Below are 57,671 nucleotides of genomic sequence, written 5' to 3'. Positions count from 1 at the left end.
GCTATCAGTAAATCGCTGTCCAATGCCTCGCCCCCAATCACTATGGTGTGAGGTGCGCTATTGCTGCCCAGTTCATCCATCAGCGCCTGTACAGCCCGCAAATGTGCCGGTGTCAGTTTGAATAAACGCGGTCGGATGGCATTGAACAGGAGCTCAGTAATGGCTGCGAGCTGATGAGGGCCCTGAGTCACGATTTCAACCTCACCGCCACACAGTAAGGGAGGAACCAGTGCGGTGATCGTGGCATCAAATGCCAAAGGTGTACTTACCACCGCAAGCGGTAAGGTCGCGTCGGCATCGAGATAAGTATCCATGGCATGAGATAAGTAAACATTCAGATTTCCATGGCTGATCATCACCCCTTTTGGCCGCCCGGTAGAGCCCGATGTATAAATGATGTAACACAAGCGCTGGGCATCTGAGATCTGCGATTCCCCTAACTCTTCCAGGCCAGGCACAGACACTGGGTAACCGGCAAAATTAGACTCAACGTCAAATAAATCGTCAAGAAACAGAAAGTCGGTGCCGCTGTCGATGAGTTTTTCGGTATCTTCGCTGAGTGCCAAAATCATCACGATATCGGCATCTTCTACGATATAAGACAGAGATTTCTCTGGTGTATCGTAATGCAGAGGCACATAGACGTGACGTGTTTTAAGAATAGCCAGCACCGCAATAACCATAGCGGGACCGGACGGGAGTAATAAAGCAATCCGGCTTTGCTCATCAAATCCCATTTCAAGCAGGCAATGCGCCAGCTGATTGGCACGCTGCTCCACTTCCAGGTAACTGTATGATTCACCATTACATCGCAGCGCAATGCTATGAGGCTGGATTTCAGCAATCGCGCTGAAGTGATGGTGCCAACCAATATCACTGCTGTCTTGTTCGTTCTGGGGGGCGCTATAGGCCAGTATTTGTGTTAGCTGCTCAGAGTCTATCAAACTCAGCTCGCTCACACGGCGCCGTGGTGTTTCCAGACAGGCGCTCAGCAACTGGGTGTACTGACGGGCGAAAGACTCAATGCTGTGCTCCTGCCACAAGGCACTATCGTAGAGCCATTCAACCTGCAAGGTATCGCCACAATCAATCACTGACACTTCCAGATCCAATTTAGCGCTGCGCACGCCGGTGTCATTCACGGTGACATCCAGGCCTTCCAGTTGCAGTGCTTCGTTGATCTGATTGTTGACCCGAAAGACCACCTGAATTAACGGGTGAATACCCAAACTCCGCTCGTTGTTGAGCGCTTCAACCAGTGTATCGAATGGAATATGCTGATGAGTCAACGCACTTTGCAGTGTCTCACTGCTTGTCGTCAACACATCACTGAACGTCATATTGGACTCAATATGATGACGAAGCACCAGAGTATTGATGAAGTTGCCAATAACAGGCTCAAGTTCACTGAACTCACGCCCGGCAACCGGCGTACCCAACGCCACGTCTGATTGACCCGACAGGCGGCTCATCCATAACGCAAAGGCACTCTCCAGCACACCAAACAAGGTTTGTCCGCTTGTTGTAACAAAGCGGCGCAGTACCTGGGTTAACTCAGCCGGCAGCTCGTAACAATGTAAAGACCCCCCACTAATCACTCGGTTTTCCCGGGCGTTATCCTGGGGTAATTCATGGACCCGGGGCAAGTCGGCCAGCTGATTTTGCCAGTACGTCAAACTCGTTTGCCACTGAGGCTGAGTCGCCAGGTTGCGTTGCCAGTGCACATAGTCAATGTAACTGTGCGTGAGCTTTGGCAACCCTGTTTGAGTGCCCTCACAAGCCTGGCGATAAGCGGCTTCCAGTGCGCGACACAGCACCCCGATTGACCAACCATCCGAGACGATATGGTGCATAGTCACAATAAGCACATACAGTTGTGCATCGAGCTGCAGCAGCTGACCTCGTAACAGCAGCTCCTGCTTCAGGTCGAATCCGGAATGATAATCCTCAGCCAGCAGCCGACGCAGGGTGTCTGCCTGCCGTTCATCATCAAAGCCACTTAAATCCCGTTGCTGTAACACAAAGTTCAGGGTGTCATTGAAAGACTGGACCGCTTCGCCCTGCTCGTTTTGGTCATAATTAAATCTTAGAATGGCGTGCTGCTGAACCACCTGTTCAAATGCCTGAGACAAGGCCGCGATATTCAGCGCACCTTTAATCGTGAAAGCGCCCTGCAAATTATATTGCTTGCTGTGGCCCTGCATCTGATCAACAAACCAGATCCGCTGCTGTGCAAAAGACAGTGGATGTGCGCCAGATTGGTCAACCGTCACCAAGTTATGGCCTACATGAATGTCCTGTCCAAGCAGGCAACGTTCCAGTTTCTCCACCGTGGGGTTGGCAAAAATGGCTTGCAATGACAACACTCGTTCAAATCTGGCGCGAATATGATTGGCAAGTCGCATGGCCAGTAAAGAATGACCACCGATTGCGAAAAAGTCATCGTCTGCAGAGACCTGAGACACACCTGTCAAGTCACTGAATAAGGTAGCCAGCTGTTGCTGTAGCTCTGTTTTAGGTGGCGTGTAATTACGCGCCTCGCTAAGCGATAAAGTTGCCAACTGCTTGCGGTCAACCTTGCCATTACCAAGCACCGGCAATTTTGCCAGTGCTTTAAAATGGCTGGGGATCATGGCCTGAGGTAACAGTGCACTGAGTGCATCTCGCAACGCGCCGGAGGTAACCGCTTCCGCCTCGCTGGCAGCAACATAGTAGGCCACTAAGGTATCAATACCGGCCTGTTTGCGGGCTGTTACAACCGCACTTTTTACCTGTGGTAGGGCCGTCAGTTTTGCTTCAATTTCACTGATATCAACGCGATAGCCACGGATCTTGGGTTGGTTATCTAGTCGACCCAGGTATTCCAGCTCCCCCCGATGGGTTAACCGGACTCTGTCACCGGATCGATAAAAACGCGCTAATTTTCCGCTTTGCGTATCACAGTGAACAAAGTAACGATCTGTCAACTGTGGTGCACGCAGATACCCATCGGCCAGGGACGAACCACCAATGTATAGCTCACCCGGCATACCCAATGGCACCGGCTGAGCCTGTTCATCCAGTACCAATACCCGGGTATGTGCCAGCGGCTTTCCAATGGGGTAATGTTCACTGTTGGCATGTCTCTGGGCAGTAACGGTATGCGTTGTCACCCCAATACAGGTTTCACTGGGACCATAGTGATTAACGATATGTGCTGCCGGATAATGATCCTGTAGATCGCTCACCAGAGCCACGTCCAGTGCTTCACCACCGAGTATCCACTGCTCTATGGCGGGCTGGTTCTCACCCAGGGCTGCAATGTGAGGTATTAACTCTCGAGCAAATGACGGCGTTATTTTTAGCAAATTGACCTGCTGTACCGTCAGCATCTCTGCCAACTGCTGAGGTTCAGGGAGTGTGAGGCTCCCAGGCATAACAACTGTGCCACCCTGCGCAAGTACCGGGTAGATACCAGTCAGGCACAGATCGGTCGCGAGCCCAGTGACAATCCCGGCACGTGTATGCGACGAAAACTCAATACGATGCGTAATCGACTCACAATAACTGGCCAGGGCACCATGGCTCATAGCCACACCTTTTGGTTTACCCGTCGATCCGGAGGTAAAGATCACATAAGCCAGGTCCTGTTCATCGCGCCTCAGCGCAACTTCTGACTCTTCTGATAATGTGCCGTTTCGTTTTAACAGCTGATGGTAATCCCAGGCGACAATTTCGTGTTCATTCAGTGTAGCCTGCATCTGCTGTGTCATCTTTTCAGTATCACACACCAACAAGGTACGACAGCCAGCCTGCGCCATAATTTCTATGATCCGCAGTACAGGGGTATCCTGCTCTATGGGCAAATAAGCGGCCCCGGCGCGCATCACGCCTATCAGCGCAACTAGGCTGTGAACCTGGCGATTGACCAGTACGGCAACCACTTCTTCACCCTTTGCAACGTCATGGAGCGCACCAGCCAGACTGGCGCTTTGTCCACCGAGTTCAGCGTAACTCACTGACTGAGATGGATTATCAGCATCCACAATTGCCATGTGTTTCGATGTTGCCTGAGCGTGTGCCAGGATCTGAGGTAACACCAAAGGCGCTGATGTCGTGTCAGTCGCTTTGTTCAGTTGTTGTTGCGCAGCTTCCACTGACGGCAATTTAACCCCGCCAAGTGACTGAGCCAGATCGTCATTTAACGTGCGCACTAACGCCTCGAAATCACAGGCAATCTGAGCAATCAACTCGGATGAAAACAAGCCAACATTATATTCAAGTTCAGCCTGCATGCCGTTGTCATGCGTCGCCAAATTTAACGTCAGGTCAAATTTGGCAGTGTGATTATTCAGCGTGAACAGTTGTGCTTCCAGTGCGCCGGATCGTAATGGCGTTGGTGGCAGCGCATCATAATTAAACAGCACACTAAACAACTGAGAGGTATCCGCCAGCCTGGCAAGTGCGTCCTGAGAGACACTTTGATTTTCCAGCGCCTGTGTCACCTTTGACTGAGTGCTACGAGCCAGCTCGTTAAACAGCATATCGCCATCCAGCTGTTGACGTAGTGGCAGTGTGTGGATAAAACAGCCGACCATGGACTCAAACTCACTCTGCTCACGACCCAGAACGGGCACGCCAACCGTGATGTCCTGTTGCTGGCTGTAGCGATGGAGCAACACATAAAACACGCTCAGTAGCGCAGCAAATGGGGTGACGCCCAGCTGCTGACAACTTTGTTCAAAACGCTGGCACAGTGCCTCATTCAATGTAAATTGGTGGCTGGCTCCGCGAAACGAAGCCTCAGCTTGCCTGGCAAAGCTGGTGGGCATAGCAAAAGGCGAAAAGTCCATAAGCTGTTGTTGCCAGTAGGCATGCTGTTGCAGGTAGTCATCAGACTGTAAAAAGCGCTTTTCCCAATGTACATAATCCAGATATTGTAACGGTACCGTCTGTGGCACCTCCTTTGCCTGCAATATATCCAGCAATTCATTTACCAGTAACTGAACCGACCAACCATCGGCTACCAGATGATGCAGCATCAGATAGACCCACTGCCCCTGATTTTCATCCGCTGTGCTAATCAAGGTGGCGCGTATCGGTAACGCTTTTTGCAGATCAAACCCTTGCTGCAACACAGGTTGTAACTCAGTTTCAATCTGCCCCCGGCTTGCAGGCTCAGACACAAACAACTGGGTTAAGGTCAGGGACAACTCGGTATTCACACGCTGACACCCGCCTTGATCTGTGGCGAAAAATTGGCTGCGCAAAATATCATGACGGGCCAGCAAGGTATTCAGGGCGGCTTCAAGCTGCGCTTTACCGACAGGCTGTGATAGCCTGAGTAGTCCAGACATAGTGTAGGCAACATCACCGCCATGATACTGGTCGATAAGCCAGATCCCCTGCTGAGAGGCGGACAGCAACCCCTGTTTTTGATGGTGCGCCTGCATATACTCAATCAGCGCCGGCTTGTGCGCTTTAATTTTATTGAGCTGTGCAGCTGGCACAGTTGCAAGGTGGGTACGCAGTTTCAGGCGACCCTCTTGCAGATAAACATAAATACCCTGACCATCCAGTTCGGCCAATAACGCTTCAATCGCTGAATTTTCCATACTTACAAGTCCATCTCCGTCATGGATTGATCATCTAATGCCACACTGATATCGCGACCACTGACAATATTACTGAGGCGTTCAACGCCTTGTGAGTCTGTCACTGGCCCTGCACTCACCAGCTCTTCCACACGCACTGCCAATTGCATGACACTGGGGTTATCAAAGATGTCTCCCACTGTCGCTCTGATGGCAAAGTGCTGGTTTAACCGAGAGACCAGCTGCATGGCCAGCACCGAATTGCCACCACACTCAAAGAAGTTGTGTCGGGTACCCAGCTGCTCCGTGTTTAGCAACTCGAAATAGAAGGTCAGGATCTGAGTTTCAACCGGGTTGCTCGGCGCGCATAAAGTGGTTTGTGTCGCATTGCTGGTGTCGGGTACCGTCAGCGCGTTACGATCCAGCTTGCCATTGGCCGTGGTTGGCCACTGCGAGAGCCAGCACAAATACTCCGGCAACATATAAGCTGGTAGGTGATTAGCCAAGGCACTGCGCAGCGCACTGATATTCCAGCGCTGTGCCAGTTCGCCCTGTTCAATGGCATAAGCACACAACGCCCTCTGATCTTGCGCTGTGGTTTTAATAAATACACGCACATCCACATCACTCAGCACCTTACGTAATTGCGCTTCTATCTCGCCCAGTTCAATCCGGTGACCGTGCAATTTGACTTGATGATCGAGGCGGCCGTCGAGTTCAAAGCGGCCATCAGCCAGCCTGCGGGCTCTGTCACCGGTTCGATAAAGTCTTTCACCGTGTTCACCATCAAGCTCATAGGTAACAAAACGTGCGTCGGTTAGCTCAGGTCGTGCCAAATAGCCATTGGCCAGGCCAGCCCCGCCTATCCATAGCTCCCCCCATACGCCATCAGGCTGCATGTCAGCACTCGATGTCGCATCTTCACTCAACACAATCAGGCGAGTATTGGCGACAGGCTTGCCGATGGTGATATCGTCAGGGTCAAGGATCTGAGTGGTTGCAGACCAAATGGTGGTTTCGGTGGGTCCGTACATATTCCACAGCGCCTTTGCCTGCGAAAGCAGTTGCGCAGCAAGTACCTCAGACAAGGGCTCTCCGCCGCTCCAAACGGTTAACCCGGCAACACAATCTGGGCGGGCCGAGAGCAGTAATTGCCACAAGGTTGGCGTGGCCTGCATGACAGTCACCGACTGTTGACCAATGAGCTCAAGCAGCGCATTTGGGTCGCTACAGGCCTGATCGCTGGCCAGCAGCACTGTTGCGCCAACCATCAGGGGACCGAACAATTCCAGCAATGCAATGTCGAAGGAAATGGTGGTCACGCTCAACAGGCAATCAGTCCGGCACAGGCCCGGTTCCCTCACCATTGTATGTAACAGATTTGCCAGCGCGCCATGACTGATCTCAACCCCTTTTGGCTTGCCTGTGGAGCCTGATGTGTAAATCACATAAGCACGTTGCTGAGGTGAGATTGCCTGGGCTTCAAATGTACTCGGGCATGAAGCAATCTCAGTTTGTCGGGCATCCAGGTCGACAACATCAATATGAGTATTAGCAATAGCGATTGCCGCTTCACTCAGCTCATCACACAACAAGAAAGCAGCCTGGCTGTCGTTTAGCATGTCCTGCAATCTGGCCTGCGGAAAGCTCAAATCAAGAGGTAAAAACGCGGCACCGGTTTTCAACACGGCCAGTAAAGCCACCAATAGCTCGGTCCGCCGTGGCAGCGCAATGGCTACCAAAGAGTCACGGCCCACGCCCTGTGCAGCCAGGTAATTTGCAAGCTGGTTGGCGCGCGCTTGCAATTGCTCATAACTGAGCGACTGTCCTGCGCAAATCAATGCAGTCTCTTGTGCAGAGCGCACCACTTGCTCTGTTAATGCATCCAGCAGCAACGGCAAAGCTGGGCTGTCAGCAACCGGCGCCAGCAACTGTGCCCGAGTCTCGCTGTCCAGCAAACTTGCATGGCTGCACGCCTGCTCAGGTTCAAGACTCGCAAACAGAGTGATCAGCGACTGCGTATAGCTGTTCATCATATCGCTGTCGTAGCGTGCACTCAGATACTCCAACTCCAGCGTCCAGTGACCATCCACAGACAACAGGTTGCAGCTTAATTCATACTGGCCAAAGCAGGTATCCGTTGAGCAAGTCGACACATTCAGCCCGGAAAATTCAGGTAAGTGTTGCACTTTATCCAGGTTAAAGAGTGTCTGTGGCAGACACACTGGCTCATGCGTTAGTTCGCTGTATGGCAGGTGCTGATGCTCAAAGGCCTCGAGCAGGCTGGACTGCACTTGCTTAATTAATTCACCCACAGTCAGCGGGTCGGTGAATTCAGCGACGATGGGTAAGATATTGGTGCAATAACCAGGTAAGTGCTGATCCAAATCATCCGGGTCGTAGCTGCCACTGAGTAAGCCCCGATCAGAGACCGGTATGCCAACTGCTATGTGTTTTTGCCCCGTCAGTTTGTGTAACCATAAAGTATAGACAGCCAGTAAGGTGGCAAACTGACCACATCCCTGAGACTGACTCAGCACCTTAATTTGAGGTAACGCATCCAGTGTAAACACCCGCTTTTCAACGGCAAAGCTTTCCTGACTGCCTGCACCGGAACGCATTGGCAGAGTCAGCGCTTCGCACGGGGTCAGTTTACCCAGCCAGTAAGCTTTATCCTGCTGATACCCTTCACTATTCAGGTAATGATCCACGCCCTCAACATAGGCACTAAAGTGCACCATAGCAGGTGGAGTTGATTGACTATCCGCTCGGCTATAATTGTCCGCAATGCGACTCATCAACTGTTGCAGGCTTAGCCCATCGTACAGCACGTGATGCGCACTAATGCTCAGCACATGCTCATGGCTACCGCCTGACAATAAATCAAAGCGGCACAGAGGCTGGACACCAAACTCAAAGGGCCGATAACGCAATTCAGTAAGCCTGGTCTGAAGTGGTTGTGATTTGTCGCTGCACTCATGCTCAGTTAAAGCCAAAGCCTGTCGTGTAAGCTGCACATGCGACAAAGTGAGCGGATCAACGGTGTAACTCAGCAAAGGATAATCGCTTAGCAGCTGAGCAATCGCCTGCGTGAGACGGGTTTTGTCTAAAGGCCCGTTGAGACGCAATACCGCCTGTAAGTGATACGCTTGAGCGCCCTGCTCAGATTTGAGCGCCAGCGCCAGTAGCTGCTGCTGCGCCCCCGTTAACGGGAAACGCTCAGGCTGTGTATCTGTCGGGTCCGGTTCTCCAAAGTACCCGGCCGCTTTTAGCGCCAGCACACTGTCTTTGACAGTCTGGATAATGGCATTAACGTCTGTTTCTGTATGTGCGGCCGACAGAAAACAATTACGCCCCTCCCAGATAAACACGCCACGATTGAGCATTTCATAAAAGAACACGTCCAGATTCTGACTAAAGCGGAAGCGAAACAGAGAGGCAAAATGCTCTATCTGCATTGGAATTTGCTGCTGCGCAAAGAACGTATTCAGTGTTTGTGCAAGATATTGAGTTTTATCGCTAATCGCTTCTTGTAGCTGCGCGCCTTGCGCTTTAATTTCACTCAGAACGGCTTTAGCGCTGGCCATCACCAACGGGTGTTTACAGAAAGTGCCGGCAAAAAAAGTGGTGTCCGCTTGCGGATAAGAGGTATCACCATACTGCCAGACGCCCCCATCAATGCCATCCATATATTCATGACTGCCTGCAACAACACCCACAGGCAAACCGCCACCGACAATCTTGCCATAGGTGGCCATATCCGCCTGGATCCCCAGCATCGCCTGCACACCACCTGGATGCGCTCTGAACCCGGTGATCATCTCATCAAAGATAAGCGCGATCCCCAGCTCGGCAGTCAGCGCTCTGAGTGACTGCAAAAATGCCCAGGGCTGATGCCCAGGATGACGACTTTGCACCGGCTCAACCAGCACAGCGGCAATATCGCGGCCCTGCGCTCGGATAGCATCCAGCGCGGACTCTGCACCATATTCAAGCACCAGATTATCGCTGATCGCCCCCGCTCTGACGCCGCTGCACATAGGTTCAACCGACTCCCCGCCCGGTGCATTTTGCGCCAGCGTGCCGTCATAATGGCCATGATAAGCCCCTTCAAACTGCACGATTTTGTTACGCCGGGTTTTGTTGCGTGCCAGACGTACCGCAGTCATCACCGCCTCTGTGCCGGAGTTGCAAAAGGTAACGCGCTCCAGTGCGGTTAACTCACTGATAAGTTCTGCCACATCACATGCTTGTGCACTTGCCAGCCCCAATTGCAGACCATTCTCTATTTGCTGATTCAGCGCCTTGGTGACAAAGTCAGGCTTGTGGCCAAACAAGTTAACCCCAAAGTCCATGGTAATATCAATATATTCATTGCCGTCAATATCCCAGATCCGACTGCCCTCACAGCGTTGTCCAAAGACCGGATACAGGAGTTCTTTGCTGGACATACGGAAACCTGCCGATGCGCGACAGTCCGCCAGATGTGGGCGATGTTCAGACACCATGGCTTTCGACAAAGGTGTTTTGGCACAATAACGTTCAATCAGTGAAGCCAGATGCTTTTGTACAGATTGACTGCTGGCAGCCGTGGTTATTTGCTTTTGAGCGAACCCGGGTAAAACCTGAGCGGCTTCATTTTGCTGCGCCACTGACTGTTCAGACAGAACTTGCGTGGTTACAGCTTGCGGAGTTGATACCGCAGCAAATGCTGTGCTAACTGGCTGTGTGCCAGTCTGGCCACTCATACCCTGAAGCATGGCTAATTGACGCGCTGCGACCGCTTCAACACTGGTTGCTGCACTGGTATTGGTGACTGACGCGGCAGCCTGCAATTGTTCACGACAAATAGTCGCAACCAACTCAGAGGGTGCAGAAACTGACGTTGACTCGGCCGGTAATGCAAGTACGGTGTCACTGCTGTCTTGTCCTGATGGTAGCGTCGGCGTTGCTTCCTGGCATTGATAATCACTGTGTTCAATGATGTATGCCACCAATAAATCAACCGTACTAAGCGTTTCATAGAACTGGCGTACACTAAACTCCAATCCAAATTCCCGCTCGTAAGTGCGTACAGCATTCATGATCATCAACGAATCCACACCCATTTCCAATAGCGGCACATGAGTCTGAATGTCACTGACTGGCATAGATAACAAGCGCGACAAGGTACTAAGCACAAAATGACGGATCGCCACTTCCCGGGTGATGCTCGCTTGACCTGCCTGCAACTGCGCTCCCTCAGTATCGGGCTGCGCGCTTAATGCAGTTGGTAATTCCGCTATCCAGTAAGGGCTGTGATCAAACGGATACAAAGGCAATGGAACATGGGGCTGAGTGTCATCCGCGTATAGCTGACTCCAGTCAAGCGTTACGCCCAACTCAAACAAACGCCCTTGCACTGATAACAAGCGTGGTAAATCCGCGCCTTTGGCATGCAATACATGTAAAAACTCACACCGTTCAGCAGGGCGATTTTCCTGCAACAGGCCACATAACACCGGTTTAGGCCCCAGCTCAAGGGCACAATAAGCATCTGATAGAGACAGCTGAGCCATGCAAGATTCAAACTGTACCGGCGCACAGATCTGCTCAACCCAATAACCGGGATCGCACAGCCGCAGTGCTTCTTGCTGACCCGTAACTGACGAAATAAAAGGGATTGTTGGCTGGTGATAGGTAACTTGTGCGGCTACCTCAGCGAATTCACTGAGCATAGGTTGCATCAGCGGAGAATGGAATGCCCGCGCTGTATTGATAGCTTTGTGGCGTATACTTGCATCATCAAGCGCCTTGCACAAAGTATCCATGGCACTATTGTGACCAGAAAACACCACACCCGACTCACCATGGTAAGCCGATACCGAGAGCTGACCGGCTATATCAGCCACCAACGCATCAGCCTGCGCACGCTCACAGCGCGCAGTCACCATACGACCATTATCCGCCAGTGCATGCATTAGCCGGCCACGCTCTGCAATCAACTTGATTGCATCGGCAAGCGAAAACACGCCTGCTATACAGGCCGCAGCATATTCTCCAACACTGTGGCTCACCAGGCGTTCCGGCTTGAGACCCCGGCTGAGCCATAGCTGCGCCTGGGCATATTCGATGGCAAATAAACACACCTGAGTCCATTGGGTCTGCGCCAAATACTGCTCGCTCGGATCGCTGTACAAAACAGTGGTTAGTCTTGGTCCCAGCTTATCGCCAAGCAAACGATCACATTCATTGATGGCATCACGAAACACCGGCTGCGACTCATACAGAGCTTTGCCCATATCCGGATATTGTGCCCCTTGCCCGGTGAACAGGAACACCAAATCCCGCGTTGACGCCTGCGCGTCATCAGCAGAACCAGTTAACTGAGCATGATCTTTTAGCGCCGCAACGAGCGCCTCTCGGGTTTCACCGACAAAAGCACAACGAGCTTCCTTGAAATGCGGCATGCTCGCGGTCTGACTGATCAGGGCATCGAACGCTTGTGGCGTTGCCGTGCTCAGTGTATCGGCATAACGACTAACAAGCTCAGTCAGTGATTTGGCAGATTTTGCCGACAATGGCAGCACATACCCCGAGTTTTGCGATGAGGTTTTGCTATCCTGAGCCGTATAAGTTGGTGCCTGGGCACAGATCACATGGGCATTGGTGCCACCAAACCCAAACGAACTGACCGCTGCCAGCCTGTCCTGTCCCGTCTGAGCAGGCCAGCTCTGGGCTTGTGTCGCAACCCGCACCGGCAGCTTTTGCCATGGAATATGGGTGTTGAGCTGCGCGGTATGTAACTGCGCGGGTACTTGCCCTTTATCCAGGCACAACAGCGTTTTAATCAGCCCTGCAAGGCCCGCACCGGACTCCAGGTGACCAATGTTGGCTTTTGCAGAGCCCAGCAGTAAAGGCTGGTTGGGCGCGCGTCCTTCGCCATACACTTTAGCCAGTGCCGATACTTCGATTGGATCACCCAGTTCAGTGCCCGTGCCATGGGTTTCAATATATTGCACATCCGCAGGTGCTAAAGCCGCATTGTGCAAAGCCGACTTGATCACCCTTTGTTGCGATGCACCATTCGGTGCCGTAATCCCATTGCTGCGCCCGTCCTGATTCACCGCACTCCCTTTCAGTACTCCGTAGATCGGGTCTTTGTCGGCCATTGCCTGAGTCAGGGGTTTTAATAACACACAACCCACGCCCTCGCTGCGCACATAGCCATCGGCAGCGCGCGAGAATGTCTTGCAGCGACCATCCTGTGCCAGCATTTGCGCATTCTCACAGGCGTCAGTGACCTCATTACTGAGGATCAGGTTCACACCACTCACCAGCGCCATAGGCATATCACCCGCACGGATCCCGGTCAGCGCATGGTGCAAAGCAACCAAAGAGGAAGAGCAAGCCGTATCTACCGACAGACTCGGGCCCGTAAAATTATAGGTGTAGGACAGACGGTTGGCCGCAATGCTCAGTGCGGTGCCGGTACCGAGGTACGCATTACCCTGCTGTGCCTTGTTCGACATATTGAAGTAGTCATTCTGAGAAATACCCACATATACGCCGACGGGCTGACCGGCCAATTCAGCGGGCATCATGCCGGCTGACTGAATGGCATGGAAGCTGGTTTCAAGCAGCAAACGATGCTGTGGGTCGATGTATCTGGCTTCTGCCGGTGAAATACCGAATAACCCGGCATCAAACTGCTCAATATTATCCAGATACCCTCCCAGACGCGTCTGGCCGAGTTCAGGACACAACGCCTGTCGCACTGCGTTTGGCACACTAATGGCATCGCGTTTATCCATCAACAATTGCCAGTATCCAGTGAGATCTGTGGCTTGCGGATAACGGCATGCCATGCCAATCACAGCCACATCCATATTATCCGTGAGCGCACGCGCTTCACACTGGTATTGCGTGGCCGTCGAATTTGTCGCTTGCTGCGCTGAGTGTTCAGGCACTTGTGCACTCAATCGTTCGCGTACTGAGTCAAACTGACTCAGATGATTAGCAAGCTGGGCAATCGATGGATACTCGTAAAGCACCGTGGCTTCGAGCTCAATATCATGCAGCTCCATCAACTCACCCGAGATCCGTACGGCTTTCATCGAGTCGACACCCAGAGATAAAAAGGTGGCGTCAACATCCAGACTGTTCGGCTGGCGGTCGACTTCGAGCCCCACCACTTCCTGTAAGACAGTGCGTAACGTCGCTTCAATGTCTGTATAAGGCGTGTTTTTTGCTGGGTGTGATGCTTTGTCTGACACGCTCTGCTGAGCTCGTGAACGGGCTAACACGTCAAACGTATTTGCCAGATAATGGCGTTTGTTTTCCTGACGCTGAATTTTGCCGCTGGAGGTTTTCAGGATCCGCCCGGGCTTAATCAACACAACCTCATACGGTGTAATGCCATGTTGTTCGGTAATCGCTGACGTAATGGCGGCAAAGATCTCTTGCTCATTCAGTTTGCGCACCGCCGTGCGCTTGACCTGCTGCACGATAACCAAACGCTCTTCGCCTTGTTCAGACAAATAGGAAAACGCCGCGCCGCCATTATTGTCCATGGCAGCATGCGCCTCCACCACAGTGAGCTCAATATCCTGAGGGTAGTAGTTTTTACCGCGGAAAATCATCACGTCCTTGGCGCGCCCCGTGACATACAGCTCGTTTTGATGAACAAAACCCAGGTCGCCAGTGCGCAAATAAGGGCCGTCATTATCATCAGCAATACGCGCCTGAAAAATCTCTTTGGTCTGCTCAGCCTTACGCCAGTAGCCCTGAGCAACACTGGCGCCTTTCACCCAGATCTCACCGGTATGTCCATCCGCACAGCGCTGTTTAGTTTCCGGGTCCACAATCGCCAGAGTATGACCATGCCAGGTGCTGCCGCAAGACACCGCATAATAGGGCTGATTATCTGTTGGCGTGTTATCGGCAACATGCAAATCATAAAACGACTCTGAGTACGCCGCAGGTTCATTCAGTAACGATGCTTTTCCCTGATGCATCTCTTTACTATCCAGCTGCAGCACCGTCGGCGTTTTCATTAAACGTCCGCCCGTGGCAAATAAGGTGGTTTCAGCCATGCCATAACAGGGGGCCGTGGCCTCACGACGAAAACCGCAGCGTTTAAATTTCTGATAAAAACGCTCAAGTGTACTGGCCCGAACAGGCTCAGCGCCATTCAGTGCACTTTGCCAATGCGATAAGTCTAAGTTTGCCAGCTCTTCTTCTTTTATCGTATCGACACACAGGTCATAGGCAAAATTTGGGGCACTGGAAGTCACGGCTTTAGTCTCGCTCAGTAACTTCAGCCATCGCAAAGGCTTTTGCAAAAACGATGTCGGGTTCATCAGCGCCGCAGGGGCACCAATGTAAATAGGATGCAAGATCCCAAAGATGAGCCCCATATCATGGAAATGCGGCAGCCAGCTGACGATTGGGGTTTGGGCACTGTGACCGAAGGCCAGCTTCATCATTTCTTCGTTGTCCATGATGTTCGCGTGGCTCACCATCACCCCTTTGGGGCTACCCGTCGAACCTGAGGTATATTGCAAAAAGGCCAAATCTTGCGGTGCTATGCGAATGTCCTGCCAGGCCATGGGCTCAACCTGCTCGACCCCGTCACTGTCGGTGGCAATGATAGACACATTGCTGAGGCTGGTTTCAGCCTCAAATAGCGGCTGAGCGATTTCGTAAATCTTGCTGCTGGTCAGCGCACCCGTTGCGCCGGCATCTTCTATGATGCTCCTCAGTCTATCGGTATTTTGATTCTTTTTTGGCGGGTATACAGGCACCGCAACAATACCGGCGTAGAGGCAGGCAAAAAAAGCTTCAACAAACTCAAACCCTGAGTTGTACAGGAGCAAAGCTCTGTCGCCTCTGTCAAAATAAGTAAGCAAACGTGCTGCGATTTTTCTGGATTTTAAGTCGAGCTCCGCGTAGCTCAGGGAAACTGCCGGTTGGTTATCTTCGAAGAAATACTGATATGCAATGTCATCGCCACGTGTCCGGGCCAATGTCACTAATGTAGCCACTAAGTCGTTATTCATGCCATACCCATACAAGGTTTATTGAGTAAGTTCCTTTGATCAGAACATCTGACTCAATAGCCCAGCATGGGCGATATTAGCTAGCGCCACGATTGGTATTAAGCACAGTTGTCTGAACCGTAAAATTGGAAAAAACCAATTAATTACATAAGCACAATAACAAAGTACGATCTCTGTGGTTACTAATAACCGCAAAGTCGTATCACCCTGCCATTGTGGTTTAAAGGTTAACTAACCGCTTAAAACCGCAAGCCTTGCTAATCAACTACACCTTTAACACCCGAAGAGTGCAAGCCTTTGATTAGTAATAAAATAAACCAAAGCACACTGCATTAAATCAGGTTCAAATTCTTTGTTAGTGTTAATCTGGCGGGACGACTACTGAACTAAAAATACCATTCCCTAACGTTGTTTTTATCTGCATGTAGCTATTTTATAAACAGCTAAAACGTTTCCTGTTCGGTGGTTTTCATACTGATGCTATCACAAAGCACTAAAAAATAAAGCAAAATAGAATACAAATTTAACAAATATGCAACCACCGGCACATTGAGTGTTAAATCGGGGTAAGCGCTCACCCCTTGTGTTGCCTGCGTTGAACGCCACATAATTAGCGATGAATGACAAAGCAGGCTATATGACAAATTTAACGCAGCTGGTTACTTTGGTAAATTACAGTTGCTTACGTACACATAAAGGGACCACCCAAACCTCTGTGCAACCAGCAATCAATCACAGGAAGTTAATACAAGCTGCTATTTTGCATGAAGTTTAGTTGCTATTTTTGAAAACGCACAGATATCTTGAGCCGGGTGTATGACAATCGTTACATTCTGACCAAAAGTTAGCGACGCAGTGACGAACCTAAAATGAATACACAGTCGCTGGCGAGTTTGCGCCGGATCAAAATATGTCAGTTTTAAATCTCTATACTCGTGGCTAACACCTTCAGGAGAGACTCTTATGAAAGCCGCGCTCGTTCATGCATTTAAACAACCTTTAGAAATTCAGACAGTACCCAAGCCATCATTGACCCCAGGTTCAGTACTGGTTGAAATTGCTGCATGTGGTGTATGCCATACAGATCTGCATGCCTGTCACGGGGACTGGCCCGTTAAGCCTAAACTCCCCCTGATCCCAGGTCATGAAGGCGTGGGCACTGTCGTGGCAAAGGCCGACGATGTGACCCATTTGTCCCTCGGAGACAGAGTTGGCGTGCCCTGGCTGCACAGTGCCTGTGGCCATTGCGAACACTGCTTAAAAGGAGAAGAAAACCTCTGTCCACAGCAGCAAAACAGTGGCTATTCGGTCGATGGCGGTTATGCACAATTTACTAAAGCTGACGCCAATTATGTGGTTAAAATCCCCGAAAATGTGCCCTTTGTCGAAGCTGCTCCCTTGTTCTGCGCAGGCGTAACAACCTACAAAGCACTTAAAGTTTCAGGAGCAAAACCGGGTGACTGGGTATCGATTGTTGGTGCGGGCGGTTTAGGTCATCTGGCGATTCAATATGCCAAAGCTATGGGCCTCAATGTCGTGGCAGTGGACAGTGGCGACGATAAACTTGCTCTGGCTCGCTCTCTGGGTGCCGATATGGTTGTGGATTATACACAGCAAGATCCTGCTACTACGATACAAGAACAGCTTGGCGGCGTTCAGGCGGTAGTATGTACAGCAGTTTCTAAATCAGCTTTTACGGCTTCTTTTCATAGCGTTAAACGTGGTGGAGTGTGTGTGCTGGTTGGCCTGCCACCAGAGGAAATGCCAATTCCCATTTTTGATACTGTGCTCAAAGGCGTCAGTGTCGTGGGCAGTATCGTCGGTACCCGCCAGGATCTGGTTGAATGCCTGCAATTTGCAGCAGAAGGTAAAGTAAAAGCCATTGTTGAGACCAAACCACTCGAAGCCATCAATGAAGTCTTTGATAACATGCTTAATAATGACATCACTGGCAGAATTGTTCTGACGCTTGATGAATAATCACCACATAAAAAAGGCGCAACATTAAGGTCGTTGCGCCAAAGCCTCATAGGAAAGGTGAGGAAGGGAATTAATCAACCGCAGTGATCACGGTATCAATCAGGTGTACCACGCCATTCGCAGTGTAAATATCAACCTGGGTAATATTGCTACCTTCAACCTGTAAACCAGACGTGGGTAAGCTCAACTGCCACCATTTGCCACCAACACCCTGGCCTGTTGCATCACCCGGGTTAGCGTCTTGTGCGAACATATACAGTGGGCGACCTAAATAGGCAGCCTGCATGCTGCCATCCAATCTGGCGATCAATGACAAACCAGGAATATTCGCAACCTGCTCCTGCGTTGCAATCACAGGTGGCCAGTTGGTCGCGCACGCATCAACACATTGGCTATTAGCGAAAGTCAGATCATCGTCGAACACGTACAATGTTTTACCTGCCATAGCTGCACCGGCACCAGATACCAGTCTTTGGTTGGTTGCATCATAAGCTACCATGTCGTTCTCAGTGTTAGCCGTTGCAACAAAATCAACCACCTTGAGATCCAGCATATTGGTCGCCAGTGTTTCGACCTGCTTACCGTTCAGGCTGTAAGCCAGTGAAGACGATGCTTCCAGCGGTAATACATGCTGAGTCAGCACTTGTGTTAAACCTGCCTGGTTGGCCAACAAGGCAGTCAGATCTGCCGCCGGGATTTTCTGGAATGCGCGATTAGTCGGCGCAAAAACGGTGAACTGCTTAGTGGTATCGGATAGCGCTTCAACCAGATTTGCCGTCTGAAGTGCCGTAACTAAGGTTGACAGGTCATCCGTTTCAACCGCGACATCCACGATGGTTTTTTCGCTAGCCATTTTATCCATAGGTGGCATAATCACTTTGTCGAGCACATGGATCACGCCATTATCTGCTTTTACATTAGCAGTGCGAATAACGGCATCATCAATAAACAGCATGCTATCGACTATGCTCAAAGCGCTTTTGTCAGCATTTGCCATAGCCACCATATTATCTGCAGATGAGGCAATACCAGCTGCCGCATCTGACATCACACTCTGCCCTGCAACAACATGATAAAGAAGAATGTCTTTTAGCTTGTCGGTGTCTGCGGCCAGCGCATCTAACGTTTCCTGACCCAGTGCTGCGAAGGCAGCATCAGTGGGTGCAAAGACAGTAAACTTAGTCGTCGGATCGCCTAAGGTTGCATCCAGCCCTGTCGCGGTTACCAAACTCAATAAAGTGTTAAATGAACCAGCGCCCGCTGCTACTTCAGGAATAAGGCCCAAAGATTCAGGTACGCTAATATCGCCAACAACCACGGCATCCAGCACATGAATCACCCCGTTAGAAGCCGGAATGTCGGTTTGCGTTACCGTTACACCAGCAAATTTCAGCATATCAGTTGCAGCATCAATCGCGACGCTTTGCTGATTTTGCTCCAGCGTAGTGGCATTTTTGCCGTTCAGTGACATAGCGGTCACAGAGTCCACTTTGCCCGCCACAATATGCTGCTTGAGGATGCTGCCCAACACATCAGGGGTGGCCAGTAAGGTGTTTATGGTTGCCGTGCCCAATGCAGCAAAAGCGGCATCGGTTGGAGCAAAGACGGTCAGCTCGTCACTGCCAGTGAGTGCGCTGGTCAACCCTGCTGTTTCGACCGCTTTCAGAAGGGTTGTAAAATTGCCGGCCTGCGTCGCTACCTGTGCAATGTTGGCTGTTGATGTTGCGTCACTGGGCGGCATTAAGACGGCATCAATGACATGGATCACGCCATTGTCTGTCATGATGTCAGTTTGTGTGACCGTTGCCGTGTTAATGAGCAGGTTATCACCCGACAGCGACAAGGCTAGCTTAGCGCCGTTCACAGTTTCAGTTGTCTGCCCGGCTAAGGAAAGCGCTGTTTCCGCTTTCACTTCAGACGCAAGGACATGATAAGTCAGTATTTTGCTCAGGGTTTCCGGGTCTGCGAGCAGGCCATTGATGGTCTCTTCGCCTAATACAGCAAAGGCTGCATCAGTCGGTGCAAATACAGTGAAGGTATTCGAGGTATTGTCTAGCGTTGACGTCAGACCCGCAGCGTCAATCGCCGCTACCAGTGTATTAAAACTACCTGCTGCCTTCGCAGCATCATAAACAGAGTTCTCTTCTGGTGGCGTAATGACAACTTCATTATCGTCGTCGGAACAAGCCGCGAGCAAGGCCAGGGTACTTATAAACATTATTTTTATCAGTGCTTTCACGTTCTTCTCCATCAAAGGTGGTCAACAATCGAGCAATACGCACCCTTGTGAAACAAAGATCAAGAAAATTTAAAAATCTTTAAACATGTCGTTTTTATTTGCGGTTAAAGCGCGTGCAAAAAACACATAAAACAGGCAAAGGTCCCAAATTAAATTGCCCTAGCGAGCACGCACCAGCATGCAAAAATGCCAAACCACCTATAGTTGGTCTAAAAATAGGTGTAATAACTTGTAATACCAAAGCCATTAACATAAAAATAAAATTAAAGACATGGGTAGTAAATAATTTGATAGTAATAATGTCGTAATAATTAAGTACATGCCAAAGGAGCTAACTATGAACACTTCCAGCCACGGAAGAATTGCAGTAAATAAAACAACTCTGCGTTTGCTGAGAAAAAAAAGCACTTAGCCGGGAGAAACTCGCCCAGGAGTGCAGTAACAGACGACTGCCTGTTTCGGTTTCCACAATAAAGCGTGCTGAAGCGGGAAAACAAGTACTCGGTCGCACTATACAGAGCCTTGCCAACTACTTTCAGGTCAGTATTGACACACTCATTAACGATACCGATGCGCCTCCCTGGATTTATCGTCATTTAGTAAAAGATATGCCCAATCCCTGTTTCGGCAGAGAATGGGAGCTCAATCACCTCCATTCTGTGCTCAACCTGGCGCTAAACCGCGGTGCGTTGCAAACGCTTTATTTACAGGGGATGACAGGCGCCGGGAAAACCAGCTTACTGACTACTTTTGCCACACAACTGACCACAGCGGGTAAATGCAGCCTTATTTTTTCATGTGATGCTTCGACTGAAAACGCGCCATCCCCTTTCTCTGTGCCGTCTTTTATCAGAGCACTCATGTCTGTCAATGATACGACCCCCAGCCATGACATTCGTCAAAAAATAGACCTGATAGCCAGCAGTGCACTTTGCACATTGCGCTTACGTCAATGGCTAGGCAACAGTTTAACTCAGAGCGAAACGGATACGCTTACTCTGTTATCCAGTACTCGAGTTAAACAATTAGATAAACAGGTTGCGCGGAACCTGCTCGCTTATGCACGCCACAAAGGAGTTTCAGCGGTTATGATTGACGGTGCGCACAACTTACCGGCCAATGCACTCCAGTTCATTCATTTATTCATCTCGTGTGACGCTCAACAAGCTATCGCATTTATTATTTCGGCACAGCAAAAACACGCCTTTATCCATCCACCAAAATGGCTCAGCCATGCCCACACCATCATCCTTAAACCGTTAGACCCGGACACCATGATGCAGATTGCCAATCACACGTTACTCTGTCAGGGCAGAGTGCCTGATAAACACAGAGAACAGACAGCCGATGCCATAACGCGTGCGCAAGGAAACCCCTATTTCCTGAAACAACTTTTATCTGATCTGGATCCCGTTGTCACTCTGCCTGATACATTACAACACTTTGCCCGTACTTGCTTAAACTCAATGCCCTGTGAAGTAGCCAGTACACTTAAGTTTGCAGCCAGTCTCGGGCTGTGTTTCAACACGCACCAACTACAACAATTCAATGACAATGAGAAAATCCGTGCGCCGTTATGTGTATTACACAAAATGCTCTGCAGCGGGCTGGTTAAACAAAGTGATGATCACTTTTGCTTTGTGCACCCGCTTGTTCAGGAAGCACTGAAAAGCCAGACAACACGCAGTGAATTCAGCTGGTACACCTACCCCAGGCATCACCACCCCAATCAATGCCCGAATCAAGTGACCAGTAACTGACCCAATATCGGGGCACATAAAAAAATACATTTTCCTTGACCACACGGCATGCGCTTCCTGCCCCCGCTGGAAGCGCCTGTTTTTCATACACTCTGAAAACAAGGAAATACCATGTCCACACTTTTAAAGGTAACACCCGAAACACAGCCCTGGATTGGCAGTAGTGACGCTCTTTTTAGTTTAAAACAGCAAATCAGTCTGCTCGCTCAATGTAATCTGCCAGTCCATATCATTGGCCAGCCGGGCAGCGGTAAACATTTAGCAGTCAGTCACCTGCATCAAATAGGCAAGACCGAATCACAGCCACTGATAATTTCATGTGTGAACCATTGGGATGACAAGTGTGCAGCCACACAACTGGATGCGCTTATTTCACAATCACTGAGGGGCACGCTATACCTGAAAAACATAGATGCGCTAAATAATGACCAGGCAGAAGCTATCAAAGACTACTGGCTTAACCTCAACACCAATGCCCAGGCACCGAGGCTGATAACGTCAACCACAATACAAAAGCATCAACAAGCATTAACACAGACACAGCAAAGTTCATTTTTAAACTGGCTACATTATCACTGCCTTGAACTGAGTGTCCCCACGCTGGCGCAGCGACGGGAAGACATACCGGCGTTATTCAACCACTACAAATCAACCTGTCAGCACATCGCAAAGCTTCAAATAGATGAACAAGCCATGGCGCTGCTGACAAACTACTGTTGGCCACATAATGCAAAACAACTCAAGCGTTGCCTGGATAAGCTGTCTTTTTTGAGTCATCAGCAGGAAATCACCAAACCAACATTGGTTAAGATCTTTCCCGCTATGAATGATGCACACAATCAATACTCAGAGACACTGGAACCCGTCTCAGCAAAGCAAGTAAATGATGAATTCAGCGCATTAATTCAATCTCTGACGGCCTGCGAAGACCCGCATGTGTTTGAGTCTCAGCATCGAGACTCAGATCTGTATCCCGCCCCGGTCATTCAATTGCAAGCGGCCAGTAAACCCCACCCGGCGCTCGCCCGGGCGCTGGAATATATAGATGAAAATTTCAAAAAGCCACTTAGCCTAAGCGAGGTTGCCAGCTATGCGTGTGTCAGCCCTTCTCACCTGTCATTTTTATTCAAACGCTACGTAGGTCAGTCATTCAAACAAACTTTGTTGCGGATCAGAATCAAAACGGCAATGGCACTGTTGCGGGAAGATCCATACAGTCAGGTAACTGAGGTGTGTGATGATGTTGGCTTTTCTGATCTCAGCTTTTTTGTCAGAAAATTTAAATCAGTGGTGGGTGTCAGCCCCGGTGTTTACCGTGACCAGAGGACTAAACACTAACACCCAAGGAGCCTGGTGCTGATGATATCTCTTGTCAGCACTGACAAGCACCGACAAATCTACCAACTTATCACTCAGATATACCAATCAGGTTAAGCGTTACTGCCAATTCCCACTAATGGGCTTTGATTATACTGATTGCAGTGTTTGGACGACTCCATGAAGACCTGATGAGCCGAACACAAGAATCGTATTTTCAATCAAAAACTCAAAGCAAATAGGTGAAATTATGGCATTTCCAACCGCAGTTAACGACCAAATTACGGACTCCGTCACTCAAGCCAATGTCAAAGTACTGGGCGATGCGCCCGCTATGTCTATGGGCAACCTGTTTCAGGCAACATCTCAGGCATTAGCCAACGCAGCGCACAACGCAACTTCTGCGCAGCAACAAGCAGCAATGACAGCCCAGGCAGCAACTACGATGGGCGTGACAACGCTTTACTCTATCGATACAGCAGTAACCGGAAGCGCCACCAAACGTATTTTGCAACCGCAAAGACAACCCGTAGCTGGCTTAGGTAACTAAGATCCTATGTCCGGGCTTGCTCACAACCATTAAACACGTTGGCATACGGGTAAATACCGGATAACAGTTCACCTACACTGATTATGACAGCCGGAACACAGGCTGAATTTGTAAACATTAATAAGGACGACACTATGGCTTTTCCAACCGCGGTAAACAGTCAAATAACAGACTCTGTTACACAAGCCAATGTACAGGTGCTGGGCGATGCCCCATCCATTGCGATGGGCAACTTGTTCCAGGCAACCTCGCAAGCGCTGGCTAATGCAGCACACAACGCAACCGCTGCACAACAACAGGCAAATATTACCGCGCAAGCGGTAACAACAATGGGTGTGAATATTCTTTACTCCATTGACACTGCAACGACTGGCGTCGCCACCAGCAAGATCTTTGCGTAACAAAGTCGGCTCAGTCAACAACAACCGGGCTGTATTGCCCATTATATAAAACTCTAAAAGGAAAATAGTTATGGCATTTCCAACCGCTGTAAACAGTCAAATTACCGATTCAGTCTCACAAGTGAACACTAAAGTACTGGGAGACGCACCTGCTGTCGCCACAGGTAACTTTATGATTGCAACCAGCCAGGCGTTATCAAATGCTGCACACAATGCGACATCTGGCCAGCAAAACAACAGCGTAACTGCTCAGGCTGCGCTTGTGCAAGGCGTAGATACCTTGCTGGGCCTTAACACAGCGACGACGGCGGAAGGCATTTCACGCGTATTCCGTTAAGTCGCTCAGGGTACTGATACTGGCTATCAGTACCTCTTTCGTCTGGTTCACACCCGCTACATATAAGGAGAAAATATAGTGCTAAATACCTTTAATGCACAAGCCTTTTCGCTGGCGGCGGCGTCTACTTCAATGGGCCATTCAATTTCGTTGCTGATGGAAAATGCAGTTCAAAACGAAGCAAGAAGCCAGGTTACATCCAGCGCGGCTGTCGCGCAATGCTGTGCACTCATGATAGCTGTGGGCACTGCTGCAATTAAACCAGGATAACGAGGAAAGTCTTTATGAGTACAGTCAATGACCAAATTACCGACTCGGTAAACCAAGTAAATACCCTGATGATGGGCTCTGCCCCTGTGCAGTCAATGGGTATGCTTAATGTCGCCGCAACCGAAACCATAGGTATGTCGATGTTCAACGCCATTTCAACGCAGCAAAATGCGCAAACATCTGCCTCAGCAGCAGTGGCGGCCAGTTGCGCAAAAATGCTGCAACAATCACCACCCATGCCCGAGAAAAAACCGGCGCCCGATGAAAAGGCGGATCTGAGTCAAATAGAAGCACTCGTTCAGGAGCTGCTTAAACAGCACACAGATGCGAAAGATAATTCACAATCTTAGGGGCACTAACAGCACAAGATTAACCCAAAGAGGCACAGCATATGAACGAGTTAACCAATGTCGGGCCATCGACACAGGCATCACTGGATATAATTAAGAATGCCAGTCTGAGCGGTGAGCTAAACAAGCTCTCGGGTGCCGGGAAAGCCTATCAGTCGGTCTCACAATCGACGGCCATAGCTATCCAGGACGCCACAGATAATCTAAGGAATATCAATACAATGGCAACTACGGCTATGGGTGTAGCCATTTCCCAGATGCTCGCGACCGGGAATGTACAAGAGTTCACTGGCATTATTGAAGCCGCAAATAAAATGGTTGAAAATGGCACCAAAAACTTTGGCGAAGTAGGTAGCTCAGCAAGCGATTTGCTGGAAAAGTTTCCAAGTGGCGGTAGCTAGATAGACGCCGACAGTACAGTGTCGGCTAAAGAGGCAATTATGACGATCATAGTAAATAATAAAGAGATCGAGCAATTAGAACAGTTTTCGGACAAGATTCAGACACTGATCCAATTTCTCAGTCAGGGAGAGCAAAGCGTCAACGCATTAATTCAGCAAAGTGATACCCTGTCATTTTCTTCTGAGGCACAGTTTGTTGAGCAGCTCTATCTGGGGCTGATGAATTCAACTTTGATATATCTGGATAAAATCCCCTTGTCTGTAGATGTTAAAAAGTTGCACGAACTAAGCACCAATGACCTGAGGGATTTAGCTGTATTCAGTAGTCATGAGTCAGATACAGACAAAGCAAGATTGACGGGGATCCTATCCAAATATCGTTTAGTAGACAGCGCTAATCTAAACAAGATTGCGTTATTTTACCGACGCTACAACCTGAATTACCACGCGCTTGGCTGGGGTGCCTCTTTTAAAGATCAGCTAACACTGTACAGCGTAATATGTTTTAGCGAAGAAACCTACGAATTGTCTAATCAGCTCGTGATCCCAGCCTGTCAATGGGCAACCAAACAAGCGCAGAACCTCAGCGAGTTTGCCCACTACTTTTGTATCTACCTTGCCTGGAAAAACAGTCGACATGGGCATACAGGCTCCCCTGATGATCTGGTCGCAATGCTCGCCCCGGTTGTTATCAATAACCTGGATTCACCGGTTGTCACGTATGAACTGCAAGCCATAGATTTACACAATGCAATCAAGCAATGGCATGAAGGCGGTAAAAACCTTGGGTTTAGCAGTTTTAGCGCTGGTTTACTCAACATTGTGCTCAATATTGACCTGGATAAAGCCGATGTAGTACAGGCAGCAAACGACTACCTCACGGCATTGCAAAGTGCATTGATAAATACGCTTGCCAATGACAGCTATGTCTGTCAGGCAGGGGAATGTCGGCATTACCTGTTTAACCTGCACCACAGTGAAGCCGTACTCAATGTGGATAGTCAGGGGTGTTTAAGCCTGTTTAACCATTGGCCAGTGGCTGCTTAATTAAAGGAACTACCATGAACTCGACGCAACCAAAGAAAGCCGCATTTCAACAGCTGTCTCAGGCAGTGATGCCAACGCAACTAAACACCATTTTATCAGACATAGATACCATGCTGGCCAGTGCCAGACAAACAATAGATCAGTCATTGCAACAATCATCACAGCTTGTTGATCAATCGCGTCAACACCTGTCCCTGATTAGCCAGGCGCTCGAAAACACGGCTTCACATACACACACTGCTGAGAGCGAAGACCAAAATCTGGCTGAGGGCACTGTAAATACATATCAGGACGACCAGATACAATCGCAGTTACAACAGCAAGCTGAACACCTGGAGGCGCAAAATGCACATATGAAACAGGTCTTTACTGAGCAGGAGCTGGCCGCAAAAAAAAGTGCAGAAGCCGCACAACAAGCCATGGAAGCAACCCTGAAAAACATGGAACAACAATTAATGCAGCAAAACCAAGCCTTTGAGCATGAGGTAGCACAACCAGCCGCTGAGTCCGGGGGCGAATAGCCCTTCGCAACAGGAATAGCATGCGATGATCAAAATCAACTTTAAACCCGTGGCCTTGTTACCTGATGAGAAAGTCAAAACCGCTGCCGCAACCCGGCAAATGAAAGAGCTAATCACTCGCCTGGTTGATGCACCTATGTACCATACCCTGACGACAGAGGACCGCCAGCAACTCATTGAAGAAGGTTACGCCCCTGACTTAGTAGACAACCTGGTGTTAATCACGCTTAGAGCGGGTGACCAACCCAGTGATACGATTCAGACCGGATTTAATTATGGCGCATTTGATACGGCGTTGTTCTCAGCAGAGCACCTCAAGTCACATTTTCAGCATTTAAACCAGGGGTGCTGTGGCTACTGTGAGAGCTACTTGTCGGCAACCAATGCCGGCAAAATCGGCCATATCAGGCCTGTTGAACTACTGGAAAAAAACGCCCCCCCACAACAAGCTCGGGTTGTCACATGCTCGCCCTACTACCTGCTGGCCTATCAACAGGAAAACCTGATCTATGTCTGCGATGCTTGCAATGACAAATACAAAGGTGGCCAATTTCCACTGATTGGCCAACGCCTCCCTGCAGTGAGCATTGACCAGGAGCAACCACTGCTCGTCAACCCTTATACGGATGAGCCCAGACACTACATTCGCTTCGACCCCGTTACAGCTCGCGCCTACCCCTTCGATTTACTCTGTGCCTATCTGATGGATACAGGTGCGATGAGCTTTGCTGAGGCTGAAAAAAAGATCTGGTCTCACCCTGAAATTTTGCAGCACACCTCTGACTTATCGCAATTACCGGGCTTTGCTGAGTGGTTTCAGTCTTTAGGTCAGGAAAAAGTCGCACAGCTCAGTAAGGGCTATACCAGCATTGAGATGCTTGGGCTAAATCGGCCAGAATTGGTCGTTGCACGGCTCGCGACGCTTGGCCAACTGCACCGGGCCTATACCCAATTTAAACGCAGTGACCACAAAGATTTACCTGTGTTTATCGATACATTGCCCATCTTGCAATATAAAAGTATGAGCATAGATGCCCTGCACACCTGGCATCATCAAACCAGCACACTGACAGCTGGTGAAAACAAAACAAAATCAATCACTCATCAAAGTAGTACAGCCGCAGGCGACGCCTTTCCTAACTGGTTTAGAGCGTCATTACGCTATTGTGTTGAAGAATCCCAGCTCGCGCAAACCCAACGACGTAACCTGGTATTTCTGTCTGCTAAAGACAAACTATATGGACAAAAAGCCAAGGAAAAGTGCGTCTTCCTGCCACTTGACTGGCAACAAGACAAGCACAAACTGATTAAGGTACGCTCCCATCGAAATATCTGGGAAACCTCTTTTTCCGAGCTCGCCAGTTCCAGACCCATGGAGTTACTTAACCTGTTTACCCATAATCAGGTCTGGGTTGAAGGGCCATTTGACGCACTCCAAAGTGCATAACTCTACCATTAGTAAGGAAAAACCATCATGACCAATACGACAGAACAAGAAGTATCAAACGCTGAGCAACAAGCCATGCAGGCTGTTGCCCAGGCCGATGCCGACACAGCAGCACAATCTACAGGCTATACCACTTCAACCCCTGAACAAGCAGAGCAGGTTGCGACTAACGCAGTAATCGCCGCTGATCAGAGCGTAGCCCAGCAAGCTTTCACTCCTCCTTCTGCAGTAACACCAGAAGAGGCAGAGCGAGAAGCCACACAGGCAGTCGCTGCAACAGAATAAAATATGTAGTAATGGCAAGCAAAGTACCCGACCCGTTCGGGTCTTTTTACTAGCTCAAAACCATTTTTCTGTATGATACTCCATAGTAAATACCAATCAGACCCGACTTAATACCAATCCCCTACTCCTCTGTCGTCCTATAGTAAAAGCAGGTAACTGAGATGGTTCAACACACTATGGCGCATTATCAATATTTGACCAAACACCGTCATTTGGTCCTGCAAAGACCTGCTTTAGTGCAACTTCGTCAAATACCTGCATCGGGCAAGTATCTGAGAAGTCCACATAGCTGTGCCCTACCGCCACGTCTGAGACGAGGCATGGAAAAACTTACTGGTGTGAATCTGGCTGATGTGCGGGTGCACTACAACTCACCCAAACCGGCTCTGGTTCAAGCTCACGCATATGCACAAGGACGTGATATCTATCTGTCGCCCGGTCAGGAGAAACATCTGCCCCATGAACTGGGCCATGTTGCTCAGCAGGCACTCGGTATGGTGCAGCCTACCACAGAGGTCAATGGTGTGGCGGTGAATGACGATCCAAAGCTTGAGCAACAGGCCACAGACTGGGGAAATATGGCGCTAAAACTGGGGGGGCTAAGGTAGATTAAGATAGATATACGGGAAAAAGATAGGTATTACTTTTTATCCAGCACACAATGAAAATTCAGAAAGGATTTAAATATGTATGAACGATTAACAAAACCAAAAGAGCATTATCGTGGCAATATAAATGGCAAGTTTAGCTCTTCTAACATTAAAGTAAACACTCGCTACAATAACCGTATAAATAATACAGTATTACCAGCAGGAACAATACAATGCGGTGGTAGAAACGATAACAACTATACAGGTATTCTTTACGGTGATCATATGGTGTATTCGGCGACACAACCGACAACTCAAGCAGGCACTGTAAAATTATTAAATACTATCAGTGATAAGGAGTGGACGTTAATAATTAGTGGCACTCATGGTGACAAACAGGGTATCTCAGCAGCATCCAACAAAGAGTTAAAGGAAATAGATTTCTACAAAGAAGACATGGCAATAGTTAAAGCGCTAAAAAGAAGAAAAGTGATTGTTGTCGCTGCTGAAGATCTTACTCAGGAAGAGCTGGATACAGCAATTTATACCGGTGAGTTTGAAGGAGAGAAGTATGCGAATATCGTACTCGCTTATTGCTATGCACGCCGTGCGCAATTTCCACTCCAATAGTATAAACGCTCAAGATTACTCGCCTGGATAAGAGCCTGGCCCCGAAGCCTCTGACTCTTCAAAGCTTCTTAAGCCGGGGCTTTTTCAAAACATGCACTGACCGGATAATGATCTGACAAATCTGAGTCAGAAGTCGCTGTGGTGAGTTTCCACTGCGAAAGTACTGACATTTGAGTACAACGATAACCGCTGTTATTAGGATTTAAAAAAATGTAATCAAGCCGCTGGGGGGCTACTTGGGTTTTGTCCCAACGTTTAACCAAAGCGTTTTTTCTGGGTTCATAAGTGTACCCCGGTTGGCTGCCATTCACTTTAGTCCAGCAATCATAAAAACCAAGCTGCTCAAGTTCGTTCAAAAACCACTTATATTCATTCGTATCGGCAACCACATTTAAATCACCCAATAGTATAATTGGAGCCTTGATTGACAGGCTTTCAAGCAAGTTTTGTAGATGCACGATAGCTGGGAATAATGTTTGTCTAAATTGACGATCTCTGGCTTTGGTATCCCTTTTTTCAGTTTCAGTATAACTAGCTTGTGCATGAGTTTGTACCAAACCAAGCACTTGTCCATTAACTCGGGTGATTGCTGTGGAAACACCTTTAAACGCGAGCTTGTCGGCACCAACCATATCTTGATAAAATACAAAGCTCGGTTGATAGCCGCCTGCCCATTGACCTTTCACGCTTAACGTCATGCCCGGGCTGCCTGCAACAAAGGCTGTTTTTGAGTCAGCCTGAGGAATAAACGTATTGTACCCGTCAAAAGCCGTCGCCATTTGGCGCCGCATTTTGTCACCCCACACCTCGGTCAAACCAATGACATTGAAATTACCGTTGCTTAACTCAATAATTTTCTCAGCTCGCTGCTTATCTAAATAGATTAGACTAGTGTCGAAAAATCCAGGTGAACTATCTACAAACAGATGAGTATTCATCGACAACACATTAAATTGATTAGACATATCAGACCTATTTGGGTTGATAGGAAAAAGGGCGAAATTTGCCAGTCGAGAAATGGCAGTTGAGATGTAACATACATATTCGCCCTGTTTATTTCACTGTAACTAATTAAGTCAAGCTTCTAAAACTTCCCAGGTAACGTACAACGGATGACCTTTGCCAGGCACTCCTTCATCCCATGAAGCCGCAAGCATTTCACTTTGGCCATCATCACCAGAGCCAGCTTTGATCCGGACCTTAATGCCGGAACCATCCACAGAAGACTTGGCGTAATTATCTTGCGCATATCCACATTGGAATTTCAGACCGATAGTGGTAGCACTTTCATCAACCACTAACATACTTATCGTCCCCTCAGAGCCATAAGCTGCACCGGTAGGATCTTTTTGCGTAAATTGTGATGTTTCCCCAGGTTTAATTTTGGTTGGGGTCGGTTGCTGTGACCATGTGCCGTGAACAGCGTGAGTACCAGTAATAACTATGGTGGAGTTAGTTGAATTCTTGATCCAACCGTAAGTTGCGAAATCTGCCATGCTCGTATTCCTTCTGAATAATTAATAAGGTTACTAACTGGTTTCTGGTCATTAAGTTGCCATAAAAACCATAGCCTGAAGGTTACAATCAAGGAATAAATGAAACTATTACAACGGAATTGCAGCGCTACAACCACTATCTCAATTAATCGAATAAAAAATCTATATAAGCAGACTTTAGTGCATTCCTATATCAGCATACCCGTCTATATAAACCACAATAAAATATACCAAAGAAGCCCGAACTAATACCAAGCCCGGTTCTTACCTTTTGCCTACAGTAAAAAACACCAAACAGACACGAAATCAACTTACATGGTAGCGCTTTATCTACCCCTGAATTAACCACAGCCAGGCCTGACACCGCAGTTCAACATGAAACCGGCTGGTATCAAAGTGTTAGAAAACGAGGGCTGACAAAATATGAGCTGACTAGATAGCTCACAGGCAGTCACAACAATCACTTGTATCTACTTTAAACAGGATTAGAGACATGTATAAACATGTAATGAAACAAAACAGCGTGATTATTAACTCTGTTGCTCAAAACGCGCTTAAAAATAAAAGAAAAACCAGGCTTTTAAACAACCCGTCTCTCACAGCGATATCCGCAAAGGCCAGAGGCAACAATACCAATATGTCCTTGCAAGAAACAGCACAAAGGATGCTAAACGGATTTTCACTGGGGCCAGACACGGGCGCAGATCGTCTCGGGCAGTCTAACCTGGATGACATGCGTGAAGAACAGAGACAGCTTGAAGCGCAACGCGCCGCTGAGCGACAGAGGATTGAGGCATTGCGCCTTGCAGAATTGCAAAGACAAGCAGCAAGACGAACAGCAGCCGAAAACGCGTTTGCTCAGATGAGGTATCAACTCAGTGGCAATGCAAGAGGTGCCTGGAATGCAATTGAAGCCGAATTAGCCCTCGGGGGCGAGGAGCCAGGCGATGCGCTGGCATACCGCGTCGTCAACGAGTACTTAGACACGATTGATGGCTCAGTGAACGCTGAACGAGAACAACATGGCGGCGAGCTGGGGTACTACAGAAGATAAGTTATATGCTGCCGCAGCATAAAAAAAATGCGATAGAACAAGGGCTCAAAAGCAATCAGGGCCCTTTGTAATTAAGGTGTAATAACTCACAGCGACAAATTCCTCTAGCCTTTTGGGGTCATTTATCATCAACCCTGTACACGTTAAGGAGCCTAGCCAGATGAGGCCCGTGTTTTATCCAGACAAAATCACACTGTTCATACCACATTGGCTGCTGCTCGGTCTGCAGCGACAGACGCCACGTGCCCTGTTCGTAATGTTAATAAAATCGGGGCCTTTGGAGGATATAAAGCGACCTGCCAAGCGGCGCGCATAAAACGATATCGACGCCAATTCAGGTTCAATAAACGCGTTCAGCCACGCTGGACATCACTCATCACCATTTATTAAAAGTACATAACTTAGGCCAAAAGGAGCTTATCATGAGCACAAAACAAGTTGTCGGATATTTTAATGGCTGGGTCACTCAGGATGAACTGAGTAGCAGAATTGAAGGGTACACCCACGTTATATTTTCATTCTGGGTTGACCCAGAACAAGGTGTCGCCGGCGCTGCCGAAGCCGCAGTAGCGAACAACAACGCACTCATCAAGTATGTTCAGTCTCAGGGCAAGAAGTGCATGCTTGCTGCAGGCGGCGGTACCTATACACCGGATTTCGGTAATACAGATAACGCCCGGGAATATGGACTTGCATTGGCTAAATATGCACTGGATCATGGCTATGACGGCGTCGACTTTGATATCGAAAACATCTACGACTTTGCTACCAGCTTACCCTGGCTCGCAGCTGCTACCAATGCAGCCAGTCAATACGCCAGTGAAAATCAAAAATCACTGATTATTAGTCACGCACCTCAGGCACCTTACTTCCATGCACAGGGCCAAGCTGGCTATGGTCAGCTGGAGGCTATGACTCAGGGTTGTATTAACTTTTATAATATTCAGTACTACAACCAGGGCACGGACGCTTATCAGGCCTATGATACATTTAACAAAATTTTCCCGAAAACCTACGATGGTGCTGCCAATAATACCGCCATCGAAAGTATCTCGGCCAACGGCATTCCTGGCGAAAAACTCATGGTTGGAAAACCAATCACCAGCGCCGATGTAGGTAGCGCTGGTGCTACCGGCTATATCAGCGAAGATAAACTGGCCGCCATTCTGTTTGAGGCTCAGAAACAAGGGATTTCATTCGGTGGCGTAATGGGCTGGAAGATTGACAGCGATATCAATGGTCAATGGGGTAACGCAATGAATAAAACCCTGAATAGCTAAACTTATTCGATAGTCGAGTATGTAATGGGCCTCCCGTGTCTTTGGAGGCCCTTTTTATTTTGGGGTCGAATGAGGCTTTCTACCAATCGAAAAGCGGCTTTTACCAAGTTGGTAAAACCAGCCTCTCGTATAGTTAAAACAACCAATCAGGTTACTTGGTTTTTCATCGTTATTCCCAACCAACTTAATAAAGAGAATTCAATATGAGCACGAATAAACCCACGGGGTCCAAAGACGATCCCAGCTATGTCAGAGTGACCAACTTACCCGATCCAGACCTGGCGTTTTCGATGCAGGCGACGGCCCACGCCAAAGGCTTTATCTATAATGGTACCATCACGCCAGGTATCGCAGAAAAGTACAAAAGTGAAGGTAGCAGCTTTTGCATGCGAAACCTGAATGCAGGAGACAGTGATTGGGATGTACCACTGAGTGCACAAGAAACCAATCGAATTACCGGACCCAGTAGCAAGCATGGATACGGCTTGGCGTTAATGCCTGTGTACAACCTGGATGTATCCAAAATTCCTGCCTCTAACGATGCCGCATCCGTCATCGCCACACAAGTACTCGATAAACTCAGTGCAGCCTTGATCCCAATCGGCACCACAGTGTGGTTGCAATTGCTCAGTAGTGAGAGTGGCGCTAAATCGGATCAAATCCGCAATATCGAGCATCAAATTTTTCAGTCTGGCTATTCTGTCGGCATTCTGGGAGATGAAGTTCAACAGCAACAGCAAACCAACGGACGCGTGCTGGAATCCACTTATACCCCCTTTGAAGATGCCAGCAATGGTACGTCTGTTCGCTCTATTTCGATAGGGGACAATACGGGTGCCAACCCTATTTACTGGGCCATACAGTAATTCTTTCTCTACAACGCTGAGTGGGAAGTAGTCGTCGTTCCCACTCTTAGCGCAGGCGATACGGCGTGAATATAGCTTTAAAATATATTGTTCAACCAGGTGATTCGGTGGCCACCATCTGTATGTCAATTCGGGGCAGCGCAGGCATAACCCCCGCCGACATAACACAACTTAACCCTGCCCTCTCAACTCGACCATTGGTGTCAGACATCACTATCAGAATCCCTTTTTTTAGAACGAGGGGGAGTTATCCGATGAAAATTACAAAGGGCGTTACATTGCAGCGCATTTGTGACGGACTGATACTGGGCGCTGGTGTGCAACCTATGGACTTAATTGAACACAATCAACATCTCGGGCTTTACCCATTATTGCCCGGTTGTGTGGTCCTGGTCCCATCCATCCCTCGCGATACAAATTGGGCAAATCCAGCCAATGTAACGCAAAAGTCATTATCGATTCAGTCAGTTTTACCAAAAAAAGCCTGATAGCTACTGAGCCCGGAATCAGTAATCACCGCTAAAGTATGACACGCTTTGTGATACTTATGAGGAATATGCTATGTGGCAACCCGCGATCAATGATTCAGAAAACACTATGTCTCCTGCACAGCTCAATGCCATGGCCTTAGAACAGGAATGTAACTGGCTGGAACGCATGATTCAGTATCGGATTACTCAATATTTTGGCCCCCAGGAAAAAAATGCAGAGACAGCACGTACCATATTGCCCAATGCCACACACGAGACACTGCCAGCACCGCCCTCATTGAGCAACACAGAGACGCCTTTCTCAGGCTATATGCATTCAAAACACCCTAACACCACTGAACGACTGTTAATCATTCTGGCGCTGGTTCCGATAGTGAAACCTCTGCTGTTTGATGTATTCATGTCAGTGAATGAGCAAACTAATCGGCCCTTTACTGAATTTGGTGTTGTAGAATCTCAGGGGCAACTATTGGCTACAGGGGCTACCGCTGCTTTTTTGCTCAACGGGGCCCAACTAAGCACACAATTAGAGGTTCTGGAACAGCTAAATACCAGCACACTACTCAAAAGCATATTGCGCCCAGAGCCAGATCAGGCTGAACGCCCTGTGTTACATACCACACTCACACTGAGGCCCGAATATGTGCAACTGTTTACCACAGGTGAGCCTTACCAACCAGAAACCAGTCATCACTTTCCAGCCAGTCTTGTAAATACTGTGCTTGAATGGGCCGATTTAAAACTCCCCGAGACCACCAGGGCACAGCTCAATGAAATCGTAGATTGGGTGCAACATGGCGAGACGCTGCGCTCACACTGGAAAATTGGCCGACAGATCAGACCCGGCTATCGGGCTCTCTTCTATGGTCCACCAGGCACGGGGAAGACTCTCACCGCCAGTGTACTGGGTAAGGCACTGAATAAAACAGTTTATAAAGTAGATCTGTCGCTTATTACCTCAAAATACATAGGCGAAACGGAAAAAAACCTCGAACAGTTATTCAGTCTGGCAGAGCACCGGGACTGGGTCCTGTTTTTCGACGAAGCCGATGCATTATTTGGTAAACGCCTGCAGACCAGCTCATCAAACGACCAGTTTGCCAACCAGAACGTTGCTTACTTATTGCAACGTATCGAACACTTTAACGGTGTTGTGATCCTTGCTTCCAATTACAAAGACAACATAGACGATGCGTTTTTCCGTCGCTTTGAATCCATTGTGGAGTTTCAAGCTCCAAAAGCAGAGCAACGCTTAGAAATATGGCAAAGCGGACTGTGCGCCAAATCTCGTTTGTCACCAGATGTATGCCTCTTAAGGCTCTCGCAGCAATATCCGCTCAGTGGCGCCGACATCATTAATGTGCTGCGCTTTGTCTCACTCAGACTGCTAGCACAGAACCGTAACGAGATACAGCTTGAAGATATCAAAGACGGGATGGCCCGCCTGTCAGATCATCAAACCCAGTTAAGGTGGTAAGAATGTGAGCAAGGTCCACATTTAGAGATGTGCACGGTGATCTCAATACACAACACCTCTTTTGCACTAATCGTAACTTCTACCAAGTTGGTAAAAGCACTCAGAGGTATAGTTAGAAACGCCAACACCTGTTGGAAATGTCAATTGAGTTGCTAGCCCTGTTGCGTGGAAATATGGAGCCCCGTATCAGGGCTACTTTACTTCTCTGTCGATATTCATAAATACTCACCCCAGACAAGCCTGGTATTAAAAACCGACGATACACTGTTAAAACTGAGCGCCTGAAATGCCATGAAATATACCATCAGCTCAATAAGTTAAACCAAAACAAGCGCATCACAACAGGCTAAATTATTCCTTACTTATTAACGCAAAACAGCAACTAACCATTAAGGAATAAATCAATGGCATTTCCAACTTCAGTTAACGACCAAATCACAGATTCAGTTACTCAGGCCAATGTAAAAGTGCTTGGTGATGCGCCAGCAATGTCAATGGGTAACCTGTTTCAGGCCACCTCTCAGGCACTCGCCAACGCAGCACATAACGCAACCACTGCACAGCAACAAATGGCTGTAACCGCACAGGCCGCGACAACCATGGGCGTCACCACGCTGTATTCAATTGACACCGCAACTACAGGGATTGCGACGACAAAGGTCCTGGGTAGTTAATCATTCTCAAAACCTGTATTTAACCTATTGAATGTAGAAACATTATCACTCAATGAAGTGCTGAGCTCCATCAGCACTTCTTCACCCCCTGAGAGAAGATTATGAATGAATTGAATACTGACGGCGCTGCTGTTGACCCACCTTCCCAGCCTGAAAATAATTCCGTTGTGCAGCAAAGCAATCCAGAGGCTGAGGTAGACACTCAATTAGACGCAGCGCAAACGCATGACACAATCAGCGAGCCACCACAAACCAACGAACTGCCTGTTCAGCGCCAGCCAGATGAACATCAGGCAGAACAAGCACGGCAAGGTAACTCCTATGACTACATTTATGCACTGGGCCAGGTAGACATAGTATTTCCCAACGAAGGGATAAAGCGACAATTTCTCAGTGCAGCGATGGAGTTAGGTGTTGACGAGAAAGCCTACTACGCGGTATTTACCAATCTTTCGCAGCCGATTGATAGCCCCTCAAGAAACAAGTATTTATATCTGGCAGAGCAGGTAGACTGGGTATTGTCAGTCAAGCAAGTGCACAGCTATGTGTTAAACCCGGCCGCGCCCGCCGAGCTACAAGCGCTGATTGAGGCATTACAGCCCCCAAAAAATACGCTGGAACCAGTTTATACCTGTGTGATTGGCCATATCACCAGCAGCCATAGCGCGTTAGACTTACCTGAAGTTGTCTGCCAGCAGGTCTATCATCACACCTTATCTGAGCTACACCACACCATTCAAAAAATATCGAGGGCTGAGACCAACGCCATTCAGGACGTCATCAGAGAGCTGGAAGTTGAGCCAAATCCGGGCCGTAACGATTTCGACAGGGCCAAAAACTTCATTGCCTTTCGATACCCCGATATCTATGCACAAACGCATAAAATGCACGCAGGGTCCAATTCGCTCCCCAGTGCATCTCTGGTCAGTATCACATTTAGCCGGTTTGATGCGCTCTCTGATCACCGGATAGTAGATATCACACTGACTTACAAAGAAAACACCTCAACCAAACACCATTATTATTTCTGTCGGGTCGATGTCAGTGGCCTGTATCCATTTATCAATACAGAAATACAGTCATTCCTGCCGCTTCAAACTATATAGCGACAGATTTTCGGCTAAGGAAACCCATAATGAATACGCCTACTAACCATTTAGCCCCTGTGCAGCGCATCGCAGAGTATGATAGCGGTGAACTTGTCTACGCAATCGGCAAAATACAGCCCAGCTTCCCAACCTTAAACCTCGAAAAACAATATGAAGCCGCGGCACAATCAATCAAAGCCAACCCGGACGACTTTCACACCGTATTTAATTACCAGGTAAAGACAGACAATCAGCCACAACTGACCTATCGGCCATTTTTGTACCTGGCACAACAGGCAACCTGGGTACTGACAATTAACCTGGTCGATACTTATGTCCTCATCCCCGATACGCCAACCCAGCTGGATGCCCTCATCAATACCACCAGCCAGGCGCAAACAGCCTACATTGTAAATGGCCAAATGACCGGGCTCGATGTTCCTTATTACAGCGATGGCACCGCCTTGCCTATGGTCTGTGTCAAGCACCTGATTAACAGTGCAGATATCACAGCGCCGACATTAACTGACGGCCAACTGGCTAGCAGCCAATTACCATTACCCGCCCTGAAACCCAATGTGGGTTTAAGTGCCAAAGACAGGGCCAGCAATTATTTTTTGAGTCATTTCTATCAGATTGTGGTCACTAACGAACAGACTTTACTACTGCGGGATGTGCAAGCTATCCATGTTCAGCCTTCAAATGCAGAACCTGCGCGACAGAGTTTTGAGTTTATCCTGACCAATTCAGAGCGCATGCGTTACGCCTGTAACATTGACGTCACCAATCAATATCCTTTTGTCTCATCACGGCTTTCGCCGTTTGCAAAAAGTAATTAAGGAGGCCTTATGACTCTCACTATTGCCGACCAGCAAAATACATCATTGCTTCACACTCAAACAGCTCAGCGTATGTTTGCAGCAGATCCCAATATACATACGCCACTACAAAGCACCCAGTTTGCCTATGCTGTTGGGTTTATAAACGCCAAATTTCCTAATCTAAACCTGGAAAAAGAACTGTATCAGAATAGCCTGATGGGCAATAACGAAACCCAGTTACCTATGCTCGAGAACATCAATGATGACATCGCATTACAACGATTAAACCGAAATAGCCAGCTGTACCAAACGCTATTTAAAGGATTGAGCCTGGCAAAAAACCGTTATATTGCCTCTGGCATGGAGTGGGTGTTAGACAATCGTTACAATGAACAAATGTATACCCTGCTCATCCCGACCGATGAACTACTTACACAGTGCATTACGGCACTTGGGCGGACACAAAACGATGAAGCGGCACAAGTAGTGGTTATTGGGCAAGTGCAACCCCTCAATACCATACAGGTACAGAGCATAGTGCCAGTCAGTGCACTCCCATTTGGTGAGCTGTCGCATGGAGAGAACCATGGCAAAGAACAATTTCAAAATCTGGTAACAGAAATTACGTCTCTCGATATATCCGCCGGCGATACCGACGCAACACGCGCGCTCAATTATACGCTATACAACAACCCGACCATTTATCAGCAATCTTACCATTTATGCTATCAAAGCCGCCGGGACGGCCCAAATCCCAATGGTTACCAGTTGGTCAATGTGAATGTCGAAACCAGCCAAAGTGGCGACAGACTGGTTGCGGACGTGATTTTTACCTATCAGGGTATTAACACAGGTGCAATGCAATTCTGGCGCAGCAGAGTTGATGTCACCGGAGAATATCCGTTTATGGTGTCATCCTGGGAGCAATACTTGCCCAGTGACGCAAATTGAATACAACATGATAAATCAAGTGACTGGAAAGCGTGCAACAATGAGACTGGTTCTCTTCCGCGCTTTAGGGCAAAACCGCTGGTGTTTCGGCCTAATAACGACAGCCTGCTCGCACCGAACTCTCAGCAAAATGCGCAGCGGTTTTACGCTGCGCCGTATTTTGTGCCATTAGGCTAATTTGGCAGCAATACCCGCTACATGCTGCCCCTGGAACTTAGCCAGGGCGATTTCTTTATCTGAAGGTTGACGACTGCCATCAGCCCCCGCAATACAGGCAGCCCCCAATGGTGAGCCGCCTCTGACTTCTGAGATATCCGTTAACTCAGCCGCTGCATAAGGTAACCCAACCACCACCATACCGTGATGGAACAAGGTCGTATGGAATGACTGTATGGTAGTTTCGTTACCGCCACCTGTACCCGTTGAAGTAAATACACTGCCCACTTTTCCAATCAGTTTGCCTGCTGCCCACAAACCACCAGTTTGGTCTAAAAAGTTTCTCATTTGCGACGCCATATTGCCAAATCGCGTGGGGGTGCCAAAAATAATGGCATCATAACCTTCGAGCTCTGCCGGTGTGGCGATCTCAGCCACCTGATCCAACTTAACCCCGGCATTTTTTGCAACCTCTTCCGGCATTAACTCAGCAACACGTTTAACGGTTACCTCAACACCATCAACCGAACCAGCTCCCTCTGCAACGGCATTTGCCATGGTTTCGATGTGGCCATAGCTTGAATAATATAAAACCAGTACTTTTGTCATCTTCATTTCTCCATGTGCTGTTGAAGGGCTCTCCAACAACCATTGTTTTAACCAACTAAACATGTTTGATTACTTCTTTCGTTAAGTATAGGCATGCATGCCTTTAGACCAATGACATGATTACATAGCTGATTAAGAACGTAATTACGTAAAAAGTGATAGGTTTGTTCTAATAAAAAGAATGTTGCAGTCGCATCCTGCCACTTATCTACAAAGCCATCTAAGTAGTCTGGGACGATATGTCAAAATAACAACCAGCGTAAACACGACCATAGTTGCACTCCCAAACCAGTATACAAGCCCCCGTGACATGCCCCAGACAAAAATACAGACAAACAAAGCGAGCAGGTTCAAACCCGTGCCACTGATACGCAATAACCACAACCGCTGCTTAGACAGGTGTACAGATGGAGCGGCAACCCGACTAAAGTTACGCTGCATTGCCACGCAGAGCAGCGCAAAACCGAGCAACAATATCATCAGTATCGAAGTGATCAGCATACTAACGGCTCCTTTTTAGCCACAGTGGAACTTCTATGTTTTCGAGAAACGACCGTCGCCGCCAATCCAAAGCAGCCCGCAAACAACCACATACTGAGATCAAAACCGAGCATCAGCCAGTCTGCGTTCAACAGACTGTTTATGACACTGTGGTGTGTGGTGAGCATATTGACCAGAGGAATAGCAAAGTAAACCAGTGCTGCGCTCCAAAGCAAAGTTGACCACTGTTCCCGACTTCGATTGATTAAACAATACAGACAGCACAGCACCCATGCTGCAAACAACACATGCATCTCCCAGGCAGCCCGGTCTGGCATATCAGGCGCAAGCAGTCGATTGCTTAAAAAATAACAGCCAATCGCAATTGGCAGACCCAGCAAAGCGCCTCTGTTTAGCCTGACAATTAAAGTAATGAGTAATGAAGGTGTGGCCTCTTTCATCACTTGCTTTTTAAGCCAGATGATCATCCCGGAGGCAATCATCGCAGCACCAAACAACCCGCAGAGGAAATACACCCAGCGCAGATAAATATCGGCAAACAGGCCTTCGTGAAGATGCTCAAGCAGATCATACATTGCTGCAGCCCGTCCTGCTTTGCCAGTTGCTATCTCAACCTCAACCCGCTCTGTACGGGCGTGGTACTTGAGCAATGAGGCAAACTCAACCCCTTCACTGGTTTCAAACCAGATCTCTATGTGTTCAGTGTCAGTGCCCCTGTCAATGACACCGACAAAGTTGACCGCCTGATCGGTCACTCGCTGTTTAGCATCAGACAGTGCCGTATCTACATTTAACTGCGCTGGCAAAATCTCAGTGGCCGCAGTGGTGTAATCCTCCAGCTGAGAAGCATCATAAAACTGACGATGCATCTGCCTGCCTTCACCATACTGACTGTCAATAACCTTGGACATGGTCACCCCCATAAGCAACATAACGCCGCTGTAGGTAATCATTAAATGAAACGGCAATGGCAATACACTGAAAACATTATGAATATCCAGCCAGGAACGCAGGCCTTTAGCGCTTCGAAAAGTAAAAAACTCAGCAAAAATCTTCCTGTGAATGATCACCCCAGTCACCAAGCCAATTAACATGAGCATGCCTGCCAGACTGGTCAGGATATAACCCACCAACGGCGGCACGTAATGCAAGTTATAGTGCAGCCGATACAGGGTTTCTCCGCCACTGGTATCGCGGATAGACGTAATGTCTCCCGTATTTGGCTCAAGCGGCTTCTCATACCACTGACGGCGGACCTGTTTCTCTGGGTCGCCGGGCTGTAACCAGGAGATTTCGATGTAAGGATCCCGCGAGGTAGGCAGGCTCACATACCACTGAGATGCATCATCAGCGTGTTCGCCAAGCTGTGCCATCGCCAAATCAATGGCTTGTTTGTCCGAAATATCATTGCTTGTGACAATTTCAGGCTTCATCCAGCGGTCAATCTCGTTTTCGAAATAACCGACACTGCCAGTCACAAAGATAAAATATAATAACCAGGCAAACACCACGCCGCTCCAGGTGTGCAGCCAGCCCATGGACTGTCGAAACCTTGCTTTCATAGGGCCTCCGATACAGAAAGTAAGTGGATTAGGCCATACAGCAAGGCTATTAGGGTCGATATCAGCAAAGTTGCACGCCATGCAGTTCTGACTGTAAATACACTGATCACAACCAACGTATAAACAACAAAACTCCACATCATACCGGCAACGATGCCATCCACTTTGTTATCCCCGGGTAATTGAGAAATGGCTATGGCGGCGAGGTTAGCAATCGCAAATCCGCCAACCAGGGCAAGTAATACCCGCCAGCCAAGCGCAAAGGCTTGAACAGGCTTTGCTGATAAGCTCATGATATTAAAACCATAATATGAAGAAACAGACGCCATATCAGCCACAGTCTAAACGAGCACTATGGCTGAGATGATTAGAGGTTAGAACTGATAGGTCAGTGTCAAACGAATATCACGACCGGCTTCTTTGATACCAACCACGTTTTCATAGCCCGGGATATGACCATAGTCGGCGACACTGCCATGACTGCGATATGATTCATCGAGCAGATTCTGAACAGACAAATCCACTTTGAATGCCTCAAACGGCGCGTAGCTGATATAAGCATCAACCAGTTGATAACTTGGCTTACTGATGGTTTCCAGTTCAGTGACCCAGCCCAGCTCCATAGAGCGGTGGAAAACCTCGATATCATTGAGGCTTGCGACATAGTTATAATTCCAGCCCAGTTTGATCTGTTCATTCAGGCGATAGTTAAAATTAACATTGACCGAGTCGCCAACCGCATTCCCCAGCCCGCCATATTCATAGGCGGCCATATCGATACCATTGATTGTAACGGGTTTAGTCGAATCCGGGGCTGCCGGATCTGGCAAGTTAAATACGGCATTATTCAGTTCAACATCATTGTTGTTGTAGCTGATAATCACATCAAAATCATCCGCCTGATATCCGGCAACCAGCTCAAATCCTTTGCTTTCTAACTCACCAATGTTTTCATAGAAAACACCTTCTCGGCCTTTAAACTTGTCAAACACCACATCATCTATGGTACTGACATACAACGACGCTTCCAGCACCCAGGTGCCATCGTTGTATTGCAGACCCAGTTCAGTATTTTCAACCTCTTCAGGGTTCAGGTTTTCATTGGGTGTTAACTCACCGACAGTGAAGGCATCAGCCACCTGCCTGCCACGCAGCGCTTCGGCGTAGCCCAACGACAGCTTGAGATTGTCAGCAAGCTCGTACACAAGGCCGACGTTTTTACTGATCCCATCCTGTTTTTCCGTTGAAAATGCGTTGCTGGTTGTCACTGGATTGCCATTGGCATCTTTTTCGATAACCCAGACACCATCCACTTTCACCCAGTTTGCATCAATACCGCTGTGATCGAGTTCATAACTGTCATGACGCAAGCCAAAACTCAGCAGTAAATCGTCGCGCATTTGCCAGTGATCCTGCACATAGAGCCCAGTCACTGTGCCATCTTCATCATAAATGCCGCCAAAATCGCCATAAGACTCAGAGTCTACTTTGTCATTTTTGCGCTCGATACCATATGTCACGGTGTGCGTACCAATATCACTGGTATTGCGAATATCAAAGCCGGTCGTTTCAATCGACGCATCCCAGGTATATAACTCACGTTTAAATGATGACTCGGTCTGATAAACCGTGGTTTCTAAATTAACCAAAGCGCTGTGATACCAGGTATGGTTGAGAACCAAAGTTTCGCGCTCCCCCCAGGATGAGAACAGTGGATCGGTTTGTAGTGGTGCCCAGTTGGTTTGCTTACCAAATTTACCCTCTTCTTTGCGGCGCTCAAAACTAACAACCAACTCCTGATTGTCAGTCAGTTGCGTATTAACTTTCACAAACCCCAGGGTCTGATCAGCGGCAGTTCCCGGAATTTCCTGGCCATCACCATCTTCCATGTTCTCCCGGCTAACAGTGACATACGACGCCAGCACACCTATCGAATCGGTGACTTTACCGTATAAAGATACGCTTTCTTTGTGGCCATCATTGGTGAAATAACTCGCTTTAACTGTACCGCCAAATCGTTCGCTGGCTTTGAGTAAATCATCAGCACTTTTGGTTTTAAAACGAATCGCACCGCCTACGGCGCCTGAACCTGCCGTTGCCTCACCAGCACCCGCTTGCACTTCAACGCTACGCAGCAACTCAGGCTCTATTGCAACACGGCCAATATGGTGGAACAAGGTACTGGTTTGCGGCGCACCATCCACTGTGACATTCACCATGGAATCTTCCAGGCCACGGACAAAAATCTTTTGTGCAATCCCCAAGGATCCGCCGACCGTAACCGACGGAGTATGGCGAAAAACGTCTTCCAGGTCGTTCGCCTGATAATTTTCTAACACCTCAGGCGTGATCTCTGAATTGGTTGTGGCACCAACGACCGCGATCCGCTCTATTTTCTGCTCGTCAGTGTCAGCGCTAGTCTGCGCAGCATAAACGTTGGTTCCAAAACCGCTCAGAGCAACCGAACAGGCTAATAAACTTTTCTTAAACAAATGATTTTTATGTGGGGCAAATGGCATGATGTACATCTCAGTCAAACAACAAGTTAAAAGTCTAAATCGGAATTATTGTCATTTAGACTTTTCAGGCAATCACTTTTACAACTGTTACATTTGGGAAATGGGAATCATTATCGTAACCAAAAGACCACCAGTGCTGGGGTTATGTGCCGAGATACTGGCCCCCACACTCGCCAGATGGCGCTTTGCCAGCGCCAGACCCAGACCAAAACTGTCATTTTCTGCAAGACGGGCATTATCAACGCGAAAAAATGGTTCAAACACTTTCTCAAGAAACACCTCCGGGATCCCCGGCCCCTGATCCTGAATTTGAATGCAATACTGCTCAGACTGCTGTGTCAGCGTGATCTGCACATGCTGGCCCACCGGCGTGTAACGCAGCGCATTGCGAATCACGTTTTCTACGGCAGGACACAAAGCACGGTGGCAGCTGTTTTGTACAATAGCGTTAGCAGGAGGATCGAAAATAATACGCCTGTCGGGAAACTCGAACCTGGCATCCTCCACCAGCACATCGAGCAAGTCCACTAGGTCGACGTTTTCTCTTTTTAGCACTGGTTTTTCATTTTCCAACCAGGCCAGTGTCAATGAATCTTCAACGAGCTTTCGGATCTGAGCAGACTCGCGCGCGATCCGTGCAAGGTGTGTCTGAGCATCATCCACGTCAAAACTCTCGACCGCAATGTCGAGACGAGTAAGCGGCGTGCGTAACTCATGAGACAGATCGGCAATGAGCTGTCGCTGACTGGCGATCAACTCACCAATTTTGGCCGCCATCTGGTCAAAGGTGGCAGCCAGGTGGGCAAACTCATCGTTACGTTTTCCCAAATATCTGCCCAGTCTGACCTTAAAGTTACCCCGACTAAACGCCGATGTGGCACTGTCCAGCTTGCGCAACGGAGTTATAATGTGCTGATAAAGTAATACTGACAGCACAGCTAACACCCCCATCGGGATCAGGACCTGAAGCAAAAACTTGGTGGTTGCCCAGTAAGTACCAGGGCGCATCCTGCTGGGTAGTTTTATCAGCAAGCTGGCATTGCTGTGCTCAAAAGGTAATTCCATCACCGGATTTGCGGAAAAATAGAGATGAATTTTCCACTCTATACTGCGCCCAAAATGGTAAGTGCCGACAATGTCTTTGTCTATCGGTTCACCGGCAAGATGGATCGCCCTGAAACTGGCGACCGATGCCCAGGTCGACTCTTCCGCCATCAGTTGCGCTAACCAGGCATTCAGTGCCTGAGTATTATTAGCCATGTAGAGTTGTTCGGACTTGATGCGCCACTGCGTCAGCTCTGCACGGTCCGCTTTTGCGATCATGCTCATGCTTTCTTCTGTTTTTAATGTCAGTGCATGTAACAGATAGAAAAATGCCACTAAGCCAGTTGCCACAATAATGCATAACTTCCAGAGAAATGTGCGCTTCATTTAAAACAGTACCCTTGACCATGTACCGTTTGCAGCCGCTCGCCAAACCAGTTGGCATCATTGAGTTTTCTGCGTACCCGGCTCAAATGCATATCCAGGCTACGATCGTATGCGCCAAGCTTTTTGTTCAGTACCGACAGATAGAGATCAGCTTTAGGGACTATGGTATTTGGCTGTGACATGAGTGCCCACAGCAGTTTGAACTGGATCGGCGTAAAATCCAGCGGTTCGCCATGCAGCGTTATAGACTGCGTTTGCAGTGCTAGCCTGAGACCATCCACAGTAATTTCAGACTGAGTGATGGGTGCAGTATTACCATGGCTACGCTTTAACAGGCGCTCAATTCTCAGTAATAACTCCGTTGCATTAAACGGCTTTGCTACATAGTCATCCGCACCGTGACTGAGACCCACAATTCGTTCTTCTTCTGCACCTTTAGCGGAGACCATGATCACTGGCTGCTGGCTCGATGCGCGCAGTTTTTGGAGCAAAGTCACCCCATCAAGTTTAGGCAACATTTTATCCAGCAGGATCAAATGGTGCTGCTGAGTCCTCGCCACTTCAAGTCCCCGCTCCCCGTCAAAGCATTGATCTATGTGATAGCCCGCCTTACGCAATAAATCAGCCAGGTAGGCGCTTAACGTACTGTCGTCTTCGATTAAGAGTATTTTATGTACCACACAAATCCCCGAGAATAAAAATGATAATCAGTTGCAGGTGGCTATCATAAGGACTGAAACTATAAATGTAAATTGTACGCACATGAGGAATAGTGATGTTTGCGCAACTAGCAGATAAGCTTAGCTGTAATAGGATGTAATCGTGCTGAGGTTAAGACTGACCCATAATAACAAGGCACTTTACAACCCCGACAAGGAGTGAGCTCATGGCATTTCCTACCGCAGTAAACAGTCAGATCACAGATTCCGTCTCTCAGGCCAATACCAAGGTACTTGGAGACACCCCGGCCGTCGCAACGGGCAATTTTATGATGGCTACAAGTCAGGCCTTAGCCAATGCCGCGCACCAGGCTGCGCTCCCACAAAGGTTCTCCAGGACCCCAGTTGCTCGAGGTGTGAACATGTTGTATAGCATAGACACGGCTACGACAGCAGTAGGCACTAGTCGGATATTCAGATAATACTACTGTGTGGCGCAACGAAAGGTACCCATATTGGGCCCGAGTTATTGTACGCTAATTAGAATCAAGCCATTCACCCTGAAAAAATGACAGCTCGCTGTGCTTTTTGCTGCATCAGTCTTCATTTAAGGTAAACTATCTCTAAAATTTTTACCTAATATGTTGAGATGACTGGAATTTCTTTACAGCGTAATGAGCAGGTTATAGCACTGGCTATTATCGCAATGGTGAGTATATCCATTAGCTTTACCGACTGGATACAACGCGCAATCCCACTTTCTCTGCCCATTTTTTTTTCATCTATGGCGGCGGTACTATGTCTGTACTGGCTGCCTATGATGGTCAGTTATGTGCTGATACAGCGCGTCAAAGTCACACACTGGATCGTCCACTTTTCAACTCTTTACCTGGCAATGGCCACCGGTGCCCTGGCATTTGGCTGGCTCAGAGCACACTTGCTTGGCATAAGATCTTTTGAACTGAGCGAAGCACTGATTATCGCATTACCCTGGAGTAGCGGGATATTTCTGCTGGTAAAGTTTTATCTGACCCAAAAACACCTCAAGGATGAACAATCACTACGCCAGCAGGCTGAGCTGAAGTTACTCCACAGCCAGCTAAACCCGCACTTTTTGTTCAATAGCCTCAATACCATAGCCGCACTGACCTCATCTCGCCCGACACAAGCCGAGGCACTGGTTCACAACCTGTCTGCAATACTACGCTATTCACTCAGGCATGCTGTGTCTGGTAATACAGCGCCCCCTGCTGTCAGCCTGTCGGATGAACTCTTAGTGTTGCACAAATGGTGCGAAATCGAACAGTGCAGGTTTGGCGATAATTTACAGATTGAGTTCGACGTAGACGAAGCACTGCTTTGCGTCACTCTGCCAGCCATGGTTATCCAGCCACTGATTGAGAATGCCATCAAACACGCTAAGCGACGGCCTCTTTATATCGAGATACGTGCTCACAGTGAACAGGGACGGCCGGTGATTTCTGTCTCTGATAACGGGGTTGGCTTTGCTGAAGCTATTTTACATGGTGATGCCCAAAGTGGCCTCGGCTTAGCGATTACCCGCTCCAGGCTAAAGCTGGAGGCTAACGCGCAACTCGAACTCTCAAATTTGCCCAACGGGGGAGCCAGGGCCCAGTTTGCTCTAGGGAAGTACAGATGAATATCGCGATTATTGAAGATGAAATGCCAGCCTTACAAAAGCTCAAAACGCAACTTGGGCAACTGGGTCATTACAAACTGGTTTACCATAGCGAGGAACCCGCAGCCTTTTTATCTGCGTTCAGGCAACATCAGGTTGATCTGCTCTTTCTTGATATTAATCTGCCGGGGCTCAATGGCGTAGAACTCAGTAAACAACTCCGGAATGCCGGATTCAAAGGTCAGATTGTCTTTACCACAGCCTACAGTGAATTTGCCGTAGATGCCTTTACTCTTGGCGCAACAGACTATTTACTTAAGCCTTATACCAATGAACGACTTGCTCTGGCATTGTCTCGTGTCGCAGCGCATCGCACACCCGACCCTGAGCAACTGATGCTTACCAGCAAAGTTGGCGATAAAGTGACACGGATAGAAGCAGGTCGAATTGAGGTCATTAAGCTGGAGCATGGGCATGCCATCGCTTACACCTCCGAAAGCACCTATCCCATAGATTCATCCCTGGAAGAATTGATGGCAACCCTGCCCGATACCTTTATACGCGTCCATCGCAACGCCATTGTGAACCGTTTAAAGATCATTACATTAGAGCGTTGGGTCACCGGAGGTTATCTGCTCGGGTTTGCACACTCAGGGCTGCAGGTGATAAGCAGTCGCAGTGGTGCCAGGCTACTGAGGAAAAAACTGCAAATTTAACCTAAGGTCGGCCCCTGCAAAGCCGACCTGACAAACAATAACAATCAAAGGAAACTTATATGAAACACGCAATGCCGATTCTGTTGGCAGGGCTTCTTTGTGCCTGCTCTTCATCCTCAGACCCCGATGTTAAACGCCATTTTATTGATGATGGTAAGCCCCACCCGCTGGTCATTTTGCTCGGTGGCAGCGAGGGGGGTAACACACTGGCGAAGTCCCATTTTGCTCCCTTGCTTGAGCGCTTTCATGACCACGGCATGTCGGTTGCGGCCCTCGCCTATTATGGCACTTCGGGCACACCATCCAGACAAATCGCGTTGTCACTTGATGACATTGCAGAGCGAATTAGTGCTGTAGCAAATGACCCAAAAATCAACTCAAACTGCATTGCCGTGTATGGGTTTTCCAAAGGGGCTGAGCTGGCCCTGTTACTGGCAGCTCACTTTGAGCACATTAACCATGCTGTCGCAATAATGCCCAGTCATGTCAGCTGGAACGCAGTAAAAACCTTTAGCTCACAACCGGGCTGGCAGCTGAATAAAACACCGCTTGCTTACGTAGATGCGCCACTGCTCTCCTGGCAAATGCAAAAAGGCATGATAAGCGGCACATACACACCCGCATTTAACGCCGCTCTGGAGAAAGCCGACACCACTACCCTGGAAGCAGCCAGGATCCCAGTGGAAACAACCAACGGGCCAATTCTCCTGGTCTCAGCTGAACAAGATGAGATTTGGCCGTCTCACGCGATGGCAAACAAAATCACCGAGTCGCTCGAACAGGCTCAATTCTCTCATCCATATCAACACATAGCACTACCCGGTGGCCACTACAGTTTTAACCGTGAGACCCAAAACCAGGTCAATCAGTTTCTAACCAAAACGCTGGTTAACCAGTGTCAGTAGCCGGGCTTTGCAATTGGCCTTCGCACAGGTCCATATCTCATAACTAATTGACTTTTCAGGCCATTCCGCTGAAGGAGGTTGTCAGTCATTAGCACAACCTTCTTGTCCAAAACTCCCTTCCCATTTAAACAAGCATATAGATTCCCCCCAGCCTGTGGGGTTTACAGCTGTACAAATTAACGCTAGCTTTGTACCTGATAATGATAAAAAAGGGAAATGTGTGATGCGAAATCAGTTGCTTTTTATATGCGTAAGCTTGTGTTTGACGGCCTGTGGCGACAGTGGGGATAACAATGGCAATGAAAACACCCAACCTCCGGGTTCAAGCCCTGTGTCTCCGCCGGAAAATAACCGCCTGCCAGACTCTCCCCAGGCGCGTCCCGATGTCACATTTAATGACGCACTGATTGATGACGTAGAACACTTTGTGACGCTGGCCCATTCAGTGCAGTACTTTTATCCCTCTGAAGAAGTAAGCGCATCAGACTGGCCACTCTTTATTGCCGAGAGTATTGTCGAGTTAAGCCAGACAGAAGAAGCGGCTCGCGCAGACAAGGGCATAGAGTTGCTAAGACAAATCGCCCCCTATGTCACAACACAACAGGACCACTTGCCCATACTAGAGCAGCAAACACAAGTCATGGCCTGGCAACAAAATGCGCCTTTTTCTCAGCGTTTATATGAAAGAGATCTGCGCTCAGGTAACTACGGTTCACTTAGCAATCAGTCGTACTTGCCCAGCAACCGATATGCGACATTGGATTATGGCCAGCAAAGAGTTTATATCCCTTTGTACCTGCCTGCACAAACTCAGTTAACGGGCGATACGTTTTCCCGGGTGGGCCGCTGGCAACTAACAGAAAACTTTGAACAGCCGGAAATATGCATGGCGACCGTCTCTGGCATGTGGGCTATGATCCAGCACTTTTGGCCTTATTTTCACCAGATCGAACTCAACTGGGCGCAAAGCCTTAAGCCGCTCTTGAATGCCTGCACTGAATCGGACCTTACGCAAAGAAACACCCGCATTTATACCGAATTTACAAAGCTCAATGACAACCACCTCAATATTGCCTTACCAAACCCCGAGTTGTCCCCGTTTGGCTATTACATGCCCTTTTTCTTTGAAATAGTTGAAGGGAAAGCCATTGTTACGCGCACAGAGCAAAACAATCCGTCGGATATCGAGATTGGCGACGAGATAATCTCCATTGACGGTGAAGCGGTGCAGACTTATCTGCAAAATCGCGCTGCTCAATCATTTTCCAACCAGCTGCAAGGGGTTAACCGGGTTGCACGCATGCACTTTTACAAAACCTCTTCAACACCCGTTCGCTACGAGATAAAAAAGTCAGACGAGCGCGTGATCCAGCAAACCGTAACCCCGCTTAAGAGAGAGGGCGCTCTCAAATTCGGCGGCCTCAGATATGTGCCTCACAGCCCAGACGTGCTGGAACCTTTAGGTGACAACATTTATCGTATCAACGTTTATAATGTCGAGCAGCAAGACCTCAGCTTACTCAAGTCACAGCTGGCAGAGGCCAAAGCCGTCGTGCTGGATATGCGCCATTACCCAACCAGTTGGCCAGGGTGGCAGGGGGTACTCAGTTGGTTTATTGAAACGGATGCCGTTAACAACACGCTTGCCAACTACTGGCAAGGTGCACCCAATCAAAGTGACGTGCAGGTACAAAGCCTGCCACAGACGATCCGCCTCGCACAGGACGCACTGAATATTCCGGCAATTGCGCTGGCCTCCAGAGAAAGCCAAAGTCAGAGTGAGCATGCACTTGTGTTTGCCCGCGCTGGCGGAATAAAAGTCCTGGGTGAAGCCACATCAGGGATCAACGGAGAAGTCTTTGAAGCGGATTTCTTTAACTTCTCGGATGACTTGTCTCGGAATAGTATTTTTGTGTTTACCAGTATGCTCGCAAACCGACTCAATGGTGATCCCTTGATTAACGCGGGCGTCGAGATTGATATATGGGTACCCAGGACGATTGAAAGCGTCAGAAAACATCAAGATAACCAGCTGGAAGAAGCTGTGAACTACTTAAAATCGCAGCTTGAGTAAAACAACTTGTTCAACACGCTCAGTGCAGTCATCACTCCTTAAGATGAAAGCACTGAGCCTGATAGCTATCGGCTCACTTGAGCAGGCTTACTGCCCGAGAGCGTTTACAGCACCAGCGCTGGCAGATAGCTGAACCTGGTAGATACCCATCTGCTCTTTTTAAATCACAGTGCGTGTTGGATCTTATCTTTTTGTCTCTTTAGCCTGTCCAGCTGACGCGTATCATTCACTGACAGTTTTATGGCCTCGTTCACCGCTTCCAGTGCCCGCTGTGATGACTCCTTGGCCATAAACACCCGGCTCAGCATAGCGTAAGGCTCTGCCGTATGCGGATAATATTGGATCCACTTATTTACGATATATTCTGCCTCTTCGAGGTAGGCTTTGACGACCAGGTAATTAGTCAGCCCCCACATTTCATTAAACTCAGGCACAACTTCATAGCCAAGGCGGTCGGACAACCCCTGGTAATGCGCATCAAATTTAAGTTTGTCTCCCTTTATCCGCTCACCTGTGATCCACCAATTACGAAATACATAACGTACAGCATCATATAAACCAATATGCGCTATCGTCATATGATCCTCAGCCTCATAAAGACTGGCTTGCCAATTTAGCTGAGGACCAGCGTGCGCATCCAGGCTCTTTCTGAGACGAATAAAATTAGGTATTTGTTGCTCAAATGGCGTATCCGCTTCGGTCGCTATGATGAGTGTTTTATCCAGCTTTAGTCGCGCAGGGTGTTGCTCAATAAAAGGCAGTAAGTTTTTGCTCCCCCACCCCATTGCCGGTGATAACGCAATATAGACATCAAAAAGTTCGGGAGCTGTCAGCATACTGTACAAAGTAAATAAACCGCCCAGCGAATGACCGCTGAGCAGCGCGAAAGAGTTCGTTCGATAACGTCGCGCTACAAGCGGCTTAACTTCTGTACGAATAAAATTTAGCAGCGAGTGCTCAGCTGGGTTAACGATAACCTGACCGTCCACGTCATATGGGCTAAAATCCCGGCTTCGTGAAGGCGTCTCTATCCCAACAACAATCATCTCAGAGATGCCCCCTTGCAGATAATGGACCATGCTTGCGGTATGCATCATCTGTGCTCGTGCATCAGTCAGATACAATACCGGATAACGCCGATCTTGGTTTGCCCTGTCAAAGTAGCCTGTTGGCAAAGAGATGTGCACCTTACGCTTTTCTTCGAATACGGTAGAGGTGATCTGTATCTCAACTTCTCTTTCATTACTCCAGCCTGTGCCAGATACTAGTAACAATATCACCAGCCAAACTTGCTTCATTTCTGTTTACTCCGTTGTGTTTATTATTAAAAAGCGCTTAAATACTCTCCCCATGAGTATCCAAAGACGTTCAGTAGTGAGCACGCTAATGAATACAAACGTGCCCAATGGGTTGCATATTCGGGTTAGGTACTCCCAATGACTGCGCCAAGTAAAACAACACGAAGCAAGCTGCTAGGCCATGCAGTTGCCCTAATTTTTACCTTAGGAATTTCTTAGGCTATATAATTCAATAAGTTAGACATGGAAAAATTAACGCAGGCTTTTCAAGTAAATGACATAGTAATCGATCCTCAACGTAATCAGGTACAGCACCCGGATGGCATTTGCACACTAGAACCAAAAGCAATGACTCTGCTATGTATCCTCGCACAGCAACCCAATACCGTAATTACACAAGAAGCTCTTTACGAAGCTATCTGGCCTGGTCGCGTTTTTTCACCCAGTTCATTGCAACGACTGATCGCACTATTAAGAAAAGCGCTTAAAGATAGTGCGAAATCACCCGAGTATATTTTTACTCATGCCAAGCAGGGCTACAGCTTAGAAGCAACTATTTCACGTTCAAAATCACGCCCGGAAAAAACCGTTAAGCTGGTCATGCTAGTACTCGCAGCAATTGTTTTAGCTATTGTTTTTATTGCTTATAATTACTTTAGGCCGAGTACAGCACTCACATCTACAGCGCCATTTACTTTCACCTCACTGACTGAATTTAATGGCCAGTTTGCACCTGATGGGAAGGCGATTGCATTTTTACGTCACAGTGCTGATAAGCAAACTAAATTAGTGGTGCGACAAGAAGGAAAATCGGATCTCAGTCTGCGTGTTGATAACGCACAGATCCGCGACTTTACATGGTTGACTAACGAGCAGATATTAGTTGCACTGAAAGACCCCGCAGGGGTTAAGCTACATCGATACAAACTGACAAGTTCGGGGATTCAAGCCCGGCAAAGTCTTCCGGCACCCAAACACCTGAGGGACATTGAGCACCTGCTCAGAGGGCCGGGCTCCTCTGTTTATTTTGTTTCATCTCAATCAAGTCAGGCTCAGAACCAAGCCAGCCTTCGGCACAGTGCCATCATGCAGCTGGACTTAATCAGTTTTGAGCATAAAACCTTGATAAACCTGCCCGATACACAAGATATCATTGACCTGGCCGCAACACCTGATGGCCTTTATGTTTCGCTGTTTGAAAATAAAAAGAGCAACAAGCTACTTAGAATTGAGCCCGATTCACGAACAGTCACCATAATCAACGCCGAACTCGGCGGACGCTATAAGCTTGCCTGGTCTAATTACATTGACCGCCTTATCGTGCTGGACAGTTTAAAACCAGGCGTTTTCACACTAAACACACATAATCAGCTGGTGCCGTTTCAACATGATCTTACGGCAGGTGTCACAAGTGCAGACCTATTTCAAAACAAGCTCCTCACCAGTCAGGCTCATCAAACCATTAATGTATTCAGCAGCCAAGACTCTGGCACAGCGTTGATTGACAGTAAGTATGAAGACTATCTTGCCTCTGTTTCGCCAAATGGCCGAAGTATGACATTTGTTTCCAATCGCAACGGTTACCCGCAACTTTATCTGTCAGAGCACGGTAAACAACCCGAGGTTATTTTTACTAATCCCGGGCGGGAAGACTTTATTTCACGTGCTATCTGGCACCATACTGCACAACACCTGATCTTTGCAGCGGATCAAAAAGTGTATCGCTTTGACGTCGCGACCCGCCAGCTGATTGAGTTACCAATAACTCAGCCAATAGCACGCGTCGAGTACTGGCAAACATCTGAATTATCAGGGAAAGACGTGCTTTACCTGGCCCACGCAGGACAGACAAATATAGTGAAGTATCACATCGGATCCGAAATGGCAGAGTTATTATCAGGCTCCGAACACCTTATTTATGCAAGCGAGACACACAGAGTTGACTGGCAGGATAATACGCTTAGTACTTCCGGTGGGCTGAGCTGGCAACCCAACAACGGTAAGATACGCAACGCCTTCAGTGTTGGTGAGCGTATCCTGGTGCAGACAGGAACACAGGATGCCCAGCGCCTGCTTGAGTTCGACCGCAATCTAACCCTATTGTCTGAGCGACCGTTACCCGAGTCTGCTCAGTTTGTTACCAGTGCTTTTTACACCGAGCAAAACGCCCTTACCTATTATTATTCCCACTGGCAAAATTCGGACAGCGACCTGATGCTTTCACAAATAGCACATTGAAACGCGATTCACATATGAACAAACTAACACCAGTTTTGTACCTCGTTTGACAAAAACAAAGTGATGACTCAATGCGAACTCAGCTATGATTTATCTGTTTAGCCACATGTCAGCAGATAAAGGGTAACCATCAGCCAGTACCTCAAAAGTCAGAGGCGATATACTTTAGCTAACCCTGATGGCTAAAATCTCTGACTTTTATTGTCACAAATAAGTTTTACAAGCACAAAGCCGTGCTAACATTATTACACTACAGTTAACTCAAAGGACTAAGCTGCTATGGAAAAGGCAAACAAGAGGCGCCATTCGAGTTCGATGATGGCTCAAAAATCACAAAGCGCGCATCAACCATTCGATCAACAAGGCTCCGGATGACTTACGTGCCTGATAGCTCAACAGATTCAGACGGAAATACGATTCCCGATGCTGGCAGATCTATCGCAGGCACCTATGAGTTTTCTTCGCAACATAAACTCGAGCGCTTCATAGAGAAAGCGGCTGAGTATGGTATCCGCGTAACAGTGGTTCGTGTTGGCGGAACTACTGGACGAGTTATTATTACCCCACTTCCAAGGACTTAAATTATGTTAGAAATGCTGAGAAATGGAGATCTTCCGTTGGCCCCTACAGTACTTGCGCTACAGTTTTTCCTGTGTTTAGGCGTAAACTTACTGATTGCTTATAAATATCAATACAGCAAAGCCGTTGCAGTGCTCGTTGCTTTAATCCCTTTTATCAATATCTATGCAACCTTCGTGTATATTGGTCTGGCGATATTTCATTCAAGAAAAGTCAAAGGCACGGGTAACCCGGGTTAATATCACACTATATTAAGTAAGCTGAGGCGACTAAAACGCTTCAGCTTTTCATTTCTCCGCCTGGTGCTTTTGCCGTGTCAAATCCACCCCAGAGATTTTGCTATCAAACGAATACCCAGCATGGCGGTAAAGAGCAGCACAGAAAAGCCCAGAATATTCGAAACCGTAGTATTTGCGTATTTCCCCAGCATCCGTTTGTTGTTCATAACATACAACAAAAAACCGGCGATGATAGGCAATAACAAGCCGTTGGCAAACTGAGCCAACAGAATGATCTCTATGGGTTTAATATTGGCCATAGATAACACCGCACCAATCACTATCACAGTAACGCTGATCAAGCGAAAGGCCCGGGTGTCTACTTCGGTGTTCAATTGCAGCAACTCGGTGACCACGTAACTGGTTGCCAGTGGTGCCGTGATAACACTGCTCAATCCCGCTGCAAACAAGCCAATGCCCAACAGGTACTTAGACAAACTACCAAACAGAGGCTCAAACACTTTGGCCATATCAACCGCATTGTTAACACTCAATCCGAGGGTAAAGATACTCGCCGCTGCCGTAGAGGTCACCAGAATGGCTATCAGCCCGCCCAGACCAATGGAAATGG

45 protein-coding genes (2 of these 45 cut by a window edge) are annotated in these 57,671 nt (G+C 48.3%); 31 read left to right on the top strand and 14 right to left on the bottom strand.

Going from position 1 to position 57,671, the window contains the following annotated elements; translation table 11 throughout:
- A protein-coding gene (locus PRUB_RS25075; protein WP_010380836.1) for a non-ribosomal peptide synthetase crosses the window boundary here: on the bottom strand, window positions 1-5,594 show its 5' portion. Its footprint begins 4,318 nt before the window's first position; only the first 5,594 of its 9,912 coding nucleotides appear in the window; the start codon lies at window positions 5,592-5,594; its stop codon lies off the left edge, out of view.
- Between the two features lie 2 nt (window positions 5,595-5,596).
- Window positions 5,597-15,613 (bottom strand): hybrid non-ribosomal peptide synthetase/type I polyketide synthase, encoded by a 10,017-nt coding sequence (locus PRUB_RS25070; protein WP_040645625.1) that lies wholly within the window; start codon window positions 15,611-15,613, stop codon window positions 5,597-5,599.
- Between the two features lie 963 nt (window positions 15,614-16,576).
- On the opposite strand from PRUB_RS25070, the gene adhP reads away from it, so the two are divergent.
- Window positions 16,577-17,593 (top strand): alcohol dehydrogenase AdhP, encoded by a 1,017-nt coding sequence (gene adhP / locus PRUB_RS25065; RefSeq protein ID WP_010380830.1) that lies wholly within the window; start codon window positions 16,577-16,579, stop codon window positions 17,591-17,593.
- 70 nt (window positions 17,594-17,663) lie between these two features.
- Here the strand turns inward: adhP and PRUB_RS25060 are convergent, their stop codons facing one another.
- Window positions 17,664-19,832, bottom strand: a complete 2,169-nt coding sequence (locus PRUB_RS25060) for a fasciclin domain-containing protein (protein ID WP_010380828.1) — start codon at window positions 19,830-19,832, stop codon at window positions 17,664-17,666.
- A 608-nt stretch (window positions 19,833-20,440) separates the two neighbouring features.
- Here PRUB_RS25060 and PRUB_RS25055 point away from each other — a divergent pair.
- The 14 genes from PRUB_RS25055 (at window position 20,441) to PRUB_RS24990 (ending at window position 29,738) form a co-directional block, all read left to right on the top strand.
- Complete coding sequence (locus tag PRUB_RS25055; RefSeq protein WP_010380826.1) at window positions 20,441-21,592, top strand: AAA family ATPase; 1,152 nt, start codon at window positions 20,441-20,443, stop codon at window positions 21,590-21,592.
- Window positions 21,593-21,703: 111 nt separating this feature from the next.
- Window positions 21,704-22,930 carry an AraC family transcriptional regulator gene (locus tag PRUB_RS25050; protein WP_010380823.1) on the top strand — a complete coding sequence of 409 codons (1,227 nt, stop codon included), beginning with the start codon at window positions 21,704-21,706 and terminating at the stop codon, window positions 22,928-22,930.
- Between the two features lie 229 nt (window positions 22,931-23,159).
- A complete protein-coding gene (locus tag PRUB_RS25045; protein ID WP_010380821.1) occupies window positions 23,160-23,459 on the top strand; it encodes a RebB family R body protein in 300 nt (99 codons plus the stop codon).
- Window positions 23,460-23,593: 134 nt separating this feature from the next.
- Window positions 23,594-23,860, top strand: coding sequence for a RebB family R body protein (locus tag PRUB_RS25040; protein WP_010380819.1), 267 nt, complete (start codon window positions 23,594-23,596; stop codon window positions 23,858-23,860).
- A gap of 70 nt (window positions 23,861-23,930) precedes the next feature.
- Window positions 23,931-24,197 carry a RebB family R body protein gene (locus tag PRUB_RS25035; protein ID WP_010380817.1) on the top strand — a complete coding sequence of 89 codons (267 nt, stop codon included), beginning with the start codon at window positions 23,931-23,933 and terminating at the stop codon, window positions 24,195-24,197.
- A gap of 78 nt (window positions 24,198-24,275) precedes the next feature.
- Complete coding sequence (locus PRUB_RS25030) at window positions 24,276-24,467, top strand: RebB family R body protein (protein WP_010380815.1); 192 nt, start codon at window positions 24,276-24,278, stop codon at window positions 24,465-24,467.
- A gap of 14 nt (window positions 24,468-24,481) precedes the next feature.
- The gene (locus PRUB_RS25025) at window positions 24,482-24,817 is read left to right on the top strand and encodes a RebB family R body protein (protein ID WP_010380814.1); all 336 of its coding nucleotides are present in this window, start codon (window positions 24,482-24,484) and stop codon (window positions 24,815-24,817) included.
- A gap of 41 nt (window positions 24,818-24,858) precedes the next feature.
- Window positions 24,859-25,218 carry a hypothetical protein gene (locus PRUB_RS25020; protein WP_010380813.1) on the top strand — a complete coding sequence of 120 codons (360 nt, stop codon included), beginning with the start codon at window positions 24,859-24,861 and terminating at the stop codon, window positions 25,216-25,218.
- Between the two features lie 39 nt (window positions 25,219-25,257).
- Window positions 25,258-26,265 (top strand): hypothetical protein, encoded by a 1,008-nt coding sequence (locus tag PRUB_RS25015; RefSeq protein WP_010380811.1) that lies wholly within the window; start codon window positions 25,258-25,260, stop codon window positions 26,263-26,265.
- Between the two features lie 14 nt (window positions 26,266-26,279).
- Window positions 26,280-26,786, top strand: coding sequence for a hypothetical protein (locus tag PRUB_RS25010; RefSeq protein ID WP_010380810.1), 507 nt, complete (start codon window positions 26,280-26,282; stop codon window positions 26,784-26,786).
- A gap of 25 nt (window positions 26,787-26,811) precedes the next feature.
- Window positions 26,812-28,233, top strand: a complete 1,422-nt coding sequence (locus PRUB_RS25005) for a hypothetical protein (protein ID WP_010380808.1) — start codon at window positions 26,812-26,814, stop codon at window positions 28,231-28,233.
- A 27-nt stretch (window positions 28,234-28,260) separates the two neighbouring features.
- Window positions 28,261-28,518, top strand: a complete 258-nt coding sequence (locus PRUB_RS25000) for a hypothetical protein (RefSeq protein WP_010380805.1) — start codon at window positions 28,261-28,263, stop codon at window positions 28,516-28,518.
- Between the two features lie 320 nt (window positions 28,519-28,838).
- A complete protein-coding gene (locus PRUB_RS24995; RefSeq protein WP_242065309.1) occupies window positions 28,839-29,126 on the top strand; it encodes an eCIS core domain-containing protein in 288 nt (95 codons plus the stop codon).
- Between the two features lie 78 nt (window positions 29,127-29,204).
- Window positions 29,205-29,738 carry a hypothetical protein gene (locus tag PRUB_RS24990; protein ID WP_010380800.1) on the top strand — a complete coding sequence of 178 codons (534 nt, stop codon included), beginning with the start codon at window positions 29,205-29,207 and terminating at the stop codon, window positions 29,736-29,738.
- A 68-nt stretch (window positions 29,739-29,806) separates the two neighbouring features.
- On the opposite strand, the gene PRUB_RS24985 is transcribed toward PRUB_RS24990, so the two are convergent.
- Entirely contained in the window at window positions 29,807-30,703 is an 897-nt protein-coding gene (locus PRUB_RS24985; protein WP_040645620.1) for an endonuclease/exonuclease/phosphatase family protein, read from the bottom strand.
- 111 nt (window positions 30,704-30,814) lie between these two features.
- Entirely contained in the window at window positions 30,815-31,234 is a 420-nt protein-coding gene (locus PRUB_RS24980) for a hypothetical protein (RefSeq protein WP_010380796.1), read from the bottom strand.
- A gap of 493 nt (window positions 31,235-31,727) precedes the next feature.
- Here PRUB_RS24980 and PRUB_RS24975 point away from each other — a divergent pair, with 493 nt between their 5' ends.
- The 9 genes from PRUB_RS24975 to PRUB_RS24935 all read left to right on the top strand — a co-directional run bounded on the left by PRUB_RS24975 (window position 31,728) and on the right by PRUB_RS24935 (window position 39,936).
- On the top strand, window positions 31,728-32,288 hold the full coding sequence (locus tag PRUB_RS24975; protein ID WP_010380795.1) for a hypothetical protein: 561 nt from the start codon (window positions 31,728-31,730) through the stop codon (window positions 32,286-32,288).
- A gap of 422 nt (window positions 32,289-32,710) precedes the next feature.
- A complete protein-coding gene (locus tag PRUB_RS24970) occupies window positions 32,711-33,568 on the top strand; it encodes a glycosyl hydrolase family 18 protein (RefSeq protein ID WP_010380792.1) in 858 nt (285 codons plus the stop codon).
- A 203-nt stretch (window positions 33,569-33,771) separates the two neighbouring features.
- The gene (locus PRUB_RS24965; RefSeq protein WP_010380790.1) at window positions 33,772-34,434 is read left to right on the top strand and encodes a hypothetical protein; all 663 of its coding nucleotides are present in this window, start codon (window positions 33,772-33,774) and stop codon (window positions 34,432-34,434) included.
- A gap of 254 nt (window positions 34,435-34,688) precedes the next feature.
- Window positions 34,689-34,922, top strand: a complete 234-nt coding sequence (locus PRUB_RS26550; RefSeq protein ID WP_010380787.1) for a hypothetical protein — start codon at window positions 34,689-34,691, stop codon at window positions 34,920-34,922.
- Between the two features lie 73 nt (window positions 34,923-34,995).
- The gene (locus PRUB_RS24955) at window positions 34,996-36,402 is read left to right on the top strand and encodes an ATP-binding protein (protein WP_010380784.1); all 1,407 of its coding nucleotides are present in this window, start codon (window positions 34,996-34,998) and stop codon (window positions 36,400-36,402) included.
- 404 nt (window positions 36,403-36,806) lie between these two features.
- Window positions 36,807-37,076, top strand: coding sequence for a RebB family R body protein (locus PRUB_RS24950; protein WP_010380783.1), 270 nt, complete (start codon window positions 36,807-36,809; stop codon window positions 37,074-37,076).
- A gap of 101 nt (window positions 37,077-37,177) precedes the next feature.
- Window positions 37,178-38,182, top strand: coding sequence for a cyanobactin maturation protease PatG family protein (locus PRUB_RS24945; RefSeq protein ID WP_010380780.1), 1,005 nt, complete (start codon window positions 37,178-37,180; stop codon window positions 38,180-38,182).
- A gap of 29 nt (window positions 38,183-38,211) precedes the next feature.
- The gene (locus PRUB_RS24940; protein WP_010380777.1) at window positions 38,212-39,003 is read left to right on the top strand and encodes a hypothetical protein; all 792 of its coding nucleotides are present in this window, start codon (window positions 38,212-38,214) and stop codon (window positions 39,001-39,003) included.
- A 9-nt stretch (window positions 39,004-39,012) separates the two neighbouring features.
- Window positions 39,013-39,936 (top strand): cyanobactin maturation protease PatG family protein, encoded by a 924-nt coding sequence (locus tag PRUB_RS24935; RefSeq protein ID WP_010380776.1) that lies wholly within the window; start codon window positions 39,013-39,015, stop codon window positions 39,934-39,936.
- A 168-nt stretch (window positions 39,937-40,104) separates the two neighbouring features.
- On the opposite strand, the gene wrbA is transcribed toward PRUB_RS24935, so the two are convergent.
- From wrbA to PRUB_RS24900, 7 genes are all read right to left on the bottom strand, one after another.
- Window positions 40,105-40,701, bottom strand: coding sequence for an NAD(P)H:quinone oxidoreductase (gene wrbA / locus PRUB_RS24930; protein WP_010380774.1), 597 nt, complete (start codon window positions 40,699-40,701; stop codon window positions 40,105-40,107).
- 204 nt (window positions 40,702-40,905) lie between these two features.
- A complete protein-coding gene (locus PRUB_RS24925; RefSeq protein WP_010380771.1) occupies window positions 40,906-41,202 on the bottom strand; it encodes a DUF3325 domain-containing protein in 297 nt (98 codons plus the stop codon).
- The gene (locus tag PRUB_RS24920) at window positions 41,196-42,764 is read right to left on the bottom strand and encodes a PepSY-associated TM helix domain-containing protein (RefSeq protein WP_242065307.1); all 1,569 of its coding nucleotides are present in this window, start codon (window positions 42,762-42,764) and stop codon (window positions 41,196-41,198) included. The genes PRUB_RS24925 and PRUB_RS24920 overlap by 7 nt, the downstream gene beginning before the upstream one ends.
- The gene (locus tag PRUB_RS24915) at window positions 42,761-43,057 is read right to left on the bottom strand and encodes a hypothetical protein (protein WP_021032934.1); all 297 of its coding nucleotides are present in this window, start codon (window positions 43,055-43,057) and stop codon (window positions 42,761-42,763) included. The genes PRUB_RS24920 and PRUB_RS24915 overlap by 4 nt, the downstream gene beginning before the upstream one ends.
- An 81-nt stretch (window positions 43,058-43,138) precedes the next feature.
- Window positions 43,139-45,283 (bottom strand): TonB-dependent receptor, encoded by a 2,145-nt coding sequence (locus tag PRUB_RS24910; protein WP_010380760.1) that lies wholly within the window; start codon window positions 45,281-45,283, stop codon window positions 43,139-43,141.
- Between the two features lie 87 nt (window positions 45,284-45,370).
- Window positions 45,371-46,714, bottom strand: coding sequence for a HAMP domain-containing sensor histidine kinase (locus PRUB_RS24905; protein ID WP_010380759.1), 1,344 nt, complete (start codon window positions 46,712-46,714; stop codon window positions 45,371-45,373).
- Window positions 46,711-47,394, bottom strand: coding sequence for a response regulator transcription factor (locus PRUB_RS24900; protein ID WP_010380757.1), 684 nt, complete (start codon window positions 47,392-47,394; stop codon window positions 46,711-46,713). The genes PRUB_RS24905 and PRUB_RS24900 overlap by 4 nt, the downstream gene beginning before the upstream one ends.
- A 206-nt stretch (window positions 47,395-47,600) precedes the next feature.
- Between PRUB_RS24900 and PRUB_RS24895 the strand changes: the two genes are divergently transcribed.
- The 5 genes from PRUB_RS24895 (at window position 47,601) to PRUB_RS24875 (ending at window position 52,707) form a co-directional block, all read left to right on the top strand.
- On the top strand, window positions 47,601-47,855 hold the full coding sequence (locus PRUB_RS24895) for a RebB family R body protein (protein WP_010380754.1): 255 nt from the start codon (window positions 47,601-47,603) through the stop codon (window positions 47,853-47,855).
- Between the two features lie 167 nt (window positions 47,856-48,022).
- On the top strand, window positions 48,023-49,033 hold the full coding sequence (locus PRUB_RS24890; protein WP_010380751.1) for a sensor histidine kinase: 1,011 nt from the start codon (window positions 48,023-48,025) through the stop codon (window positions 49,031-49,033).
- Window positions 49,030-49,728: a LytR/AlgR family response regulator transcription factor gene (locus PRUB_RS24885; protein WP_010380747.1), complete on the top strand. Its 699-nt coding sequence runs from the start codon at window positions 49,030-49,032 to the stop codon at window positions 49,726-49,728. The genes PRUB_RS24890 and PRUB_RS24885 overlap by 4 nt, the downstream gene beginning before the upstream one ends.
- A gap of 59 nt (window positions 49,729-49,787) precedes the next feature.
- Complete coding sequence (locus PRUB_RS24880) at window positions 49,788-50,633, top strand: acyl-CoA thioester hydrolase/BAAT C-terminal domain-containing protein (protein WP_010380745.1); 846 nt, start codon at window positions 49,788-49,790, stop codon at window positions 50,631-50,633.
- A gap of 223 nt (window positions 50,634-50,856) precedes the next feature.
- The gene (locus tag PRUB_RS24875; RefSeq protein ID WP_010380743.1) at window positions 50,857-52,707 is read left to right on the top strand and encodes a S41 family peptidase; all 1,851 of its coding nucleotides are present in this window, start codon (window positions 50,857-50,859) and stop codon (window positions 52,705-52,707) included.
- A gap of 164 nt (window positions 52,708-52,871) precedes the next feature.
- On the opposite strand, the gene PRUB_RS24870 is transcribed toward PRUB_RS24875, so the two are convergent.
- On the bottom strand, window positions 52,872-54,005 hold the full coding sequence (locus PRUB_RS24870) for an alpha/beta hydrolase (RefSeq protein ID WP_010380740.1): 1,134 nt from the start codon (window positions 54,003-54,005) through the stop codon (window positions 52,872-52,874).
- A gap of 243 nt (window positions 54,006-54,248) precedes the next feature.
- On the opposite strand from PRUB_RS24870, the gene PRUB_RS24865 reads away from it, so the two are divergent.
- Window positions 54,249-56,243, top strand: coding sequence for a winged helix-turn-helix domain-containing protein (locus PRUB_RS24865; RefSeq protein WP_010380739.1), 1,995 nt, complete (start codon window positions 54,249-54,251; stop codon window positions 56,241-56,243).
- 584 nt (window positions 56,244-56,827) lie between these two features.
- Entirely contained in the window at window positions 56,828-57,061 is a 234-nt protein-coding gene (locus PRUB_RS24860) for a hypothetical protein (RefSeq protein WP_010380736.1), read from the top strand.
- Window positions 57,062-57,138: 77 nt separating this feature from the next.
- On the opposite strand, the gene PRUB_RS24855 is transcribed toward PRUB_RS24860, so the two are convergent.
- A protein-coding gene (locus PRUB_RS24855; protein ID WP_010380733.1) for an Nramp family divalent metal transporter crosses the window boundary here: on the bottom strand, window positions 57,139-57,671 show its 3' end. The gene runs 685 nt beyond the window's last position; 533 of the gene's 1,218 nt are visible here — the last part of the coding sequence; the start codon falls outside the window, past its right edge — the gene reads right to left on this strand; it ends in the stop codon at window positions 57,139-57,141.

It is taken from the genome of Pseudoalteromonas rubra, assembly GCF_000238295.3.
Taxonomy (GTDB): Bacteria; Pseudomonadota; Gammaproteobacteria; order Enterobacterales; family Alteromonadaceae; genus Pseudoalteromonas; species Pseudoalteromonas rubra.
The sequence above is the reverse complement of the archived record's forward strand: the minus strand, read 5'-3'. Positions and strand labels throughout refer to the sequence as shown.

What these genes read in the sequence shown, in the direction of transcription:
- PRUB_RS24885 (WP_010380747.1), top strand. Translation starts at nt 49,030, where the DNA reads ATGAATATCGCGATTATTGAAGATGAAATGCCAGCCTTACAAAAGCTC.
- PRUB_RS25045 (WP_010380821.1), top strand. Translation starts at nt 23,160, where the DNA reads ATGGCATTTCCAACCGCAGTTAACGACCAAATTACGGACTCCGTCACT.
- adhP (WP_010380830.1), top strand. Translation starts at nt 16,577, where the DNA reads ATGAAAGCCGCGCTCGTTCATGCATTTAAACAACCTTTAGAAATTCAG.
- PRUB_RS24935 (WP_010380776.1), top strand. Translation starts at nt 39,013, where the DNA reads ATGACTCTCACTATTGCCGACCAGCAAAATACATCATTGCTTCACACT.
- PRUB_RS24925 (WP_010380771.1), bottom strand. Translation starts at nt 41,202, where the DNA reads ATGCTGATCACTTCGATACTGATGATATTGTTGCTCGGTTTTGCGCTG.
- PRUB_RS25035 (WP_010380817.1), top strand. Translation starts at nt 23,931, where the DNA reads ATGGCATTTCCAACCGCTGTAAACAGTCAAATTACCGATTCAGTCTCA.
- PRUB_RS25000 (WP_010380805.1), top strand. Translation starts at nt 28,261, where the DNA reads ATGACCAATACGACAGAACAAGAAGTATCAAACGCTGAGCAACAAGCC.
- PRUB_RS24890 (WP_010380751.1), top strand. Translation starts at nt 48,023, where the DNA reads ATGACTGGAATTTCTTTACAGCGTAATGAGCAGGTTATAGCACTGGCT.
- PRUB_RS24995 (WP_242065309.1), top strand. Translation starts at nt 28,839, where the DNA reads ATGGAAAAACTTACTGGTGTGAATCTGGCTGATGTGCGGGTGCACTAC.
- PRUB_RS24965 (WP_010380790.1), top strand. Translation starts at nt 33,772, where the DNA reads ATGAGCACGAATAAACCCACGGGGTCCAAAGACGATCCCAGCTATGTC.
- PRUB_RS26550 (WP_010380787.1), top strand. Translation starts at nt 34,689, where the DNA reads ATGAAAATTACAAAGGGCGTTACATTGCAGCGCATTTGTGACGGACTG.
- PRUB_RS25020 (WP_010380813.1), top strand. Translation starts at nt 24,859, where the DNA reads ATGAACGAGTTAACCAATGTCGGGCCATCGACACAGGCATCACTGGAT.
- PRUB_RS24915 (WP_021032934.1), bottom strand. Translation starts at nt 43,057, where the DNA reads ATGAGCTTATCAGCAAAGCCTGTTCAAGCCTTTGCGCTTGGCTGGCGG.
- PRUB_RS25015 (WP_010380811.1), top strand. Translation starts at nt 25,258, where the DNA reads ATGACGATCATAGTAAATAATAAAGAGATCGAGCAATTAGAACAGTTT.
- PRUB_RS24920 (WP_242065307.1), bottom strand. Translation starts at nt 42,764, where the DNA reads ATGAAAGCAAGGTTTCGACAGTCCATGGGCTGGCTGCACACCTGGAGC.
- PRUB_RS24980 (WP_010380796.1), bottom strand. Translation starts at nt 31,234, where the DNA reads ATGGCAGATTTCGCAACTTACGGTTGGATCAAGAATTCAACTAACTCC.
- PRUB_RS24910 (WP_010380760.1), bottom strand. Translation starts at nt 45,283, where the DNA reads ATGCCATTTGCCCCACATAAAAATCATTTGTTTAAGAAAAGTTTATTA.
- PRUB_RS25010 (WP_010380810.1), top strand. Translation starts at nt 26,280, where the DNA reads ATGAACTCGACGCAACCAAAGAAAGCCGCATTTCAACAGCTGTCTCAG.
- PRUB_RS24945 (WP_010380780.1), top strand. Translation starts at nt 37,178, where the DNA reads ATGAATGAATTGAATACTGACGGCGCTGCTGTTGACCCACCTTCCCAG.
- PRUB_RS24870 (WP_010380740.1), bottom strand. Translation starts at nt 54,005, where the DNA reads ATGAAGCAAGTTTGGCTGGTGATATTGTTACTAGTATCTGGCACAGGC.
- PRUB_RS24940 (WP_010380777.1), top strand. Translation starts at nt 38,212, where the DNA reads ATGAATACGCCTACTAACCATTTAGCCCCTGTGCAGCGCATCGCAGAG.
- PRUB_RS24895 (WP_010380754.1), top strand. Translation starts at nt 47,601, where the DNA reads ATGGCATTTCCTACCGCAGTAAACAGTCAGATCACAGATTCCGTCTCT.
- PRUB_RS24990 (WP_010380800.1), top strand. Translation starts at nt 29,205, where the DNA reads ATGTATGAACGATTAACAAAACCAAAAGAGCATTATCGTGGCAATATA.
- PRUB_RS24875 (WP_010380743.1), top strand. Translation starts at nt 50,857, where the DNA reads ATGCGAAATCAGTTGCTTTTTATATGCGTAAGCTTGTGTTTGACGGCC.
- PRUB_RS24905 (WP_010380759.1), bottom strand. Translation starts at nt 46,714, where the DNA reads ATGAAGCGCACATTTCTCTGGAAGTTATGCATTATTGTGGCAACTGGC.
- PRUB_RS24970 (WP_010380792.1), top strand. Translation starts at nt 32,711, where the DNA reads ATGAGCACAAAACAAGTTGTCGGATATTTTAATGGCTGGGTCACTCAG.
- PRUB_RS24955 (WP_010380784.1), top strand. Translation starts at nt 34,996, where the DNA reads ATGTGGCAACCCGCGATCAATGATTCAGAAAACACTATGTCTCCTGCA.
- PRUB_RS24880 (WP_010380745.1), top strand. Translation starts at nt 49,788, where the DNA reads ATGAAACACGCAATGCCGATTCTGTTGGCAGGGCTTCTTTGTGCCTGC.
- wrbA (WP_010380774.1), bottom strand. Translation starts at nt 40,701, where the DNA reads ATGACAAAAGTACTGGTTTTATATTATTCAAGCTATGGCCACATCGAA.
- PRUB_RS24865 (WP_010380739.1), top strand. Translation starts at nt 54,249, where the DNA reads ATGGAAAAATTAACGCAGGCTTTTCAAGTAAATGACATAGTAATCGAT.
- PRUB_RS25005 (WP_010380808.1), top strand. Translation starts at nt 26,812, where the DNA reads ATGATCAAAATCAACTTTAAACCCGTGGCCTTGTTACCTGATGAGAAA.
- PRUB_RS24860 (WP_010380736.1), top strand. Translation starts at nt 56,828, where the DNA reads ATGTTAGAAATGCTGAGAAATGGAGATCTTCCGTTGGCCCCTACAGTA.
- PRUB_RS24950 (WP_010380783.1), top strand. Translation starts at nt 36,807, where the DNA reads ATGGCATTTCCAACTTCAGTTAACGACCAAATCACAGATTCAGTTACT.
- PRUB_RS24985 (WP_040645620.1), bottom strand. Translation starts at nt 30,703, where the DNA reads ATGTCTAATCAATTTAATGTGTTGTCGATGAATACTCATCTGTTTGTA.
- PRUB_RS24975 (WP_010380795.1), top strand. Translation starts at nt 31,728, where the DNA reads ATGTATAAACATGTAATGAAACAAAACAGCGTGATTATTAACTCTGTT.
- PRUB_RS25050 (WP_010380823.1), top strand. Translation starts at nt 21,704, where the DNA reads ATGTCCACACTTTTAAAGGTAACACCCGAAACACAGCCCTGGATTGGC.
- PRUB_RS25025 (WP_010380814.1), top strand. Translation starts at nt 24,482, where the DNA reads ATGAGTACAGTCAATGACCAAATTACCGACTCGGTAAACCAAGTAAAT.
- PRUB_RS25055 (WP_010380826.1), top strand. Translation starts at nt 20,441, where the DNA reads ATGCCCAATCCCTGTTTCGGCAGAGAATGGGAGCTCAATCACCTCCAT.
- PRUB_RS25070 (WP_040645625.1), bottom strand. Translation starts at nt 15,613, where the DNA reads ATGAATAACGACTTAGTGGCTACATTAGTGACATTGGCCCGGACACGT.
- PRUB_RS25040 (WP_010380819.1), top strand. Translation starts at nt 23,594, where the DNA reads ATGGCTTTTCCAACCGCGGTAAACAGTCAAATAACAGACTCTGTTACA.